General features: G+C 70.9%; 42 protein-coding genes (1 of these 42 running past the window's edge). 26 read left to right on the forward strand and 16 right to left on the reverse strand.

From position 1 onward, the window contains the following. Window positions 1-406, reverse strand: the beginning of a protein-coding gene (locus tag ABZT17_RS09255; protein ID WP_356345754.1) for an oxidoreductase. 1,184 nt of this gene lie to the left of the window's left edge; 406 of the gene's 1,590 nt are visible here — the first part of the coding sequence; the start codon lies at window positions 404-406; its stop codon lies beyond the left edge, outside the window. Window positions 407-565: 159 nt separating this feature from the next. Between ABZT17_RS09255 and hisD the strand changes: the two genes are divergently transcribed. Genes hisD through hisF form a run of 8 tightly spaced genes read left to right on the forward strand, consistent with a single transcriptional unit; the run spans window position 566 to window position 6,271 of the window. After that, window positions 566-1,891, forward strand: a complete 1,326-nt coding sequence (gene hisD, locus ABZT17_RS09260) for a histidinol dehydrogenase (RefSeq protein WP_356345757.1) — start codon at window positions 566-568, stop codon at window positions 1,889-1,891. Further along, window positions 1,888-3,006 carry a histidinol-phosphate transaminase gene (locus ABZT17_RS09265; RefSeq protein WP_356345759.1) on the forward strand — a complete coding sequence of 373 codons (1,119 nt, stop codon included), beginning with the start codon at window positions 1,888-1,890 and terminating at the stop codon, window positions 3,004-3,006. The genes hisD and ABZT17_RS09265 overlap by 4 nt, the downstream gene beginning before the upstream one ends. Next, window positions 3,003-3,596 (forward strand): imidazoleglycerol-phosphate dehydratase HisB, encoded by a 594-nt coding sequence (gene hisB / locus ABZT17_RS09270; RefSeq protein WP_356345762.1) that lies wholly within the window; start codon window positions 3,003-3,005, stop codon window positions 3,594-3,596. Before ABZT17_RS09265 ends, hisB begins: the two co-directional genes overlap by 4 nt. After that, window positions 3,593-3,757 carry a hypothetical protein gene (locus ABZT17_RS09275; RefSeq protein ID WP_356345764.1) on the forward strand — a complete coding sequence of 55 codons (165 nt, stop codon included), beginning with the start codon at window positions 3,593-3,595 and terminating at the stop codon, window positions 3,755-3,757. Before hisB ends, ABZT17_RS09275 begins: the two co-directional genes overlap by 4 nt. Then, on the forward strand, window positions 3,748-4,398 hold the full coding sequence (gene hisH / locus ABZT17_RS09280; protein ID WP_356345767.1) for an imidazole glycerol phosphate synthase subunit HisH: 651 nt from the start codon (window positions 3,748-3,750) through the stop codon (window positions 4,396-4,398). The genes ABZT17_RS09275 and hisH overlap by 10 nt, the downstream gene beginning before the upstream one ends. A gap of 3 nt (window positions 4,399-4,401) precedes the next feature. Continuing rightward, window positions 4,402-5,127, forward strand: a complete 726-nt coding sequence (gene priA / locus ABZT17_RS09285) for a bifunctional 1-(5-phosphoribosyl)-5-((5-phosphoribosylamino)methylideneamino)imidazole-4-carboxamide isomerase/phosphoribosylanthranilate isomerase PriA (protein ID WP_356345769.1) — start codon at window positions 4,402-4,404, stop codon at window positions 5,125-5,127. Next, on the forward strand, window positions 5,124-5,519 hold the full coding sequence (locus ABZT17_RS09290) for a RidA family protein (protein ID WP_356345771.1): 396 nt from the start codon (window positions 5,124-5,126) through the stop codon (window positions 5,517-5,519). Before priA ends, ABZT17_RS09290 begins: the two co-directional genes overlap by 4 nt. Then, window positions 5,516-6,271 (forward strand): imidazole glycerol phosphate synthase subunit HisF, encoded by a 756-nt coding sequence (hisF, locus tag ABZT17_RS09295; RefSeq protein WP_356345774.1) that lies wholly within the window; start codon window positions 5,516-5,518, stop codon window positions 6,269-6,271. The genes ABZT17_RS09290 and hisF overlap by 4 nt, the downstream gene beginning before the upstream one ends. A gap of 54 nt (window positions 6,272-6,325) precedes the next feature. Here hisF and ABZT17_RS09300 read toward each other — a convergent pair whose 3' ends face one another. Then, the gene (locus tag ABZT17_RS09300) at window positions 6,326-6,721 is read right to left on the reverse strand and encodes a VOC family protein (protein ID WP_356345777.1); all 396 of its coding nucleotides are present in this window, start codon (window positions 6,719-6,721) and stop codon (window positions 6,326-6,328) included. A 10-nt stretch (window positions 6,722-6,731) separates the two neighbouring features. Beyond that, the gene (locus tag ABZT17_RS09305; RefSeq protein WP_356345780.1) at window positions 6,732-7,367 is read right to left on the reverse strand and encodes a TIGR03085 family metal-binding protein; all 636 of its coding nucleotides are present in this window, start codon (window positions 7,365-7,367) and stop codon (window positions 6,732-6,734) included. 74 nt (window positions 7,368-7,441) lie between these two features. Between ABZT17_RS09305 and hisI the strand changes: the two genes are divergently transcribed. The 10 genes from hisI to lgt all read left to right on the forward strand — a co-directional run bounded on the left by hisI (window position 7,442) and on the right by lgt (window position 16,338). Next, window positions 7,442-7,855 carry a phosphoribosyl-AMP cyclohydrolase gene (gene hisI / locus ABZT17_RS09310; RefSeq protein WP_356345783.1) on the forward strand — a complete coding sequence of 138 codons (414 nt, stop codon included), beginning with the start codon at window positions 7,442-7,444 and terminating at the stop codon, window positions 7,853-7,855. Between the two features lie 11 nt (window positions 7,856-7,866). Beyond that, entirely contained in the window at window positions 7,867-9,354 is a 1,488-nt protein-coding gene (locus ABZT17_RS09315; RefSeq protein WP_356345786.1) for an anthranilate synthase component I, read from the forward strand. Window positions 9,355-9,406: 52 nt separating this feature from the next. Beyond that, window positions 9,407-10,048 (forward strand): TIGR02234 family membrane protein, encoded by a 642-nt coding sequence (locus tag ABZT17_RS09320; RefSeq protein ID WP_356345789.1) that lies wholly within the window; start codon window positions 9,407-9,409, stop codon window positions 10,046-10,048. 157 nt (window positions 10,049-10,205) lie between these two features. Continuing rightward, entirely contained in the window at window positions 10,206-10,460 is a 255-nt protein-coding gene (locus ABZT17_RS09325; RefSeq protein ID WP_356345791.1) for an HGxxPAAW family protein, read from the forward strand. A 75-nt stretch (window positions 10,461-10,535) separates the two neighbouring features. Next, window positions 10,536-10,982, forward strand: a complete 447-nt coding sequence (locus ABZT17_RS09330; RefSeq protein ID WP_356345793.1) for a DUF2752 domain-containing protein — start codon at window positions 10,536-10,538, stop codon at window positions 10,980-10,982. 154 nt (window positions 10,983-11,136) lie between these two features. Next, a complete protein-coding gene (trpC, locus tag ABZT17_RS09335) occupies window positions 11,137-11,946 on the forward strand; it encodes an indole-3-glycerol phosphate synthase TrpC (protein WP_356345795.1) in 810 nt (269 codons plus the stop codon). A gap of 296 nt (window positions 11,947-12,242) precedes the next feature. Continuing rightward, window positions 12,243-13,526, forward strand: a complete 1,284-nt coding sequence (gene trpB, locus ABZT17_RS09340) for a tryptophan synthase subunit beta (protein WP_356345798.1) — start codon at window positions 12,243-12,245, stop codon at window positions 13,524-13,526. Continuing rightward, a complete protein-coding gene (gene trpA, locus ABZT17_RS09345) occupies window positions 13,523-14,341 on the forward strand; it encodes a tryptophan synthase subunit alpha (protein WP_356345801.1) in 819 nt (272 codons plus the stop codon). Before trpB ends, trpA begins: the two co-directional genes overlap by 4 nt. A 104-nt stretch (window positions 14,342-14,445) precedes the next feature. Continuing rightward, window positions 14,446-15,222 carry a thioredoxin domain-containing protein gene (locus ABZT17_RS09350; RefSeq protein WP_356345804.1) on the forward strand — a complete coding sequence of 259 codons (777 nt, stop codon included), beginning with the start codon at window positions 14,446-14,448 and terminating at the stop codon, window positions 15,220-15,222. A 93-nt stretch (window positions 15,223-15,315) separates the two neighbouring features. Continuing rightward, entirely contained in the window at window positions 15,316-16,338 is a 1,023-nt protein-coding gene (lgt, locus tag ABZT17_RS09355) for a prolipoprotein diacylglyceryl transferase (protein WP_356345806.1), read from the forward strand. A 52-nt stretch (window positions 16,339-16,390) separates the two neighbouring features. On the opposite strand, the gene ABZT17_RS09360 is transcribed toward lgt, so the two are convergent. The 7 genes from ABZT17_RS09360 to ABZT17_RS09390 all read right to left on the reverse strand — a co-directional run bounded on the left by ABZT17_RS09360 (window position 16,391) and on the right by ABZT17_RS09390 (window position 24,523). Then, window positions 16,391-17,224, reverse strand: a complete 834-nt coding sequence (locus tag ABZT17_RS09360) for a CoA ester lyase (RefSeq protein WP_356345808.1) — start codon at window positions 17,222-17,224, stop codon at window positions 16,391-16,393. Beyond that, a complete protein-coding gene (locus tag ABZT17_RS09365; RefSeq protein WP_356345811.1) occupies window positions 17,221-18,453 on the reverse strand; it encodes a CoA transferase in 1,233 nt (410 codons plus the stop codon). The genes ABZT17_RS09360 and ABZT17_RS09365 overlap by 4 nt, the downstream gene beginning before the upstream one ends. Beyond that, window positions 18,450-19,343: a ribokinase gene (gene rbsK / locus ABZT17_RS09370; protein ID WP_356345813.1), complete on the reverse strand. Its 894-nt coding sequence runs from the start codon at window positions 19,341-19,343 to the stop codon at window positions 18,450-18,452. Before rbsK ends, ABZT17_RS09365 begins: the two co-directional genes overlap by 4 nt. Then, a complete protein-coding gene (locus ABZT17_RS09375; protein WP_356345816.1) occupies window positions 19,340-20,704 on the reverse strand; it encodes an ADP-ribosylglycohydrolase family protein in 1,365 nt (454 codons plus the stop codon). The genes rbsK and ABZT17_RS09375 overlap by 4 nt, the downstream gene beginning before the upstream one ends. After that, window positions 20,692-21,906 carry an ADP-ribosylglycohydrolase family protein gene (locus ABZT17_RS09380; protein WP_356345818.1) on the reverse strand — a complete coding sequence of 405 codons (1,215 nt, stop codon included), beginning with the start codon at window positions 21,904-21,906 and terminating at the stop codon, window positions 20,692-20,694. The genes ABZT17_RS09375 and ABZT17_RS09380 overlap by 13 nt, the downstream gene beginning before the upstream one ends. Window positions 21,907-21,914: 8 nt before the next feature. Beyond that, window positions 21,915-23,324: an ADP-ribosylglycohydrolase family protein gene (locus tag ABZT17_RS09385; RefSeq protein ID WP_356345820.1), complete on the reverse strand. Its 1,410-nt coding sequence runs from the start codon at window positions 23,322-23,324 to the stop codon at window positions 21,915-21,917. A gap of 77 nt (window positions 23,325-23,401) precedes the next feature. After that, the gene (locus ABZT17_RS09390) at window positions 23,402-24,523 is read right to left on the reverse strand and encodes an ADP-ribosylglycohydrolase family protein (protein WP_356345825.1); all 1,122 of its coding nucleotides are present in this window, start codon (window positions 24,521-24,523) and stop codon (window positions 23,402-23,404) included. A 261-nt stretch (window positions 24,524-24,784) separates the two neighbouring features. Here ABZT17_RS09390 and ABZT17_RS09395 point away from each other — a divergent pair, with 261 nt between their 5' ends. From ABZT17_RS09395 to ABZT17_RS09405, 3 genes are all read left to right on the forward strand, one after another. Further along, window positions 24,785-25,516 carry a VIT1/CCC1 transporter family protein gene (locus ABZT17_RS09395; RefSeq protein ID WP_356345827.1) on the forward strand — a complete coding sequence of 244 codons (732 nt, stop codon included), beginning with the start codon at window positions 24,785-24,787 and terminating at the stop codon, window positions 25,514-25,516. Window positions 25,517-25,884: 368 nt separating this feature from the next. After that, entirely contained in the window at window positions 25,885-30,501 is a 4,617-nt protein-coding gene (gltB, locus tag ABZT17_RS09400; protein ID WP_356345829.1) for a glutamate synthase large subunit, read from the forward strand. Continuing rightward, entirely contained in the window at window positions 30,494-31,957 is a 1,464-nt protein-coding gene (locus ABZT17_RS09405) for a glutamate synthase subunit beta (protein WP_356345832.1), read from the forward strand. Before gltB ends, ABZT17_RS09405 begins: the two co-directional genes overlap by 8 nt. Window positions 31,958-32,099: 142 nt before the next feature. Here the strand turns inward: ABZT17_RS09405 and ABZT17_RS09410 are convergent, their stop codons facing one another. The 3 genes from ABZT17_RS09410 to ABZT17_RS09420 all read right to left on the reverse strand — a co-directional run bounded on the left by ABZT17_RS09410 (window position 32,100) and on the right by ABZT17_RS09420 (window position 35,303). Beyond that, window positions 32,100-32,765 (reverse strand): calcium-binding protein, encoded by a 666-nt coding sequence (locus ABZT17_RS09410; RefSeq protein ID WP_356345833.1) that lies wholly within the window; start codon window positions 32,763-32,765, stop codon window positions 32,100-32,102. Continuing rightward, a complete protein-coding gene (gene wecB, locus ABZT17_RS09415; RefSeq protein ID WP_356345835.1) occupies window positions 32,762-33,925 on the reverse strand; it encodes a UDP-N-acetylglucosamine 2-epimerase (non-hydrolyzing) in 1,164 nt (387 codons plus the stop codon). The genes ABZT17_RS09410 and wecB overlap by 4 nt, the downstream gene beginning before the upstream one ends. A gap of 130 nt (window positions 33,926-34,055) precedes the next feature. Further along, window positions 34,056-35,303, reverse strand: coding sequence for a glycosyltransferase (locus tag ABZT17_RS09420; protein ID WP_356345837.1), 1,248 nt, complete (start codon window positions 35,301-35,303; stop codon window positions 34,056-34,058). 453 nt (window positions 35,304-35,756) lie between these two features. On the opposite strand from ABZT17_RS09420, the gene ABZT17_RS09425 reads away from it, so the two are divergent. Beyond that, window positions 35,757-37,595, forward strand: coding sequence for a polysaccharide deacetylase family protein (locus ABZT17_RS09425; RefSeq protein WP_356345839.1), 1,839 nt, complete (start codon window positions 35,757-35,759; stop codon window positions 37,593-37,595). Continuing rightward, window positions 37,592-38,641, forward strand: a complete 1,050-nt coding sequence (locus ABZT17_RS09430) for a hypothetical protein (protein WP_356345841.1) — start codon at window positions 37,592-37,594, stop codon at window positions 38,639-38,641. The genes ABZT17_RS09425 and ABZT17_RS09430 overlap by 4 nt, the downstream gene beginning before the upstream one ends. A gap of 47 nt (window positions 38,642-38,688) precedes the next feature. Here the strand turns inward: ABZT17_RS09430 and ABZT17_RS09435 are convergent, their stop codons facing one another. Next, complete coding sequence (locus ABZT17_RS09435) at window positions 38,689-39,600, reverse strand: rhomboid family intramembrane serine protease (RefSeq protein WP_356345843.1); 912 nt, start codon at window positions 39,598-39,600, stop codon at window positions 38,689-38,691. 140 nt (window positions 39,601-39,740) lie between these two features. On the opposite strand from ABZT17_RS09435, the gene ABZT17_RS09440 reads away from it, so the two are divergent. Both ABZT17_RS09440 and ABZT17_RS09445 read left to right on the forward strand, forming a co-directional pair. After that, window positions 39,741-40,463 (forward strand): VWA domain-containing protein, encoded by a 723-nt coding sequence (locus ABZT17_RS09440; protein ID WP_356345845.1) that lies wholly within the window; start codon window positions 39,741-39,743, stop codon window positions 40,461-40,463. Between the two features lie 88 nt (window positions 40,464-40,551). Beyond that, on the forward strand, window positions 40,552-42,177 hold the full coding sequence (locus ABZT17_RS09445; protein WP_356345847.1) for a cytochrome bc complex cytochrome b subunit: 1,626 nt from the start codon (window positions 40,552-40,554) through the stop codon (window positions 42,175-42,177). Here ABZT17_RS09445 and ABZT17_RS09450 read toward each other — a convergent pair. Further along, window positions 42,152-43,114, reverse strand: a complete 963-nt coding sequence (locus ABZT17_RS09450) for an acyl-CoA dehydrogenase family protein (protein WP_356345849.1) — start codon at window positions 43,112-43,114, stop codon at window positions 42,152-42,154. The genes ABZT17_RS09445 and ABZT17_RS09450 overlap by 26 nt on opposite strands. Beyond that, a complete protein-coding gene (locus ABZT17_RS09455; protein WP_356345851.1) occupies window positions 43,114-44,253 on the reverse strand; it encodes an acyl-CoA dehydrogenase family protein in 1,140 nt (379 codons plus the stop codon). Before ABZT17_RS09455 ends, ABZT17_RS09450 begins: the two co-directional genes overlap by 1 nt. 50 nt (window positions 44,254-44,303) lie before the next feature. On the opposite strand from ABZT17_RS09455, the gene ABZT17_RS09460 reads away from it, so the two are divergent. Beyond that, window positions 44,304-45,089, forward strand: a 786-nt coding sequence (locus tag ABZT17_RS09460) for an SDR family oxidoreductase (protein WP_356345853.1), incomplete at its 3' end; no start/stop codon positions are given.

Consider the following 45,089-nt stretch of genomic DNA (forward strand, 5'->3'; position numbering starts at 1 on the left):
GGGGCACCGAGCAGCCGATCATCCGCATCGTCGTGAAGCGGGCCTCCGGCAGCAGGACGTCCCGCTCGAAACGGCAGCCGCGCATTTCCACGTACGGCGTCACGATCCCGCCCGCGAGATCCATCGTGCCGCTGATCTGCACACCGGCCAGCTTCAGCGAGGACACCCGGCCCGCGAGCGCCGGCGGCCCGTCCAGCAGCAGCCAGCACACGATCCGCGCCCGTACGGTCCGCCCGGGCCCCCAGGGGTGTCCGCCGTGCGGATCGTCGACGACCGGGTCCCCGCTGCTCAGGTCGTACACGCTGCCGTTGCGGAAGGCCTGCCACATACCGGCCTCGGCGGCGGTCAGATCGTCCGGCAGCTCGCCGGCGTCTCCTCCGGCACGCAAGCCGGCCCCCTCGGTCACTGCTCCTCCAGTCCCTGTGCTCGCACAACCGTTCATGCCCGTTGGTCAACACCCGAAGCACAGGACGTGAAGGCGATCTTCCGGGTTCCCCCGGCCGTTCTGTATCAGCCATTGATACGCGCGGACGACGCCGGACCCCCGTCTGAGAGAATTGAGTCCGTGATCTCCCGAATCGATCTGCGCGGCGACGCCCTCCCCGAGGGCCCCGCCCTGCGCGACCTGCTGCCCCGAGCCGACTTCGACGTTCAGGCCGCCCTCGAGAAGGTGCGTCCGATCTGCGAGGCCGTGCATCATCGGGGCGACGCGGCGCTGATCGACTTCGCCGAGAAGTTCGACGGGGTGAGGCTGAAGCAGGTCCGGGTGCCCGCCGAGGCGCTCACCAAGGCGCTCGACGAGCTCGACCCGGCCGTGCGCGCGGCCCTGGAGGAGTCCATCCGGCGCGCCCGTCTCGTCCACCGCGAGCAGCGCCGTACGACGCACACCACCCAGGTCGTGCCGGGCGGTTCCGTCACCGAGAAGTGGGTGCCGGTCGAGCGCGTCGGGCTGTACGCGCCCGGCGGCCGCTCGGTCTACCCCTCCTCGGTGGTCATGAACGTCGTGCCCGCTCAGGAGGCCGGCGTCGAGTCCATCGCCCTCGCCTCGCCCGCCCAGGCCGAGTTCGACGGGCTCCCGCACCCGACGATCCTCGCCGCCTGCGCGCTGCTCGGCGTCGACGAGGTGTACGCCGCCGGGGGCGCCACCGCCGTCGCGATGTTCGCGCACGGCACCGAGTCCTGCGCGCCCGCCAACATGGTCACCGGCCCCGGCAACATCTGGGTCGCCGCGGCCAAGCGCTACTTCACCGGCAGGATCGGCATCGACGCCGAGGCCGGTCCGACCGAGATCGCGGTCCTGGCCGACGAGTCCGCCGATCCGGTGCACGTCGCCGCCGACCTGATCAGCCAGGCCGAGCACGACCCGCTGGCCGCCGCCGTCCTGGTCACCGACTCCGTGGCGCTCGCGGACGCGGTCGAGAAGGAGCTGGAGGCGCAGGTCGCGGCCACCAAGCACATCGAGGACCGGATCGTGCCCGCCCTGAACGGCCGGCAGTCCGCGATCGTCCTCGTCGACGGCGTCGAGGAGGGGCTCCGGGTCGTCGACGCGTACGGCGCCGAGCACCTGGAGATCCAGACGGCCGACGCCGCCGCCGTCGCCGACCGGGTGAGGAACGCGGGCGCCGTCTTCATCGGCCCCTGGGCGCCGGTCTCGCTCGGCGACTACGCGGCCGGCTCCAACCACGTCCTGCCCACCGGCGGTTGCGCCTGCCACTCCTCGGGTCTGTCGGTCCAGTCCTTCCTGCGCGGCATCCACATCGTCGACTACACACAGGACGCGCTGGCCGAGGTCGCGCATCACGTGGTCACGCTGGCGGAGGCGGAGGACCTGCCGGCCCACGGGGCGGCGATCAAGGCAAGGTTCGGCTGGAAGGTACCGGCGAGCAAGTGAACTTCGGAATCGACGATCTCCCCGTACGGGACGAGCTGCGGGGCAAGTCCCCTTACGGCGCGCCCCAGTTGGACGTCCCCGTACGGCTGAACACCAACGAGAACCCCTACCGGCTGCCCGAGGCGCTGGTCGAGCGCATCACCGAGCGTGTCCGCGAGGCGGCCCGCGACCTCAACCGCTACCCGGACCGGGACGCCGTGGAGCTGCGCACCCGGCTCGCCGAGTACCTGACGGACACATCCGGTCACCGGGTCGGCCCGGCCAACGTCTGGGCCGCCAACGGCTCCAACGAGGTCATCCAGCAGCTGCTGCAGACCTTCGGCGGACCGGGCCGTACGGCGATCGGCTTCGAGCCGTCGTACTCGATGCACGGTCTGATCGCCCGGGGCACGGGCACGGGCTGGATCTCCGGTCCGCGCGACGCCGACTTCACCATCGACCTGGCGGCGGCGCGGAAGGCGATCGCCGAGCACCGGCCGGACGTCGTCTTCGTCACCACCCCGAACAACCCCACGGGCAACGCGGTCCCGCGCGAGACGGTCCTCGCGCTGTACGAGGCCGCGCAGGCCGCGAAGCCGTCGATGGTGATCGTGGACGAGGCCTACATCGAGTTCAGCCACGGCGACTCGCTGCTGCCGCTCATCGAAGGACGGCCGAATCTCGTCGTCTCACGGACCATGTCCAAGGCGTTCGGCGCCGCCGGTCTTCGCCTCGGCTACCTCGCCGCGCACCCCGCCGTCGTCGACGCGGTGCAGCTCGTACGGCTGCCCTACCACCTCTCGGCCGTCACCCAGGCGACCGCGCTGGCCGCCCTGGAGCACACCGACACGCTGCTGAAGTACGTCGAGCAGCTGAAGTCGGAGCGGGACCGGCTGGTGAGCGAGCTGCGGGCGGCCGGATACGAGGTCGTGGAGTCGGACGCGAACTTCGTGCAGTTCGGGCGGTTCGAGGGGGAGGGCGGCTCGCACGCCGCCTGGCAGAGGATCCTCGACCACGGGGTGCTGGTCCGGGACAACGGCATTCCGGGATGGCTGCGGGTGTCCGCCGGAACCCCGGAGGAGAACGACGCGTTCCTCGACGCGGTACGCGCACTGAAGAAGGAGCACAGTTCATGAGCCGCGTGGGACGCGTGGAACGAGTCACCAAGGAGACGTCGGTGCTCGTCGAGATCGATCTCGACGGCAGCGGCAAGGTCGATGTGTCGACAGGCGTCGGCTTCTACGACCACATGCTCGACCAGCTCGGCCGGCACGGTCTGTTCGACCTGACCGTGAAGACCGAGGGCGATCTGCACATCGACTCGCACCACACCATCGAGGACTCCGCCCTCGCGCTCGGCGCCGCCTTCAAGCAGGCGCTCGGCGACAAGGTGGGGATCTACCGCTTCGGGAACTGCACGGTCCCGCTGGACGAGTCCCTGGCCCAGGTGACCGTCGACCTGTCCGGCCGCCCCTACCTCGTGCACACCGAGCCCGAGAACATGGCGCCGATGATCGGCGCGTACGACACCACGATGACCAGGCACATCCTGGAGTCCTTCGTCGCCCAGGCCCAGATCGCGCTGCACGTGCACGTGCCGTACGGTCGAAACGCCCACCACATCGTGGAGTGCCAGTTCAAGGCGCTGGCGAGGGCGCTGCGGTACGCGAGCGAGCGCGACCCGCGGGCCGCCGGCATCCTCCCCTCCACGAAGGGCGCGCTGTGACCGGGCTGTCGACCGTCCTCATCGTCGTCGGCCTCTTCCTGGTCGGCGGCATCATCTCCTTCGTCAAGCAGGGGATGCCCAAGCAGCTGATCGTGCTGCTGTCGATCGGCGCCGCGATGTGCCTGGTCGCCGGGATCATGCGGCTGGAGGTGTGGAATTGAGCGCTCCGTCCAAGAAGGTCGTCGTGTTCGACTACGGCTTCGGGAACGTGCGGTCCGCAGAGCGCGCCCTCGCCCGCACCGGGGCCGACGTCGAGATAACCCGTGACTTCGACCGGGCCATGAACGCCGACGGTCTGCTGGTGCCGGGCGTCGGCGCCTTCGCCGCCTGTATGCGGGGGCTCAAGGAGGCGCGCGGCGACTGGATCATCGACCGCCGACTGTCCGGCGGGCGCCCGGTGATGGGCATCTGCGTGGGCATGCAGATCCTGTTCGCGCGCGGTATCGAGCACGGCGTGGAGACCGAGGGCCTCGACGAGTGGCCCGGCTCCGTCGAGCCGCTCCAGGCCGAGATCGTGCCGCACATGGGCTGGAACACCGTCGAGGCACCTGCCGGCTCCGAACTCTTCGCCGGGCTGGACGCCGACGCGCGCTTCTACTTCGTGCACTCCTACGCGGTCCACGACTGGTCCCTCGAAGTGCACAACCCGGCCATGCACGCACCCAGGGTGACCTGGACGACGCACGGCAAGCCCTTCGTCGCGGCCGTCGAGAACGGCGCCCTGTGGGCCACCCAGTTCCACCCCGAGAAGTCCGGCGACGCCGGAGCGCAGCTGCTCACCAACTGGATCGGAACCCTGTAGACCATGGCCAAGCTCGAACTCCTCCCCGCCGTCGACGTCCGCGACGGCCAGGCCGTACGCCTCGTGCACGGCGAGTCCGGGACCGAGACCTCCTACGGCTCCCCCCTTCAGGCCGCCCTCGCCTGGCAGCGGTCCGGCGCCGAGTGGCTGCACCTGGTCGACCTGGACGCCGCGTTCGGCACGGGTGACAACCGCGCGCTGATCGCCGAGGTGACGAAGGCGATGGACATCAAAGTGGAGCTGTCCGGCGGCATCCGCGACGACGACACCCTCGCCGCCGCCCTGGCCACCGGCTGCACCCGCGTGAACCTCGGCACGGCCGCACTGGAGACCCCGGAGTGGGTCGCCGAGGTCATCGCCGAGCACGGCGACAAGATCGCGGTGGGCCTCGACGTACGCGGCACGACCCTGCGCGGCCGTGGCTGGACCCGTGACGGCGGCGACCTCTACGAGACGCTGGAGCGCCTCGACAAGGAGGGCTGCGCGCGGTACGTGGTCACGGACATCGCCAAGGACGGCACGCTCCAGGGCCCCAACCTGGAGCTCCTGAGGAACGTCTGCGCGGCGACCGACCGCCCGGTCGTGGCCTCCGGCGGCGTGTCGTCCCTGGACGACCTCCGGGCCATCGCCGAGCTGGTACCCCTCGGTGTCGAGGGCTCCATCGTCGGGAAGGCCCTGTACGCGAAGGCGTTCACCCTGGAAGAGGCCCTGGAGGCGGTAGCGCAGTGAGCGATCTACGACGCGTCACGACCGGTGCGCCCTGGGAGGACGCGTTCGGCTACTCCCGCGCGGTGGAACTGCCGAACGGTCTGGTGCTGGTCTCCGGCTGCACGTCCATAGTGGACGGCGAGATCGCCGGGGGCGGCCCGTACGAGCAGGCGGTCAACGCCTTCAACGTCGCGCTGGCGGCCCTGGGACAGCTGGGGCTCGGCCGCGACGACGTGGTGCGCACGCGGATGTACATCACGCACGCACGGGACGTGGAGGACGTCGGACGGGCCCACAAGGAGATTTTCGGCACCGTCCGGCCCGCCGCGTCCATGCTCATCGTCTCCGGTTTCGTCGACCCCAGCCTGGTCGTCGAGGTCGAGGTGGAGGCATACCGAGGGGGGTCCGCATGACCCTCGCGGTCCGAGTCATCCCCTGCCTGGACGTGGACGGCGGCCGGGTCGTCAAGGGCGTCAACTTCCAGAACCTGCGCGACGCGGGCGACCCCGTCGAGATGGCCAAGGTCTACGACGCCGAGGGCGCCGACGAGCTGACGTTCCTGGACATCACCGCCTCGTCCGGCAACCGCGAGACCACGTACGACGTGGTGCGCCGTACGGCGGAGCAGGTCTTCATCCCGCTGACGGTCGGCGGGGGCGTGCGCACGGCGGAGGACGTGGACAAGCTGCTGCGGGCCGGCGCCGACAAGGTGGGTGTCAACACGGCGGCCATCGCTCGGCCCGAGCTGATCCGGGAGATCGCCGAGCGGTTCGGCCGGCAGGTGCTGGTCCTGTCGGTGGACGCGCGGCGCACCCCCGAGGGCACCTTCGAGGTGACGACCCACGGCGGCCGCAAGGGCACCGGCATCGACGCCGTCGAGTGGGCGCACCGGGCCGCCGAGCTCGGCGCGGGTGAGATCCTGCTCAACTCGATGGACGCGGACGGCACCAAGGACGGCTACGACCTGGAGATGATCGCCGCCGTGCGCAAGCACGTCACGGTTCCCGTCATCGCCTCCGGCGGCGCGGGCAGGCTGGCCGACTTCCCGCCGGCCATCGACGCGGGTGCGGACGCCGTGCTGGCGGCTTCCGTCTTCCACTTCGGCGATCTGCGGATCCGCGAGGTCAAGGACGCCCTGCGCGGGGCGGGACACCCCGTACGGTGACACGCCGGCCCTCCGGCGCGTCGAGGTGAGCCCCGGCCGGCGGACGGCCGGGGCTCACCTGCGCTGCGCCAGCTGAATCAGGTTGCCCACGGTGTCGTCGAGCACGGCCGCGATCACCGGCCCCTGCTCCTGCGGACTCTGCGTGAAGCGCACGCCGAGCCCCCGCAGGCGCTCGTACTCCGCCTCGATGTCGTCGACGGAGAAGACGATGCACGGCAGCCCCGCCTCGTACACCGCCTTGCGGTACGGCTCCGCGATGGGACCCTGGCCGGGCTCCAGCAGCAGCTGGAGATCCTGCTGGGCCCCCTCGGCCGCCCCCACCGTGACGAACAGCGTGCCGCCCCCCAGGTCCATGCGGGTGCGGGTCTCGAAGCCGAGGACGTCCGTGTAGAAGGCGTGCGCCTTGGTGACGTCGTCGACGTACACACTGGTCATGGCGACCTTGATCATCGCGAGCCTTTCAGATGCCCAGTTGCTTCGCTTCGTGCAGCTTGGCGATCGCGTCCTCGTCGCCGTCCAGCTCGACCTTGGCGGTGCTCTGCCGGCCCATGGTGAACAGCAGCAGCTCGGACGGCTCGCCGGTCGCCGTCACCACGGGCGTGCCGCGGTGCGCGACCGCCGTCTGCCCGTCCGGACGGCGCAGGACCAGCCCGGTGGGCACATTGCGGCCGACCAGGCGGGCGGTGCGCTCCAGACGCGACCACAGGGCGTCCTGGAAGACCTGGTCGAGTTCGCGTGGCGTCCAGTCCGGCCGGGCCCGGCGGACGTCCTCCGTGTGGACGTAGAACTCCACCGTGTTCGACATCTCGTCGACCTGCTTGAGCTGGAAGGGCGAGAAGCGCGGTGGGCCGGTGCGGATGAGCTGGATCAGCTCCTCGTACGGCTTCGCGGCGAACTCGGCCTGCACCCGCTCCAGGCGCGGCGCGAGCTGCTTGATCAGAAGACCGCCGGCGGCGTCGGGGCGGCGCTCGCGCACCACCACGTGCGCGGCGAGGTCACGGGTGAGCCAGCCCTCGCAGAGGGTCGGGGCCTCGGGCCCCTCCGCCTCCAACAGGTCGGCCAGGAGAAGTCGTTCACGCTTGGCGAAAGTCGACATGCGGTCAGCCTACGACCCTCCGTCAGGTCCGCCCAGTGGACACCCCACCGTCACTGTCAGTGGCGCGCGGCACAATGGCACCCATGACCAGTCCGACCGGTACCCCCCGGCCCAGCAACCTCGACCCCGGGATCGCCGCGCGCCTCAAGCGCAGCGCCGACGGGCTCCTCCCCGCCATCGCCCAGCAGTACGACACCGGTGAGGTGCTGATGCTCGGCTGGATGGACGACGAGGCGCTGCACCGCACGCTCACCACCGGCCGCTGCACGTACTGGTCGCGCAGCCGCCAGGAGTACTGGGTCAAGGGCGACACCTCCGGCCACTTCCAGTGGGTGAGGTCCGTCGCCCTGGACTGCGACGCGGACACCGTGCTGGTCAAGGTCGACCAGGTCGGCGCCGCCTGCCACACGGGCGCGCGCACCTGCTTCGACGCCGACGTGCTCGTCAAGGACGGCGCCGATTCCGACGTACCGTCCGCGGATCAGTAAGGTCTGCCGCCATGGACCTTGAGACCTTCCGCAAGCTCGCCACCGACCGGCGCGTCATCCCGGTCACGCGCAAGCTCCTCGCCGACGGCGACACACCGGTCGCGCTCTACCGCAAGCTCGCCGCCGAGCGCGTCGGCACCTTCCTGCTGGAGTCCGCGGAGAACGGCCGCACGGCTTTCCAGTGGTCTCGCTACTCGTTCATCGGTGTCCGCAGCGCCGCCACCCTCACCTCCCGTGACGGACAGGCCCACTGGCTCGGCACCCCGCCCGTCGGGGTCCCCGTGGACGGCGACCCCCTCGCCGCCCTGCGCGCCACCATCGAGGCCCTGCACACCCCGCACCAGGAGGGCCTGCCGCCCTTCACCGGCGGCATGGTCGGCTATCTGGGCTACGACATCGTCCGCCGCCTGGAGAAGATCGGCCCCGGCGAGCGGGACGACCTGAAACTGCCCGAGCTGACCATGCTCCTCACCAGCGACCTCGCCGTCATGGACCACTGGGAGGGCTCGGTCCTCCTGATCGCCAACGCGATCAACCACAACGACCTCGACACCGGTGTGGACGAGGCCTACGCGGACGCGGTGGCCCGCCTGGACGCCATGGAGGCGGACCTGTCCCGCCCGGTCGCCCAGCCGCCCGCCGTCCTCCCGCCCTCCGAACTGCCCGAGTACACCGCGCTGTGGGGCGGCCCCGACTTCCGGGCGGCCGTCGAGGACGTCAAGGAGCGCATCCGGGCCGGCGAGGCCTTCCAGGTCGTACCGTCCCAGCGCTTCGAAACGCCGTGCACGGCGAGCGCGCTGGACGTCTACCGGGTCCTGAGGGCGACCAACCCGTCGCCGTACATGTACCTGTTCCGCTTCGACGGCTTCGACGTCGTCGGCTCGTCCCCCGAGGCCCTCGTCAAGGTCGAGGGCGGGCAGGCCATGGTCCATCCCATCGCCGGCACCCGACACCGCGGCGCCACCCCGCAGGAGGACCAGGCCCTCGCCGACGAGCTGCTCGCCGACCCCAAGGAGCGTGCCGAGCACCTCATGCTGGTGGATCTCGGCCGCAACGACCTCGGGCGCGTCTGCGAGCCGGGCTCGGTCGAGGTCGTCGACTTCATGTCGGTCGAGCGGTACTCCCACGTGATGCACATCGTCTCCACCGTCACCGGCAGGGTCGCCGAGGGCCGCACCGCCTTCGACGTCCTCACCGCCTGCTTCCCGGCCGGCACCCTCTCCGGCGCCCCCAAGCCCCGGGCGATGCAGATCATCGACGAACTCGAGCCGTCCCGGCGCGGGTTGTACGGCGGCTGCGTCGGCTACCTCGACTTCGCGGGCGACTCCGACACGGCCATCGCCATCCGCACCGCGCTGCTGCGGGGCGGCACGGCGTACGTCCAGGCCGGCGCCGGCATCGTCGCCGACTCGGACCCGGTCGCCGAGGACCAGGAGTGCCGCAACAAGGCGGCCGCGGTGCTGCGCGCGGTGCACACCGCCAACCGGCTGGGAAAGTAGGACGGGGCTCACGTGAACCCCGGGTGACGGTTCACCCGGGGTTCGGGCGATAGTGGAGTACGTGACTGCTGTACCTCACCCCCGTTCAGAAGCCGCAGGACCCGCCCGGGCCGGCCGCCTCTCCCTCGCCGTCGCCCTGCCGGCCGGTGCGCTCGGCGCGGCCGTGGCGCTGCTCGCCACCCGGCAGCGCTGGTCGGAGGGCACCGCGACGGTGGCCGGCGGCGCCTTCCCCCTGACCGCCAAGGGCAGCGACGTCACCGGCGTCCCGGCCGCCCTGGCCATAGTGGGCCTCGCCGCGCTCGTCGCCGTCTTCGCCGTCCGCAGGTCGGGCCGGCTGCTCGTCGCGGCCCTGCTCGCGCTGTGCGGCGCCGGCACGATCGCCGCCGCGCTGCTGGGCGTCTCCGACAGTTCCGCGCTCGACGAGAAGGCCGCGCAGGCCGCGGGCGACACATCGGCCACGGTGGACGCGCTCAGCCATACGGCGTGGCCGTACGTCGCCGCGGTGGGGGGCGCGTTGATCCTGCTGGCCGGTCTCCTCGCGCTGCGCTACGGCCGTCACTGGCCGGCGATGTCGGGTCGCTACGAGCGGGACGGCGCGCCGAAGCCCCGCCGCAGGCCCGTCGTGGCCGATCCGGATCGGCCGGAGGACATGTGGAAGGCGTTGGACCGGGGCGAGGATCCGACCGGGGCTTAGCGCTCCGCGGACGCCGTTCGGCGCGCCGGGACAGCTGGGCGGTGTCATCTGTCGTCGACTCGCCAGGGCCACCCCCGCTCACGTCGCCCGTACCCGTGCGGGACAATGGCGATCGAGCATCCGGCTCGGACACGTACACAGCAACGAGGAGCAAGTCATGGCGGGCAGCAGCCACGGTCACACCCCGGCCGCCTGGACCGGTGTCACGATCGCGTTCATCGGTTTCTGCGTTTCGGGCGCCTTCATGGTGATGGCTCAGCCCGTGGGCTTCTGGGCCGGCATGGCGATCGTGGCCGTCGGCGGGGTCGTCGGCTGGGTCATGAGCGCGATGGGCATGGGGCAGCCGAAGGACACGCACGAGCAGTTCCAGACGGCGCTGGCCGAGAGCCGCGCCGCGAGCGCGAAGAGCTGACCGACGCAGGCTTGCGGAGGGGCGGTCCGGCACCGGACCGCCCCTCACGCGTGTGCGCGGCCGCCGAGGGGGAGAATGCGTTACGTGAATGCCGAGAGCCGGACCATGACAGGGCCCGACACCGCCTCCGCGGCGGCGCGCCTCGCCGTGCCCGCCGGGATCATGGCGGCCGTCGCCGGGGCCTTCGCCTATGTCGGCGCGGTGGACCCCAACCAGCCCGGCCACTACCCCGTCTGCCCCCTCTACCGGCTGACCGGCGTCTACTGCCCGGGCTGCGGGGGACTGCGCAGCGCGCACCAGTTCATCCACGGCGACTTCCTCGGGGCGCTCCACGACAACGCCCTGGCCGCCGTCGGCTACCCGCTCTTCGCCGTGCTGTGGACCGTATGGGTGGTCCGCGCGGCCCGTGGACGCCCGCTGCGGCTCGCCCTCGCTCCGGCGCACCTGTGGGCGGTCGGCGCGTTGCTGCTGGTCTTCACGGTGGTCCGGAACCTGCCGTTCGGTGGCTGGCTGCGTCCTTGATGAACGGGCGAAGGCCCAGGTGGAGGGAGTGGCGTCAACCGGATGCGAAGGCTACGCCCTCCTACGGATACCATCGCAGTGACCACAGTTCTCTCACCTTGGTCGACAGCTTCGACAGCGTCGACAGTCCACCGTCTGGAAGGGGGCCGCTCGCGTGAGTGTGCTCGACGAGATCATCGACGGAGTCCGTGCCGACCTCGCGGAGCGGCAGGCGCGCGTCAGCCTCGACGAGCTCAAGGAGCGCGCGGCGAAGGCACCCGCGGCCAAGGACGGCGTGGCCGCCCTGCGCGGTGACGGCGTCAAGGTGATCTGCGAGGTCAAGCGCTCCAGCCCCTCCAAGGGCGCGCTGGCCGCGATCGCCGACCCGGCCGGGCTGGCCGCGGACTACGAGGCGGGCGGCGCGGCCGTCATCTCCGTCCTCACCGAACAGCGCCGCTTCGGCGGCTCGCTGGCCGACCTGGAGGCCGTCCGCGCGCGTGTGGACATCCCCGTCCTGCGCAAGGACTTCATCGTGACGTCGTACCAGCTGTGGGAGGCCCGCGCGTACGGCGCCGACCTCGCCCTCCTGATCGTCGCCGCGCTGGAACAGCCCGCCCTGGAGTCCCTCATCGAGCGCGCCGTCTCCATCGGCCTCACCCCGCTCGTCGAGGTGCACGACGAGGACGAGGTCGAGCGGGCGGTGGACGCCGGCGCCAAGATCATCGGCATCAACGCGCGCAACCTCAAGACCCTCGAGGTCGACCGCGGCACCTTCGAGCGGGTGGCCCCCGAGATCCCCGACCACATCGTCAAGGTCGCCGAATCCGGCGTCCGGGGCCCCCACGACCTCATCGCCTACGCCAACGCCGGCGCCGACGCGGTCCTGGTGGGCGAGTCCCTGGTGACGGGGAAGGACCCGAGGACGGCGGTCTCCGATCTGGTGGCCGCGGGAGAGCATCCCGCTCTTCGCCACGGGCGCGGTTGATCACCCGCTAGGCTTACCCCGATGACTTTCACCATGACGACCGTGGACCGGTACGCCCGTCTCGCGCGCGGCTGCCGTCCCCGGGGCTGCCGTGCGCCCGCCCGTAGGGTGCACGGCCGTCGAGTGCGATTCGTCATTGGGGACGAACCTGGGCAGGTAAACGGCCGTCGATGGCAGCGCGCCCCAGAGGGGCGCGGGGAACTGCGCGACCAGCCGCACACGGCCTGAGGTCGTACAACAGGCTCCGCCCCCACGGCGATCCGTTTTCTCACCAAAACTCACCGTGAGGTTTCCGCATGCCCAGCGACTTCTTCATCCCCGACCCCGAGGGTCGGGTACCGAGCCCCGAGGGCTACTTCGGCGCGTTCGGCGGCAAGTTCATCCCGGAGGCCCTCGTCGCCGCCGTGGACGAGGTGGCCGTCGAGTACGACAAGGCCAAGCACGACCCCGAGTTCGCCAAGGAGCTCGACGACCTGCTGGTCCACTACACCGGCCGCCCCAGCTCCCTCACCGAGGTGCCGAGGTTCGCCGGACACGCCGGTGGCGCCCGGATCTTCCTGAAGCGGGAGGACCTCAACCACACCGGCTCGCACAAGATCAACAACGTGCTCGGCCAGGCCCTGCTCACCCGCCGCATGGGCAAGACCCGCGTCATCGCGGAGACCGGCGCCGGCCAGCACGGCGTCGCCACCGCGACCGCCTGCGCGCTCTTCGGCCTGGAGTGCACGATCTACATGGGCGAGATCGACACCGAGCGCCAGGCCCTGAACGTGGCCCGGATGCGCATGCTCGGCGCCGAGGTCATCGCCGTGAAGTCCGGCAGCCGCACCCTCAAGGACGCCATCAACGAGGCCTTCCGCGACTGGGTCGCCAACGTCGACCACACCCACTACCTCTTCGGTACGGTGGCCGGCCCGCACCCCTTCCCCGCCATGGTCCGCGACTTCCACCGGGTCATCGGCGTGGAGGCCAGACGCCAGATCCTGGAGCGCGCCGGGCGCCTCCCCGACGCGGCGATCGCCTGTGTCGGCGGCGGCTCCAACGCCATCGGACTGTTCCACGCCTTCATCCCGGACACCGGCGTACGCCTGATCGGCTGCGAGCCGGCCGGCCACGGGGTCGAGACCGGCGAGCACGCGGCGACCCTCACCGCCGGTGAACCCGGCATCCTGCACGGCTCCCGGTCCTACGTCCTCCAGGACGAGGAGGGCCAGATCACCGAGCCGTACTCGATCTCGGCCGGCCTCGACTACCCGGGCATCGGCCCCGAGCACTCGTACCTCAAGGACAGCGGTCGCGGTGAGTACCGCGCGGTCACCGACGACGCGGCGATGCAGGCCCTGCGCCTGCTGTCGCGCACCGAGGGCATCATCCCGGCGATCGAGAGCGCGCACGCGCTCGCGGGCGCGCTGGAGGTCGGCAGGGAGCTGGGCGAGGACGGCCTGATCGTCGTCAACCTGTCGGGCCGCGGCGACAAGGACATGGACACCGCCGCGCGCTACTTCGGCCTGTACGACACCGACGCCGAGGTCGCCGCCGACGAGGCCGACCTCGCGGAGATCGAGGGGGACGCCAAGTGAGCGGGAACATTCAGCTGCTGTCCGACACCCTCGCCGCGGCCAGGGCCGAGGGACGCTCGGCCCTCATCGCCTACCTCCCGGCCGGGTTCCCGACCGTGGACGGCGGCATCGAGGCGATCAAGGCCGTCCTCGACGGCGGGGCGGACGTGGTCGAGGTGGGCCTGCCGCACAGCGACCCGGTCCTCGACGGTCCCGTCATCCAGACCGCGGACGACATCGCCCTGCGCGGCGGAGTCAAGATCGCCGACGTCATGCGCACGGTCCGCGAGGCGCACACGGCCACCGGGAAGCCGGTGCTCGTGATGACGTACTGGAACCCCATCGACCGCTACGGCGTCGAGCGGTTCACCGCCGAGCTCGCGGAGGCCGGCGGCGCGGGCTGCATTCTGCCCGACCTGCCCGTGCAGGAGTCGGCGCCGTGGAGGGAGCACGCGGACAAGCACGGACTCGCGACCGTCTTCGTCGTCGCCCCCAGCAGCAAGGACGCCCGGCTCGGCGAGATCACCTCGGCGGGCAGCGGATTCGTCTACGCCGCCTCGCTCATGGGTGTCACCGGCACCCGTGAGTCGGTCGGCACGCAGGCACAGGACCTGGTGGAGCGCACCCGCGCCACCGGCACCGGCCTGCCCGTCTGCGTCGGCCTCGGCGTCTCCGACGCGCAGCAGGCCGCCGAGGTGGCCGGCTTCGCCGACGGTGTGATCGTCGGCTCGGCCTTCGTCAAGCGGATGCTGGACGCGCCGGACGACAAGGCCGGCATCGAGGCGGTCCGCGAACTCGCCGGTGAGCTGGCGAAGGGCGTGCGCCGGCAGGTGTGACGCCGGCACCGGTGCCACGGAACACAACGGAACATTCGGTCACTCGAACGGGTGGACCTGGGACCGGGGAGGCGCACTGCGTCTCCCCGGTTCGTTCTGGGGGTGTGAGCGAGAAGAATCGTGACGGAAAGCGGACCGCCCGAGAGCGGCTGGCGGCCGAACGTGAGAAGCAGAAGTCCGCGGAGCGGCGCCGGCGCACGCTGATCGTCGGCGCGAGCGTGGTCGGCGTCCTGGGCCTCGCGGCGGTCATCGGCGTGGTGGCGGCCAACGCCGGCAAGGACAAGAGCACCAAGAGCTCCGGACCGGCCGTGGCGCCGTCCGGTGCCCAGGGCAAGGACAGCCTGGCGATCCCGGTCGGCAAGGACGGCGCCAGGACGACGCTCACCGTCTGGGAGGACTTCCGCTGCCCGGCCTGCCAGGCCTTCGAGACGACGTACCGCCCCACGATCCACGAGCTGACCGACTCCGGCCGGCTCAGGGTCGAGTACCACCTGGTCAGGCTCATCGACGGCAACCTCGGCGGCACCGGTTCGCTCCGCGCGGGCAACGCGGCGGCCTGCGCCCAGGACGCCGGGAAGTTCCGCGACTACCACGACGTGCTCTACGAGAACCAGCCCGAGGAGACCAATGACGCCTTCTCCGACAACAGCAAGCTGATCGAGCTGGCGGGCAAGGTGAGCGGTCTCGACACGGCCACGTTCCGCACCTGTGTCAACGACGGTACGCACGACAGCTGGGTCGACAAGTCCAACGCCGCGTTCAAGGCGGGCGGTTTCACCGGCACACCGACCGTGCTGCTGAACGGCAGGAACATCTACCAGGACCAGACGATGACCCCGGCGAAGCTGAAGCAGCTGGTACAGCAGGCCGACAAGGGGTAAGCCGCGTCGGCGGGTTTCACACCCGCCCGTTATGGAGCCGTAGCCGGGCTGCCTGCCGTGGGCGCGGTCCGGCACGGTAGCGTCGACCCTGCCATGGAAGAACTTGCCTACATTCCGAGCCCGACGCGCGGGGTGCTGTACCTCGGCCCCATCCCGCTGCGCGGCTACGCGTTCTGCATCATCATCGGCGTCTTCGTCGCGGTCTGGCTCGGCAACAAGCGCTGGATCGCCCGCGGCGGGCGGGCCGGCACGGTGGCCGACATCGCTGTCTGGGCGGTGCCGTTCGGCCTCGTCGGCGGCCGTCTCTACCACGTGATCACGGACTACGAGCTGTACTTCAGCTCGGGCCGCGACTGGGTCGACGCCTTCAAGGTGTGGCAGGGCGGCCTCGGCATCTGGGGTGCGATCGCGCTCGGCGCGGTCGGCGCGTGGATCGGCTGCCGGCGCCGGGGCATCCCGCTGCCCGCCTACGCCGATGCCATCGCCCCCGGTATCGCCTTCGCCCAGGCGATCGGCCGCTGGGGCAACTGGTTCAACCAGGAGCTGTACGGCAAGGAGACCCATGTCCCCTGGGCGCTGCACATCACGTCCTCGGCGGACGGCCGGGTGCCCGGGTACTACCACCCGACCTTCCTCTACGAGTCCCTGTGGTGCGTGGGCGTCGCCTTCCTGGTCATCTGGGCCGATCGGCGCTTCAAGCTGGGGCACGGACGGGCGTTCGCGCTCTATGTCGCGGCGTACTGCGTGGGCCGGGCGTGGATCGAGTACATGCGGGTCGACGACGCCCACCACATCCTGGGGCTGCGGCTGAACGACTGGACCGCCGGGATCGTGTTCCTGCTGGCGGTGACGTACATCGTGATCTCGCTGAAGAAGCGGCCGGGCAGGGAAGCGGTGGTCGAACCCGGGGCCGAGGCGGAAGTCACCGGCGAGGACGGCGACGCCCCGGGCGAAGAGGCCGAAGGAACGGACAAGGCCGGGGGCGCGGAGAAGGCCGACGGCGGCACGGACACCGGGGAGCCGGAGGAACGGACCGCGGACGAGGCCGAGGAAGAGGCCGCGGACGGGGCCGAAGACGGGGCCAAGGACGAGGCCGGGTCGGCCAAGAAGAGCTGACGTCGGTTCTGTGGGCAACCAGGGCGCTCGGAGTTTCCGGGCGCCCTCGCTGTCAGCGGCGGCTGGCCAGGGACAGGGTGCGGTGGGCCGTCGCCACCACCGCCGCGTCGATGAACCTGCCGTCGGGCAGTGCCTGTGCCCCCTGTTCCCTCGTCGCGGCCTTCACGATCTCCTCCGCCTCCTCGATCTCCCGCTCTGTCGGCAGATAGGCCCGTTCGATGATCGGGAGTTGACGGGGGTGGATGGCGGCCCGGCCCAGGAAGCCCAGGGTGCGGCCGTGGGTGCAGGAGGCCGCCAGGCCCTCCAGGTCGCGGATGTCCGGGTGGACGGACTGGGGCGGCGGGGGCAGACCCGCCGCTCTGGCGGCCACGACGATCCGGGAGCGGCACCAGTCGAGGCCGGCGTCCGCGCGTACGCCCAGGTCGGCCCGTAGGTCCGACTCGCCCAAGGAGATACCGCGCAGGGCCGGGTGCGCGCCGGCGATGGCGTGGGCGTGCTCGACGCCCAGGGCCGTCTCCAGGAGGGCGTACAGGGCGGGGGCGCCGCCCGACGCGGCGACCGTGGTCTTCGCGATACGAATCACCTGGGCCGCGGACGTCACCTTCGGCAGGCGCAGTCCGTGGAGCCCGGGCAGGGCGGCGATCGCCTTGAGGTCCTGCCGTGCGTGCGGTCCGTCCAGGGCGTTCACCCGGACATGGACCGGGACGGGGTGCGGGGAGGACAGAAGGTCGGCCGTGGCCTCGCGGGCGTAGCTCTTGCGGTCCGGGGCCACCGCGTCCTCGAGGTCGACGATGACGACGTCGGCGCCGCAGACCAGCGCCTTGGCGACCACACGGGGGCGGTCGCCGGGGACGTAGAGCCAGGTGAGCGGGGTCGGGGGTGTCATACGGCGCCCTCCTCGCGCAGGGCCGTCAACTCGGCCGGGGTCAGGCCCAGTTCGCCCAGGACCCGCTCCGTGTCCGCGCCGTGCGCACGGCCCGCCCAGCGGATCGCGCCGGGGGTGGAGGAGAGACGGAAGAGGACGTTCTGCATCCGCAGGGGGCCCAGGTCGGGGTCGGGGAGGGTGGTGATGGTGTCGAGGGCCTGGTACTGGGGGTCCGCCATCACGTCTGTCACGTCCTGGATGGGGGCGACCGCGGCTTCCGCCTTCTCGAACGCCGCCAGGACCTCGGTGCGGGTGCGGGCGGCGATCCAGGTGCCGACCGCCTCGTCGAGGATGCCCGCGTGCGCGGCGCGGTCCGCGCCGGTCGCGAACCAGGGCTCGTCGATCAGGTCCGCCCTGCCGACCAGGCACATCAGGCGTTCCGCGACCGACTGGGCCGAGGTGGAGACGGCGACCCAGTTGCCGTCGGCGGTGCGGTAGGCGTTGCGCGGGGCGTTGTTGGCGGAGCGGTTGCCGGTGCGCTCCTGGACATGGCCGAGCTGGTCGTACCAGATGGGCTGGGGGCCGAGGACGGTGAGGATCGGCTCGATGATCGCCATGTCCACCACCTGGCCCTCGCCGGTGCGGTCACGGGCGGCCAGGGCCGTCATCACCGCGTACGCCGTCGCGAGCCCCGCGATGGAGTCGGCGAGGCCGAAGGGCGGAAGGGTCGGTGGGGCGTCCGGCTCACCGGTGATCGCCGCGAAGCCGCTCATCGCCTCCGCCAGGGTGCCGAAGCCGGGGCGGTGGGCGTAGGGGCCGAACTGACCGAAGCCGGTGACGCGGGTGAGGATCAGACGCGGGTTGGCGGCGGACAGCTCCGGCCAGCCGAGGTCCCATTTCTCCAGCGTGCCGGGGCGGAAGTTCTCGATGAGCACATCGGCGCCGGCGGCCAGTCGCAGGAGTGTGGAGCGACCGCCGGGCTTGGAGAGGTCCAGGGTGATCGTGCGCTTGTTGCGGCCGAGGAGCTTCCACCACAGGCCGATGCCGTTCTTGGAGGGGCCGTGGCCGCGGGAGGGGTCGGGTTTCGTCGGATGCTCGATCTTGACGACCTCCGCGCCGAAGTCACCGAGCATGGTGGCGGCGAGTGGGCCTGCGAAGAGGGTGGCCAGGTCGAGGACGCGCAGGCCGGTCAGCGGGGCGGGGCGGGGGATGGCGTGGGGGATGGCGTGGGGAGTGGTCTCGTCGGTCATGACGTGTACTGGGCCTCGATTTCTGAGCGGTAGGGCATGGACGCGGAGGCGCCCGGACGGCCCACCGACAGGGCGGCAGCGGCGGCTGCCCAGGTCAGGGCCTCGCGGATCGGTCGTTCCTCGCCGAGAGCCGTCGCCAGGGCGCCGACGAAGGTGTCGCCGGCGCCCGTGGAGTCCACGGCGGTCACCTGGGGGGCGGGTACGGCGAGGGGTTCGGCGCCGCGTGCGACGTAGAGGCTGCCCGCCGCGCCGAGGGTGACGACCACGGCCGGGACGTCGGCCAGCAGGGCGGTGGCCGCCGCCACGGCGTCGGTGTGGCCGGTGAGGGTGATCGCCTCGTACTCGTTGGGGACCAGCAGGTCGGTGGCGGCGAGGAGTTCGGGCGGGAGCGGCTGGGCGGGGGCCGGGGTGAGGATCGTCCGGACGCCGTGCGCGCGGGCGGCCCGCGCTCCGGCGACCACCGCCGGCATCGGGATCTCCAGCTGCAGGAGCAGGGTGTCGGCGGAGGCGATCAGGCCCTCGTCGCCGGGGCCGAGGTGGTCGACCGTGCCGTTGGCGCCGGGGATGACGACGATCGAGTTGCCGCCCTCGTCGTCGACGACGATGTGCGCGGTGCCGGACGGCCCCTCGATGGTGCGCAGCAGGTCCGTGTCCACACCGGAGTGCTCCAGGGTGGAACGGAGCGCGGTGCCGTGGGCGTCGCTTCCGACGGCGCCGATCATCGAGACGGTGGCGCCCGCGCGCGCCGCCGCGATCGCCTGGTTGGCACCCTTGCCGCCGGGGACCGTACGGAACTCCCGTCCCGTCACCGTCTCTCCGTGCCGTGGGGCCTTCTCGACGTAGGCGACCAGGTCCATGTTCGTGCTGCCCAGCACGACGATGTGGGTCATGGGCGGGATGCCTCCCGGTGGGTGAGACGGGCCAGGGTGTCGAAGCCGATGCCGTTGAAGTCGCCGACGGAAGTGGCCAGTCGGTTCTTCAGGGGAGTGGTCCAGTGGTCGGGCAGGGCGGTGGGGGAGCCGGCGAGGAGGGCGGCGATGCCGCCGGTCGTGGCGCCGTTGGAGTCGGTGTCCCAACCGCCGCTCACCGCGCGGGAGACGGAGCTGGTGAAGTCGCCGTCCGCGTGGGTGAGGGCGGCGGCGATCAGGGCGGTGTTGGGGATGGCGTGCACCCAGTGGTGGGTGGGGGCGTAGCGGGCGTGGAGTTCGTCGACGACCGTGTCGAAGTCGCTGTGTTCCTCGGCCAGTTGAATGGCATGGAGGATCGCTCGCGCCAGCCGGGAGCGGGGTGGGATCACGGTGAGTCCGGTGCGCAGACAGGTGTGGATGTCGTGGGTGCGCGTGGCCGCGGTCGCGATGACGGCCGCCGTGAACATGGCCGCGTAGACGCCGTTCGCGGTGTGGGTGAGGAGGGCGTCCCGGTGGGCCTGTTCCGCCGCCGCGGCGGGATCGCCCGGGTTGGTCCAGCCGTGGATGTCCGCGCGGATGAGGGCGCCGATCCATTCCCGGAAGGGGTTGCGGTGGCGGGCCGTGTGCGGGGGTTCGATGCCGGTGAGCAGGTTGCGGTAGGCGATGCGTTCGGCGGTGAAGGTGCGGCCCGCGGGGAGTTCGTCCAGCCAGAGGGCGGCCACGTCCGTGGGGGTGAAGTGTCTGCCGTGGCGCTGGAGCAGCAGCAGGTTGAGCAGGGGGTAGTTGAGGTCGTCGTCCTCCGGCATGCCGTCGATGTTCTCGGCGAGGGAGGTGAGGGCCGAGCGGCGGTTCCAGGGGTGTGCGGAGAGAAGGTCCTCGGGGACGCCCTTCGCCGTGAAGTACGTGGTGGGGGGCCAGTTGCCGGTGGATCGGGCCAGTCGGCGGATGGCTTCCAGGGGGAGTTTCTCGACGGGCTTGCCCAGCAGGCATCCGGCGGCTCGCCCCAGCCAGGCCGCTTCCAGGCCGGCGGCCGCCACGCCACGGCTGCCCATGGACCGCGTGGGCCAGGCCGGGCAGCCTGCCTTGATCCCGGCCAGGTCCGTGGGCTCGCTGTCCGCCAGTCGGCTCGGCAGATCGCCCAGTTCGTCCAGCAGGTCCTTCGCCAGCTGCCGTAGATAGCGGGATGCCGGCTCGGGGGACGCGCCCGCTCGCAGCGGTGCCTCCTTGCCCCCCGCCGCCTTCCACCGTGCCGCGACCACCCACGCCTCGCGGCCGTCCAGGGCCGCCTGGCGGAGTTCATGGCCGATCAGGTCCTCGGGTTGGACCCAGGTCAGTCGGAGCATCTCGGGCCTGCGATCCGGGTGAAGGCCGACTCATGGGTGCGGCGGCGTCGTACGTCTCGTTCGAAGACTTCGCGGGTGACCTCGCTGAGGGTTCGGGCCGGTTCCCAGAGGTCCAGACGGCTGGCCTCCGACACCGCCTGGGACCAGGCGCCGGGGACGGGGGAACCCAGGGCGCCGGCCAGGGCGCCCGCCATCGTGGCGATCGAGTCGCAGTCCCGGCCGTAGTTGACCGCGCCGAGGACCGCGTGCCGGTAGTCGCCGGCCGAGACGACCAACATGCCCAGGGCGACGGGGAGTTCCTCGATCGAGTGGAGGCGGGAGGGGCGGCGGGCGGCGAGGGAGGGGGCGCGGTAGTCGGGGCCCACCGTGTCGTAGGGGGCCACCGCCTCGCGCAGCGGTGACAGCGCGGACTCGAAGTCCGTGTGGCGGGAGGCCACTTCGCAGACCCGCTCGATCGCCGCGCGGGTGCCGTCCTTGGCGAGACGGAGGGCGGTGGAGACGATCGAGTCGGGGGTGGCTTCCGGCGCGCAGGCCGCCGCCACCGCCGCCGCGAAGACCGCCGCCGCCTCTCTGCCGTACGACGACTGGTGGGCGCCCGCGATGTCGAGGGCCTCGGCGTAGGCGGCCCGGGGGTTGGCCGCGTTGACCAGGCCGACGGGGGACATGTACATCGCCGCGCCGCAGTTGACGATGTTGCCCACGCCTGCCTCGCGGGGGTCGACATGGCCGTAGTGGAGGCGGGTCGCCAGCCATTTCTCCGCCAGGAAGACCCGGTGGAGGGGGAGGGCCTCGGACTCCAGTTCCGGGATCCAGCGGGGGGTTGTCATCAGGTCCGGGACCAGGTGGTCCGCGATCGCGTAGGCGTCGAGGTGGTCGCGGACGGTCGCGTAGACACGGACCAGGGCATGGGTCATCAAGGTGTCGTCGGTGACGTGTCCGTCGCCCTTGTGGTACGGGGCGATCGGGCGGGCCGTGCGCCATTCGCCGCCGTTCCAGGGGCCGACGATGCCGTGCACACGGCCGCCGTGGCGTTCGAGGATCTGGGTGGGGGAGTAGCCCTCGACCGGGCCGCCGAGGGCGTCGCCGACCGCCGCGCCCACGAGCGCTCCGGTGATCCGGTCCTCAAGGGTTGTCCGTGATTGCTTCTCAAGGTTGGTCCGTGTGCGCTTCTCAAGTGTTGTTTGTGATTGTTCGGGCGTCATGACCCGAATCATCCACCCGGCGGGGCCGGTTGTGCGGATTCCAGGAGTTCGGCGAGTTCCACGAGGTCGGTGCCGGTGAGGCGGGGGAGCGCGCAGCCGGAGAGGGTGCGGCAGGCGTCCCGCCAGGTCGGTGGGATGGAGTCGGCGCCGCCGAGTGCGCCGGTGAGCGCGCCGGCCAGGGCGGGCGCGGAGTCGGCGACGCGGGAGAGACAGGCGGCGGCCGGGACGGCTTCGGCGATACGGCCCCGGGAGGCGGCGGTGAGGGCGAGGGCCACCGGGACCGTCTCGGCCGCGGCGATGCCGTAGCTGTAGACGTGGTCGACGATCTGGTGTTCCAGGAGGGGGATCAGGGCGAAGGCGGAGTCGGTCTGTTCGGCCAGCTCGAGGGCGTGGCGGGCGTTGCGGCCGATTTCCGTGCTGTCCGGGAGTTCGGCTAGGGCCGCGGACACACAGGTGCGGAGGTCGGCGCCGGCGAGGGCCAGGGAGACGGCTGCCGCCATCGCGCGGGCTCCGTGTACGCCGTCGCCGTCCTGGGTGTAGCGGGCGTCGAACTCGGCGAGATCCGCGGCCGGTCGGGGCGCGCCGGGGTGGGCCACGGCGAGGACGCAGGCGCGGACACAGGCCGCGTCGTCGAAGTAGTGGGGGTTGTCGTGGCCGGTGGCGGGCGGGCGGAGGCCGGTGGCCAGGTTGCCGAGGCCGGCACGGACGGAGATGCGGGCGCGGAGGGGGAGGACCGCGGACTCGATCTCGGGCGCGCGGTCCGCCGCGGCGGCGACTTCGCTGGCGAGGGCGTTCCAGGTGAGGTCGATCGCGGCTCTGGTACGGCGTTCTCGGCTGAGGTCGCCCAGCGCGGTGTCGTCGCCGGCACGGAGGATCGCCTCCGCCGCGAAGGCCGCCCATTCCGCGTCGTCGGAAGGGCCGAGGCGGAGGGGTTCGGGGGGCTGGTTGAGGGCGATGGGGACGGGGAGGGTGGTGGTGGCGTTCTGATCGGCGAAGGTGTCGAGTTCCCGGGTGAGGCGGCGGGTCCAGTCGGGGAGGCGGGCGGCCCTGTGGCGGGCGGCGGGCCAGCCTGCGGCGTCGCCCGCGGCCAGGCCCAGCAGGAGGCCCGCGGTCCTGTCGGGCCTGGTGGGGTCCTGTGGGTGCGGTGCCGCGGCGGCGGCCTCGGCTTCGCCTTCGGCGGTTCGGTCCCCACCCGCCCCACCCGTACCACCCGCATGGCTTCCGTAGCCGGGTGCGGACGGCCCCGGTGGGGCGCCCCCACCACCGGCGACCACGAGCCCGACCGGCTCCGCCGGTACCGTCGGCACGGCGTCGATCGCCTTCGCCGGTACCGTCGGCGCGGCTTCGATGAGCTCCGCCGTACCGGCAGGATTCAGATCCGCCGTCCCTTCGTCCCGCCACCCCCTCACCCATTCCACCCGCGCTCGCCCCTCCCCCGCTCCTTCTCCCCGCCCCCTCGCCTCCCACCCCCGCCCCTTCCCGTGCTCCGCCCCCCTCACCGCTCCGCGCCCGTCTCGGCGGTCGTTGCCGGGGTGAAGGGGGTGGAGGCTTGTTGGGGGGTGTCGGGGTGGGGTGGGGTGGAGGCTTGTTGCGGGGTGTCGGGGTGGGGTGGGGTGGGCGCCGCGCGGCGCAGGAGCAGGTCCGCCATCTCCAGTACGTGGCGGCCCGCCATCGCCGGCAGGCAGGTGCCCCGGGCCGGGGTGATGGCCGCGGCCCATTCCGGCGGGATCGCGGAGACGCCCCGGGTCGCGCCCGCCAGAGCGCCCGCCACCGCTGCCGTGGTGTCGGCGTCGCGGCCCATGTTGACCGCGGTGAGGACCGCGTCGCGGAAGTCGCCGTCGGCCGCCGCGTAGGCGCCGAAGGCGAGGGCGACCGCTTCCGGGGCCAGGTCGGTCCAGGGGTAGCCGCCGATGACCACCGCCGAGCGGACCGCGCGTTCGCCCCGGTGGGCGACGGCGACGGCGCGGCGCAGGGAGCGGGCCGTCCAGGAGTCGTCCGGGATCACCGCGAGGGCCGAGGCGATCACGGCGACCGTCGGGGCGCCCGCCATCGCCGCCGCGACCCCCGCCGCCACCGCCTGGCCGCCGTAGATGCCCTCGCCCTCGTGGCTCACCGAACCGTCGATCGCCGCCAGTCGGGCCGCCTCGGCCGGGCGGCCCGCCGCGAAGACGCCGAAGGGAGCCGCGCGCATGGCCAGGCCGTCGCTCCAGGCGTGGCGGTGCTGGGCGGAGATGGGGGCGGCGAGGCCGCGGCGGAGGTTCTCCAGGGTGCCGCGTTCGCTGAAGCCGGCGCCGCGGAAGGGGCCTTCGTCGCGGTCGGCGATCCACTTGTGCCAGGCCGCTTCCACGTGGAGCGGGGTGAGCGCCGAGCCGTGGCGGGCCAGAAGCAGCGACGAGAAGATCGCGTACTCCGTGTCGTCCGTGCCGGCCGGGTTCTCGCAGACATAGCCCGTGATACGGCCCCAACGGGCGCGGATCTGGGACGGCTTCATGTTCTCCGCGGGCGCTCCGAGGGCGTCTCCGACGGCCAGGCCGAGCAGTGCCCCGCGCGCTCGTTCGCGGAGTTCCGCGGCCGTCCCGGACGGCGGGACCGAGGGGATGCAGGCGATCGATGACATGGGCGGCCTCCGGGAGTGGTCCCGGATATATCCCACGGTCGGCGGTTGACCCCTGCCTCGGACGCCCCCATGTCACCCGGTCGACATATGTGCAATAGCCCGCACTGATGAGCGTTCGCAGGTAAAGCCCCAGGTTAGCCGAGCCTTTCCTTGCTGGCGGACGGGAATGGGGCGGCGTATCTTCGCTGTTGTTGAGAATTAGAACGTGTCCAAAGTTAGCTTAGGCTTGGCTTTGGCCCGGCTTTCCTGGGGGACCCCCGCATGGCGATCATCGAGACCGAGGCCGCGCTCCACGAGGCGCACCGCGACAACCACACGCACCGGGATGTGAACGGCGGATGGCTGCGCCCCGCCGTGTTCGGGGCGATGGACGGTCTGGTCTCCAACCTCGCGCTGATGACCGGTGTGGCCGGCGGGTCCGTCGGCCATCAGACCATCGTGCTCACCGGGCTCGCGGGGCTCGCCGCCGGCGCCTTCTCGATGGCCGCCGGAGAGTACACCTCCGTCGCCTCGCAGCGCGAGCTCGTCGAGGCCGAGCTGGATGTGGAGCGCGCCGAGCTGCGCAAGCACCCCGCGGACGAGGAGGCCGAGCTCGCGGCGCTGTACGAGGCCCGGGGGGTCGAGCCCGAGCTGGCGCGCGAGGTCGCCCGGCAGCTGTCGAAGGACCCCGAGCAGGCCCTGGAGATCCATGCGCGGGAGGAGCTGGGCATCGACCCCGGCGATCTGCCGTCGCCGACGGTCGCGGCCGTGTCGTCGTTCGCGTCCTTCGCGCTGGGCGCGCTGCTGCCCCTGCTGCCCTATCTGCTCGGCGCGACCGCGCTGTGGCCGGCGCTGCTGCTCGCCTTCCTCGGGCTGTTCGCGTGCGGGGCCGTGGTGGCCAAGGTGACCGCGCGGACCTGGTGGTTCAGTGGACTCCGGCAGCTCGCCCTGGGTGGGGCGGCGGCCGGTGTGACGTACGCCCTGGGCACTTTCTTCGGAACGGCCGTAGGATAGGTCGGCCGCTACTTATGCGTTGGGCCGCATAAGTAGCCGTTACTCGCTGGTTTCGAATGCTTAACCACTGGGCATGAGCCGTAAGCGCTGTGGGCAAAGAGGCCTGCCGCGCACCCGCGGGAAGGGCGACGTAGCTCTCCCCGTCTTCGGGCTGACGGACATCGATCTGTCCCGTTCGGTCCCCATAGCTTCCATCGCAGGCGCGGTACCCGTGCTGCAGCCGTGCGATGTCCGCATGTTGGAACGGAATATCCCGGTTCCCGAGAATCGCTCCATCATGTAACCTGCACGAAATTTTGCACTCCGCAGAGGGCCAACGTCGTCCCTCGGCAATCTGCATGCCACTTGAGACGACGACGGGAGAGCCGATGCGTACGCCGCGCCAGCCGTCCCAGCATTCCGCGAATGGCCAGAACTGGTCCTTCATGGATGCTCGCCCTGCTGCGCAGGGTATGTACGACCCCCGCAACGAACGCGACGCGTGCGGCGTCGGTTTCGTCGCCACCCTCACCGGCGAGGCGTCCCACACCCTTGTTGAGCAGGCGCTCACCGTGCTGCGCAACCTTGAGCACCGCGGTGCGACCGGCTCCGAGCCGGACTCCGGCGACGGCGCCGGCATCCTCTCCCAGGTCCCCGACGCCTTCTTCCGTGAGGTGGCCGGATTCGAGCTGCCCGAGGCGGGCGGTTACGCGGTCGGCATCGCCTTCCTGCCGGAGGACGGGACGGCCGAGGCCGTCTCGCGGATCGAGACGATCGCCGCCGACGAGGGCCTGACGGTCCTCGGCTGGCGCGAGGTCCCGGTCGCTCCGGAGCTGCTGGGCGCCACGGCTCGTTCCACGATGCCCGCCTTCCGGCAGGTCTTCGTCACCGACGGCGTCTCGAAGGACATCGTCCTCGACCGCAAGGCCTTCGCGCTGCGCAAGCGCGCCGAGCGCGAGGTCGGTGTCTACTTCCCGTCGCTCTCCGCGCGCACCCTCGTCTACAAGGGCATGCTGACGACCGGTCAGCTGGAGCCCTTCTTCCCGGACCTCTCCGACCGCCGCTTCGCCTCGGCCGTCGCCCTGGTCCACTCGCGCTTCTCCACGAACACCTTCCCGTCGTGGCCGCTCGCGCACCCCTACCGCTTCGTCGCGCACAACGGTGAGATCAACACCGTCAAGGGCAACCGCAACTGGATGGTCGCCCGCGAGTCGCAGCTGGTGTCCGACCTGTTCGGCTCTGCCGACAGTGGACTCAGCGGTGACAAGGGCCTGGAGCGCGTCTTCCCGATCTGTACGCCGGAGGCCTCCGACTCGGCCTCCTTCGACGAGGTGCTGGAGCTGCTCCACCTCGGTGGCCGCTCGCTGCCGCACTCCGTGCTGATGATGATCCCGGAGGCGTGGGAGAACCACGACTCCATGGACCCGGCCCGGCGCGCCTTCTACCAGTTCCACTCCACGATGATGGAGCCCTGGGACGGCCCGGCCTGTGTCACCTTCACCGACGGCAAGCAGGTCGGCGCGGTCCTCGACCGCAACGGCCTTCGCCCCGGCCGCTACTGGGTCACCGACGACGGCCTCGTCGTCCTCGGCTCCGAGGTCGGCGTGCTCGACATCGACCCCGCCAAGGTCGTCCGCAAGGGCCGCCTCCAGCCGGGCCGTATGTTCCTCGTCGACACCGTCGAGCACCGCATCATCGAGGACGACGAGATCAAGGCCGGCCTCGCCGCCGAGCACCCGTACGCCGAGTGGCTGGAGGCCGGGGAGATCGAGCTCTCCGACCTGCCCGAGCGTGAGCACATCGTGCACACCCACGCCTCGGTCACCCGCCGTCAGCAGACCTTCGGCTACACCGAGGAGGAGCTGCGCGTCATCCTGGCGCCCATGGCCAAGGCCGGTGCCGAGCCCATCGGTTCGATGGGTACGGACTCGCCGATCGCCGCGCTGTCCTCCCGCCCGCGCCTGCTCTTCGACTACTTCACCCAGCTGTTCGCGCAGGTCACCAACCCGCCGCTGGACGCCATCCGGGAAGAGCTGGTCACCAGCCTGCGCTCGTCGCTCGGTCCCGCGAGCAACCTCCTGGAGCCGACGGCCGCCTCGTGCCGCAGCGTCACCCTGCCCTTCCCGGTGATCGACAACGACGAGCTGGCCAAGCTCATCCACATCAACGCCGACGGCGACATGCCCGGCTTCAAGGCCGCGACCCTCTCCGGCCTCTACCGGGTCTCCGGCGGCGGTGACGCCCTCGCCGCGCGGATCGAGGAGATCTGCGCCGAGGCCGACGCGGCCATCGAGAACGGCGCCCGGCTGATCGTCCTGTCGGACCGTCACTCGGACGCCGAGCACGCGCCGATCCCGTCGCTGCTGCTCACCGCGGCCGTCCACCACCACCTCATCCGCACCAAGCAGCGCACCCAGGTGGGTCTGCTGGTGGAGGCCGGTGACGTCCGCGAGGTCCACCACGTCGCCCTGCTCATCGGCTTCGGCGCCGCGGCCGTCAACCCCTACCTGGCGATGGAGTCGGTCGAGGACCTGCTGCGCGCGGGCACCTTCCTCAGCGGCCTGGAGCCCGAGCAGGCGATCCGCAACCTGATCTACGCCCTCGGCAAGGGCGTCCTGAAGGTCATGTCCAAGATGGGCATCTCGACCGTCGCCTCCTACCGCGGCGCCCAGGTCTTCGAGGCCGTCGGCCTGGAGGAGTCCTTCGTCGAGAAGTACTTCAACGGCACGGCGAGCAAGATCGGCGGCGTCGGCATCGACGTCATCGCCAAGGAGGTCGCCGCCCGCCACGCCAAGGCCTACCCGGCCTCCGGCATCGCGCCGGCCCACCGTGCCCTGGAGATAGGCGGCGAGTACCAGTGGCGCCGTGAGGGCGAGCCGCACCTGTTCGACCCGGAGACGGTCTTCCGCCTCCAGCACTCCACGCGCACCGGCCGCTACGACATCTTCAAGAAGTACACCGAGCGCGTGAACGAGCAGTCCGAGCGGCTGATGACGCTGCGCGGTCTGTTCGGCTTCAAGTCGGACCGGCAGCCGATCTCCATCGACGAGGTCGAGCCGGTCAGTGAGATCGTCAAGCGCTTCTCCACCGGCGCCATGTCGTACGGCTCCATCTCCCGCGAGGCGCACGAGACGCTCGCCATCGCCATGAACCAGCTGGGCGGCAAGTCCAACACCGGTGAGGGCGGCGAGGACCCGGACCGTCTGTACGACCCGGCCCGGCGGTCCGCCATCAAGCAGGTCGCCTCCGGCCGCTTCGGCGTGACCTCCGAGTACCTGGTCAACGCGGACGACATCCAGATCAAGATGGCCCAGGGCGCCAAGCCCGGCGAGGGCGGCCAGCTGCCCGGCCACAAGGTGTACCCCTGGGTCGCCAAGACCCGGCACAGCACCCCGGGCGTGGGCCTGATCTCCCCGCCGCCGCACCACGACATCTACTCCATCGAGGACCTGGCCCAGCTGATCCACGACCTGAAGAACGCGAACCCGCAGGCGCGGATCCACGTGAAGCTGGTCTCCGAGGTCGGCGTCGGCACGGTCGCCGCGGGTGTGTCCAAGGCCCACGCGGACGTCGTGCTGATCTCCGGTCACGACGGCGGCACGGGTGCCTCCCCGCTGACCTCGCTGAAGCACGCGGGCGGCCCCTGGGAGCTCGGTCTCGCCGAGACCCAGCAGACCCTGCTGCTCAACGGGCTGCGCGACCGGATCGTGGTCCAGACGGACGGCCAGCTGAAGACCGGCCGTGACGTCGTCATCGCCGCGCTGCTCGGCGCCGAGGAGTTCGGTTTCGCGACCGCTCCGCTCGTCGTCTCCGGCTGCGTCATGATGCGCGTCTGCCACCTGGACACCTGCCCGGTCGGCATCGCCACCCAGAACCCGGTTCTGCGCGACCGCTTCGCCGGCAAGGCCGAGTACGTCGTCAACTTCTTCCAGTACATCGCCCAGGAGGTCCGCGAGATCCTGGCCGAGCTGGGCTTCCGCTCCATCGAGGAGGCCGTCGGCCAGGCCGGGACGCTCGACGTGACCCGCGCGGTCGACCACTGGAAGGCCCAGGGCCTGGACCTGGCCCCGCTGTTCCACGTGCCGGAGCTGCCCGAGGGCGCGGTGCGCCACCAGCAGATCGAGCAGGACCACGGCCTGGAGAAGGCGCTCGACAACGAGCTGATCAAGCTCGCCGCCGACGCCCTGGCCGCGGACTCCGCGACCGACGCCCAGCCGGTGCGCGCCCAGGTCTCCATCCGCAACATCAACCGCACGGTCGGCACCATGCTCGGCCACGAGGTGACGAAGAAGTTCGGTGGCGCGGGCCTGCCCGACGACACCATCGACATCACCTTCACGGGCTCCGCAGGCCAGTCCTTCGGCGCCTTCCTCCCGCGCGGTGTCACGCTGCGCCTGGAGGGCGACGCCAACGACTACGTCGGCAAGGGCCTCTCCGGCGGCCGGGTGATCGTCCGTCCCGACCGGGGCGCCGACCACCTCGCCGAGTACTCGACGATCGCGGGCAACACCATCGCCTACGGCGCCACCGGCGGCGAGCTGTACCTGCGCGGTCGTAGCGGCGAGCGGTTCTGTGTCCGCAACTCCGGTGCCACGGTCGTCTCCGAGGGCGTGGGCGACCACGGCTGCGAGTACATGACCGGCGGCCACGCGGTGGTCCTCGGCGAGACGGGCCGCAACTTCGCGGCCGGTATGTCCGGTGGCATCGCGTATGTGATCGACCTGGACATCGACAACGTCAACGCCGGCAACGTCGGTGCCGTGGAGGCCCTCGACGACACCGACAAGCAGTGGCTGCACGACGTGGTGCGCCGCCACCAGGAGGAGACCGGTTCGACGGTCGCCGAGAAGATCCTGGCGGAGTGGGACACGGCGGTCGACCGCTTCAGCAAGATCATCCCCAGCACGTACAAGGCAGTGCTCGCCGCCAAGGACGCCGCCGAGCAGGCGGGACTCTCCGAGTCCGAGATCACCGAGAAGATGATGGAGGCGGCGATCAATGGCTGACCCGAAGGGCTTTCTGAACCACGGCCGTGAGGTCGCCAAGTCCCGTCCCGTCGACGTGCGCCTGAAGGACTGGAACGAGGTCTACGTCCCCGGCTCCCTGCTGCCGATCATCAGCAAGCAGGCCAGCCGCTGCATGGACTGCGGTATCCCGTTCTGTCACAACGGCTGTCCGCTCGGGAACCTGATCCCCGAGTGGAACGACTACGCCTACCGCGAGGACTGGGGCGCCGCCTCCGAGCGTCTGCACGCGACCAACAACTTCCCGGAGTTCACCGGTCGCCTCTGCCCCGCTCCCTGTGAGTCGGCGTGTGTCCTCGGCATCAACCAGCCGGCCGTGACCATCAAGAACGTCGAGGTCTCGATCATCGACAAGGCGTGGGAGACCGGTGACGTCGCCCCGCAGGCCCCCGAGCGCCTGTCCGGCAAGACGGTCGCCGTCATCGGCTCGGGCCCGGCCGGCCTGGCCGCCGCCCAGCAGCTGACCCGGGCCGGCCACACCGTGGCGGTGTACGAGCGCGCGGACCGCATCGGCGGCCTGCTGCGCTACGGCATCCCCGAGTTCAAGATGGAGAAGCGGCACATCAACCGCCGTATCGAGCAGATGCGCGCGGAGGGCACCCGCTTCCGTACCGGCATCGAGATCGGCCGCGACCTCAAGGCGACCGACCTGAAGAAGCGGTACGACGCCATCGTGATCGCCGCAGGTGCGACGACCGCGCGTGACCTGCCGGTGCCGGGGCGCGAGCTCAAGGGCATCTACCAGGCCATGGAGTACCTGCCCCTGTCGAACAAGGTCCAGGAGGGCGACTACGTCACCTCCCCGGTCTCGGCCGAGGGCAAGCACGTGGTCGTCATCGGCGGTGGCGACACCGGTGCCGACTGCGTGGGCACCGCACACCGGCAGGGCGCGGCCTCCGTGACCCAGCTGGAGATCATGCCCCGCCCGGGCGACGACCGGAACAACGTCACCCAGCCGTGGCCGACCTTCCCGATGCTCTACAAGGTGACGTCCGCGCACGAGGAGGGCGGTGAGCGGGTCTACTCCGTCTCCACCACCCACTTCGAGGGCGACGAGGACGGCAACGTCCAGTGGCTGCACCTGGCCGAGGTCGAGTTCGTCGACGGCCGGCTGACCCAGAAGCCGGGCACGGAGCGCAAGATCCCCGCCCAGCTGGTGACGCTGGCCATGGGCTTCACCGGCACCGACCGGGACAACGGTCTGGTCGAGCAGTTCGGCCTGGAGCTCGACGAGCGCGGCAACATCGCCCGCGACGCCGACTTCCAGACCAATGTCCCCGGTGTCTTCGTCGCCGGTGACGCGGGTCGCGGCCAGTCGCTCATCGTCTGGGCGATCGCCGAGGGCCGCTCGGCCGCCCGCGGCACCGACCGCTTCCTGACCGGGGCCAGCGACCTGCCGGCCCCGATCCGTCCGACGGACCGCGCGCTGATGGTCTGACGGTCACTCGAAAAGCGTCCCGTACAACGGCGTACGGGCTGGTTGTCTGGGGGTGTCCCCCAGACCCCCCCGTGGCAGCGCTTGCCCAGTCCCCGACCGGACTATGGGCAGGCGCTGTCGCCGTTTCCGTCCCGACGCCCTTTCAGCCGCCCGAATCGGCCGTCAGCCCCTCGAACTCGACGGTCGCGTCCTCGGTGTACGCGCCCACCCGCCCCCGGTTGTACGGCCGTTCGGCGTCCGTGAACGTCACCAGTGGCTTCCCGCCGACCGAGACCGACAGCGCCGCGTCACGCTGGACCACCGTCACGTCGTACCACCGGCCCACGGGGTACGGCGTCCGGCCGGTCGCGAGGAAACGCTGGCCGCCCGGATAGGCGGGGTCCCGCTTCCCCAGCTCCCAGCCGTTCGGCTTCAGGGTGACGTAGTAGAAGTGCTCCGGATCGGTGTACGCCCACACCAGCCACGGCACTTCCCAGGGGTTGGGCTTCGGGGAGCGCAGCTGTCGCACCGCCCGCATCCGGGCCTCGTAGCGCACGTCGGTGTACGAGTCCGTGCTCACCACCAGTCCGGCATGGGTGGTGCCGGGGTCCTCGGCGGCCATGGGGGAGAGCGAAAGGGACGTGTCGTCACCCTGGTTGGTGCCCATGCCGTTGAACACCGACAGCCAGCGGCCGTGGGTGGTGCCGTCGATCCACGGCTTGGGCGCGGGGGCGCCGTGTCCCTGGCACTGGTACACGGTGACGGCGAGGACCGCGGTCAGCGTGAGGACCAGTGCCAGTTTGGTGACGTTACGTCCCCTGCGTGTCATGTCGTCGAGTATGGCCCGGACGCCGTGAGCCCGACCGGCACATCGGCCGCGAAGTCCTCCGCCAGCTGGGCCAGGATGCGCGTGGCCGCGTGACCGTCGCCGAAGGGGTTGCCGGCGCCCGCCATCTTCCGGTACTCGACCGGGTCGTCGAGGAGCCGCTCCGCGTGGACGACGATCGCCTCCGGGTCCGTGCCGATCAGCCGGGCCGCGCCCGCCTCCACCGCCTCGGGCCGTTCGGTGGTGGTCCGCAGCACCAGCGCCGGCTTGCTGAGGCTCGGCGCCTCCTCCTGGATGCCGCCGGAGTCGGTGAGCACCAGGTCGCACTCGGCGAGCGTGGCCGCGAAGTCCAGGTAGCCGAGCGGCTCGACGAGCGAGATGCCCGAGTGGCTCTCGAGTTCGGGAAGCAGCGCCTCGCGTACGGCCGGGCTCCGGTGCAGCGGCAGCACGATCTCGACGTCCCCGCGCGCGGCCAGCCGGGTCAGCGCCCGGCCCATCCCGCGCATCCGCTCGCCCTGGTTCTCCCGCCGGTGCAGGGTGACCAGGACCCGCTTGGCGTCGGTGCGGAACGCGGAGGTGCCGGCGCCCTCGGCGAGCACCCACAGCAGGTTGTCGACGACCGTGTTGCCGGTGGTGAACACCTGTTCGGGAGCGACCCCCTCGTCCGTCAGATGCCGGGCGGCGGCCGGGGTCGGGGCGAAGTGCCAGCGGGTCATCCGGCTGATCAGACAGCGGTTGAGCTCCTCCGGGAACGGGTTGTCGACGACACCGGTGCGCAGTCCCGCCTCGACGTGCGCGACCGGGATCTTCTCGTAGAAGGCGGCCAGCGCGCCGGCCATCGCGGTCGTGGTGTCCCCCTGCACCAGGACCAGGTCGGGCCGCTGCTCCCGCATGACCTCGCCGAGCTCCCGCACGAGCCGGGCGGTCAGATCGGACAGCTGTTGCCGGCTGCGCATCACATCGAGCGCGATCCGGGCGTCGACGCACAGCATGCCGAGCATCTGGTGGAGCATCTCGCGGTGCTGGCCGGTGGTGACGACGATCGGCTCGAACTGGGTGCCGGCCGCCATCTGCCGTGCCACGGGCGCCAGTTTGATCGCTTCGGGCCGGGTGCCGAGCACCAGCATGGCGCGTACGGGCACGGCTGACGGGTGTGTGGACATGGGTGTGCCCCCCTTGGGCATGCGCGATCGTCACAGCGGATCGCGTGAGGGTGATGAGAGAGGGTGATGAGAGAGGTGAAGAGCGACAGTGATGAGCGAGGGTGATGAGCGAGGGTGAGGTGCCGCGGGCTCAGGTGCGGGCGGTCTTGAGCCAGCCCCGCTGGCCGGTGAGCATCCGCCAGAAGCCCCACCAGCCGGCGGCGAACCATATGTAGCCGTAGAACACGAAGACATGGGCGATCAGCACGGAGCGCACCAGTCCCAGGTCGCGCTCACGCTTGGCGTACACATAGCCGTACGCGTAGGCGGTCGTGAACGAGAGCAGATACGGGCCCAGCAGCCACATCGGTGACACCAGCGGGTGGCCGACCTGGAAGGAGGCCACGGTGGTGGCGCCCAGGGCGACGAGGAACGACAGCGGCAGCAGCGAGGTGAGCAGGATCAGCACCGGGCTGGAGAGGTGGTACAGCATGTCCAGCGCGGCCCGGGTCGGGACGTCCCTGAGGATGAGCGGGACGAGTCCGGCCGACTGCAGATGGCCCTGGAACCAGCGGGACCGCTGGCGGATCAGGCGCCTGAGACTCAGCACGGCCTGCTGGGAGACCGCCGCGGTGGTGCAGTGCATATTGGTCCAGCCCTTGGCGATCAGCCGGACGCCGAGGTCGAGGTCCTCGGTGAGGCTGTCGCTCCAGGGGCCGTCCCCGTCGAGCGTGTTGAGCGCCGCGAGCCGCATGAACTGCCCGTTGCCGCCCATGCCCACGCTGCCGATGAAGCGGCGTGCGCTCTGGAAGACATCGCCGTAGACGACGAACTCCATGTCCTGCATACGGGCCAGCAGGCCGAGGTGGCGGTTGTACATCCGCACACAGACCTGCACCGCGCCCGTCCCCGGGTCGTCGAAGAAGGGGTCGACCGACTGCACGATGTGCGGATCGAGCCGCCCGTCCGCGTCGACGACGCACAGGACGACATTCTCGGGTGCGTGTCCGGCCAGCACTCCGGATTCCCTGAGATACCGCACTCCGTCGTTGAGCGCGGCGCCCTTTCCCTTGCGTGCGTTCGGCGGGTTGCGCCGGTGCAGGCGGACCAGTGCCGGGTCGGCGGCCAGGGCGATCTCACTGGTCCGGTCGTCCGAGCCGTCGTCGATGACCAGGGCCATGAAATTCCGGCTGGGCAGCGAGGTGATGCGTTCCAGGCTTTCGGAGAGCACCTTCTCCTCGTTGAGGCAGGCGAGCAGGAATACATAGAACCGTTCTCTGCGATCGGTCCTGGAACGGCGAATTCTGCGCCTGGAGAGCAGAAAAAGACTCGTGTTGTAACAGGCCGCCATCACGATCAGAGTGATGCTCGACCACAGGAGCAGCTCAGTGATCACCACTGCCCCAAGCTTTGGCCTGCGCTTTCAGTGCCTGCCGGCGCAGTCGAATCCGTGCCAGCAATACCAGACAGGCGACCAGGCAGTAGAGCATGAATCCGGCCCCGGCTGTTGCCTGTAGGGCTTTGGCCAAAGGGAGCCCGGGTATCGCTTCGGGCGTGGCCATCGCCCCGGCCAGGGGCAGCAGCGCCCCCAGGGCGGGTCGTCCGTACATTGTCCCCCCATATTTCAAAGCGCGTCCCCAACGCGCGAAGGAGAACCTAGCAGACTCCCGGACCGGCTCAGGACAGTATTCGGAAACGGGCATGTTCGATCTTCCAGTAGGGTCTAATGGTCCGCCGGGAAGTAATGAATGGCTTCCTGTTCGAATAATCCTTTGCCGGTCATCGGTAAAGTGGGGGGAAGTAAGTGAAATCAGTGACCCGTCATCGCAGACGGACAATCTCGAAACTTTCCGTGTGCCTTCTGATCGTCGCCGCAGGGGTCAGCGGCACTTTCCTGGCCGCGAACAGCCAGGCCGCCGGTGGGGGACACGGGCACGGCCATGAGGCGATCGGGGGCAGGTCCGGGCTCAGCCGGGTCGACCTCAAGGGCTGGGCGACCGCCCAGCTCAAGGCCGACCAGGCACGCCACGACAAGCCGCACCCCAAGGCCCCGAAGACCGCGAAGGCCGGCCCGTCGTCGCTGACCACCCAGCTGACCGCCGAGACCCCGGTCAGCGCGGCGACGGCCGTGACCCGGCAGGCGGTCCGGCTGAAGCCCGCCGAGGCCGCCGCGGCCACCCCGAGCGCGCTGGTGCTCTACGACACGGCGGGCCCCTACGGCCAGCTGGGCGAGCTGTACGCGATGGCCACGGCCAACCTGGCCGGCCACTTCGGCACCGTGACGGCCAAGCCGGTCCAGCAGTACACCGCCGGGATGATCAACTCGTACTCGGCCGTGATCTACATCGGCTCGACCTACTACGGCGGCGACATCCCGGACGCGATCCCGGCCGCGTTCTACTCGGACGCCGCCGCGAGCAGCAAGCCCGTGATCTGGATGGGTGCCAACATCTGGAACATGGCGAACTCCACGGGCCTGGCCGCCTTCACCCAGAAGTACGGCTGGGACCCGACGAACTCGTACTACGACGACGGCGGTTCGGTCGGCACCGTGTCGCAGGTGACGTACAAGAACCAGGCCCTGACCCGGACCGTCCCGGCCGGACAGGACGGCGGGGTGCTGCGCCCCGCCGTCCTCACCGGCGGCGGATATCCCGCGGTCGACACGCTCGCACAGGGCCTGGACTCCTCCACCGGCCACACCTTCGGATGGGCGATCCGCTCCTCGAACCTCACCTACATCGGTGAGATCCCGTTCGCCTACGTCTCCGAGAGCGACCGGGTCGTCGTCGCCGAGGACCTCCTCTTCGACGCGCTCGCGCCGGACACCGCCGAGCGACACCGCGCGATGGTCCGCCTGGAGGACATCAGCCCCGACTCGGACCCGACCGAGCTCAAGGCGATGGCCGACTACCTCAAGTCGGAGAACATCCCGTACGGCATCAACGTGATCCCCGTCTACACGGACCCCAAGGGCACCTACAACAACGGGACCCCGCAGACGATCACGCTCGCCCAGCGGCCGCAGGTGGTCAGCGCCCTGAAGTACATGCTGGCCAGGGGCGCGGTCCTGATGGACCACGGCTACACCCATCAGTACGGCAACGTGGCCAACCCCTACGACGGCGTCACCGGCGACGACTTCGAGTTCTACCGGGCACACGTCGACTCTGCGAACAACGTGGTCTACGACGGCCCGGTCGCCGAGGACTCCGCCCTCTGGGCGCAGACCCGGGTGACCAGCGCGCTGGCCGCCTTCACCCTCGCCGGGCTGCCGAAGCCGACGCTGTGGACCACCCCGCACTACGCGGGCTCCGCCGCCGACTACAAGGTGTTCGGCGCCAACTTCTCGGCCCGCCTGGAGCGTTCGCTGTACTTCTCCGGCACCCTCAGCGGCAAGTCGGCCGGGGCCAACACCTTCATCGGGCAGTTCTTCCCGTACGTGGTGAAGGACGTGTACGGCACCAAGGTGCTGCCCGAGGACATCGGCAACTACGAACCGGAGGCCTTCAACAACCATCCGGCGCGGCTGCCCGCCGACCTCATCGCCTCGGCCAAGGCCAACCTGGCCGTCCGCGACGGGTTCGCGAGCTTCTTCTACCACCCGTACTACCCGCTCCAGCCCCTGAAGGACACGATCGCCGGGATCAAGGCCCTCGGCTACACCTTCGTCAGCCCGAGCAGCCTGTGAGGGCACGCAGTGCGAGGAGGAGGACCGTCGCCGCAGCCGCGGTGGCGGTCCTCCTCGCCGCGACGGGGTGCGCCACGGACACCACGACCAAGGGGAACAGCGGTTCGGGCAAGGACAGTCCGATCGTCCGGGGCATCACCCTGCCCTCCTGGTACCGCAGCGACTACGACAGCCCGGCCGCCGACCGCTATCTGCGGGGCATCCGGGCCACCGGTGCCCGCTGGGTCACCTTCACCCCGACCTGGTACCAGCGGCGCGTCGGCGACTCCTCGCTGCACACCACCGAGGAGACCGCGAGCGACGGCAGTCTGCGCCGGATCGTGCGCCGCGCCCACGCCCTCGGCCTCAAGGTGATGATCAAGCCGCACGTCGACCTGCCGGGCGACGTGGACCGCGCCGAGATCCGCCCGCGCGACCGCGCCGCCTGGTTCACCTCCTACCGGCGCTTCATCACCCACTACGCCGACCTCGCCGCCGCCACCGGTACGGAACTGTTCGCGGTGGGCACCGAACTCGCGGGCGTCTCCGGCGACCCGGACCCCTGGCGGAAGGTGATCGAGGTCGTCCGCGACCACTACGACGGCACACTCACCTACGCCGCCAACTACGACGAGTACCAGAGGATCACCTTCTGGAAGGACCTCGACCTGATCGGCATCGACGCGTACTGGCCCCTGTCGGACGAGCCCACCGACGACCCGGCCCGGCTGCGCCGCGCCTGGCGGCCGATCCGCGACGAACTCGCCGCCTTCGCGGGCCGCCAGGGCCGCCGCGTCCTGTTCACCGAGGCCGGGTACGTCAGCCAGCGCGGCACCACGACAGCTCCGTACTCCTGGACGGTCAGCTCTCACCCCGCCCCCGCCGAACAGGCCGCCGGCTACCGGGCGTTGCTCGACTCCTTCAGCGGCAGCCGCTGGTGGGCCGGCGTGTGCTGGTGGATGTGGGACGACTGGCCGGACAGCGGGGAGACACCGGTGAGCCTGGCGTACACCCCGCGCGGGAAGCCGGCGGAGCAGGTGCTGCGGGAGAAGTGGGGCGGTTCGTAGGAGGTGGTTCGTCGCGGTCGTGGTCGTGGTCGGGGTCGGGTTCGCGGTCACACGGTCAGTTCCGCGACCTTCGCCATCGCCAGGATCACCAGCAGCGCCAGGAGGGCGACGCACGCGCCCGCCTGGACGAGGTCGCGGCGCTGGTCACGGGGGGCGTAGGCGTAGGCGAGGGTCACCACGCCGCCCGCCAGCAGGCCGCCGAGGTGGCCCTGCCAGGAGGTGGCCCACGCCGAGACCACCAGCCACAGCATCAGGCCCGCCATGAACTGGTTGACGCCCCTCATGTCGGCACCGAGGCGCCGGGCCATGACGTAGTACGCGGCGCCGAGTCCGAAGATCGCGCCGGACGCGCCCAGGGTCGCCTCGTCGGGCGCGATCAGCAGCACCAGGACCGAGCCGCCGAGCGCCGACAGGAAGTACAGGGCGATGTAGCGGATCCGGCCGAGCTGGGACTCGACCACCCGGCCGATGGTCCACAGCGACACCATGTTCATCACGATGTGGGTGATCCCGAAGGTCCCCTCGGTGGGCGGCAGATGCAGGAACGCGCCGGTGATCAGGCGGTACCACTCACCGCCGACGAGGCCTTCGGGGTGGAGGTACGAGGGGTAGTTGTTCAACCACACGTAGTGGGTGCCGTCGGGCCCCACCAGCCCTCTGCCCAGCATCTCGAATCTGTCCACGATCGAGGGACGTACCAACTCGCCCAGGTAGGCGAGCACATTGAGCGCGATCAGTACGTACGTCACCAGGGGCGCCGAAGTGATCCGGCCGCCGAACGCCGTCCGCGCCTGCCGTATCGAGCGCGCCCCCTCCTTCACGCACTCGGGGCACTGGTGGCCCACGGCCGCCTCGCGCATACAGGAGGGGCAGATGTAACGGTCGCAGCGGGTGCAGCGGACGTGGGACTCCACCTTGGGGTGGCGATAGCAGGTGGTGACGGTGGACTCGGATTCCACGGCCGGCTCCTCGGAAGCGGATGGGGATGGGGATCGGGAGGGGAGGGGGGAGGGGACGGTGACAGCGACGGACGGTGAACCGGTGGGGTCGGCGGCGAACAAAATAACGAACGCCGGTGACGGATGGGAGAGTAGGGGCCATGGTTGCGATCAGTCTGAAGAAGGTCGAGGAGACCGCGCCCGCGCTGGTCAGCCTCTACAAGAGCGCCGGGGTCTCACTGCGCAGGCACGGCCTGGAGGGGCTGCGGGCCGCGGTCTACCTGGTGGTCGACTACTCGGGCTCCATGAAGCCGTACTACCAGGACGGCTCGGTGCAGGCGCTCGCCGACCGGGTGCTCGGACTGTCCGCGCACCTCGACGACGACGGACGGGTGCCGGTGGTCTTCTTCTCCACGGACGTCGACGCCGAGACCGACATCGCGCTGGCCGAGCACGAGGGCCGGATCGAGAAGATCGTGGCCGGCCTCGGACACATGGGAAAGACCAGCTATCACCTGGCGATGGACGCGGTCATCGACCACTACATGGACAGCGGGTCGCGGGAGCCCGCCCTCGTCGTCTTCCAGACCGACGGCGGCCCGATCAACAAGCTCGCCGCGGAACGGTATCTGTGCAAGGCGGCGAAGCTGCCGCTGTTCTGGCAGTTCGTGGGCTTCGGGGACCCCGGCAGCAAGCAGTTCGACTTCCTGCGCAAGCTCGACGAGCTGGCGGTGCCGGGCCGGCGGGTCGTGGACAACGCGGGGTTCTTCCACGCCGGTGCCGATCCCGGGAAGGTGTCCGACGCCGAGCTGTACGACCGGCTGGTCGGGGAGTTCCCGCAGTGGCTGGCCGCCGCCCGGGCGCAGGGCATCGTACGGGCCTGAGTCACCCGCGGGGCCGTTCGTACGCACCGTTGGCTTGGCCGGGCCTCCGTGTCACCCTGAGGATGATCCGACGGGGAGGCGACGACACATGGACGGCGCACGATCGGGGAACGGACCGGCGAGCTCGGGCGAGCGGCTCGCCGACTGGGCCGACGGGCGGCTCGGGCTGTATTCGCTGGCCAAGGCCAATATGCGCAAGGTCTTCCCGGACCACTGGTCCTTCATGCTCGGGGAGATCTGCCTCTACAGCTTCCTCATCCTGATCCTCACCGGCGTCTATCTCACCCTGTTCTTCGAGCCCAGCGGCGCCGAGGTGATCTACCACGGCTCGTATGTGCCGCTCAACGGCGTGTCGATGACCAAGGCGTACGAGTCGACCCTGCACATCAGCTTCGATGTGCGCGGCGGCCTGCTGATCCGGCAGATCCACCACTGGGCGGCGCTGGTCTTCGTGACCGGCATGCTGGTGCACATGATGCGGGTGTTCTTCACCGGCGCCTTCCGCAAGCCCCGCGAGCTCAACTGGCTGTTCGGCTGGACCCTGCTGATGCTCGGCATCATCACCGGTCTGACCGGCTACTCACTCCCCGACGACCTGCTCTCCGGCACCGGTATCCGCTTCGCCGACGGCGCGATCCTGTCGATCCCGATCGTCGGGACGTATCTGTCGATGTTCCTGTTCGGCGGGGAGTTCCCGGGCCACGACATCATCTCGCGGCTCTTCCCGGTCCACGTCCTGCTGCTGCCCGGGCTGATGCTGGGGCTGGTGGTCGCCCATCTGATCCTGGTCTTCTACCACAAGCACACCCAGTACCCCGGGCCCGGACGCGACCAGAAGACCGTGGTCGGCATGCCCTTCCTGCCGGTCTACATGGCCAAGGCCGGCGGCTTCTTCTTCCTGGTCTTCGGAGTCCTGGCGATCATGGGCGGCATCGCCAGCATCAACCCCGTGTGGGCCTTCGGCCCCTACCGGCCGGACCTGGTGACCACCGGCGCCCAGCCCGACTGGTACCTCGGCTTCTCCGAGGGGCTGATCCGGGTGATGCCAGGATGGGAGATCAACGCCTGGGGCCACACCCTGGTGCTGGGCGTTCTGATCCCCTTCTCGCTCTTCCCGCTCATCCTGCTCGCCCTCGGCCTGTATCCCTTCGTCGAGGCGTGGATCACGGGCGACAGACGCGAGCACCACATCCTGGACCGGCCCCGCAACGCACCCGTCCGCACCGGCCTGGGCGTCGCCTGGCTGGCCCTGTACGTGGTGCTGCTGATCGGCGGCGGCAACGACATCGTGGCCACCCATCTGCATCTCTCCATCAACGCGATCACCTGGTTCGTGCGGATCGCCTTCTTCGTGGCGCCGGTCGTCGCCTTCGTCGTCACCAAACGGGTCTGTATGGGCCTGCAGCGCCGCGACCGGGACAAGGTGCTGCACGGCAGGGAGACCGGCATGATCCGGCGGCTGCCGCAGGGAGAGTTCGTCGAGGTGCACGAACCCCTTCCACAGGACCAGCTGTTCACCCTCACCCAGCACGAACAGGCGCCGCCCTACGAGATCGGGCCGCGCGTCGACGCCAACGGTGTGCGCCGGCCGGTCACCGTCTCCCAGCGGCTGCGCGCCCGGCTGGCCCGGGTGATGTTCGGGCCCGACGCGCGGATCGCCAAGCCGACGGCCGAGGAGTACCGGGAGCTCACCAGCGGCGACCACCGCCACTGACCACCACGGCCCGGCACTCCCGCGGGCTGCCCCAGGCGGTGCGCAGGGCCCGGGCCTTGGTCAGCCACAGGGACAGGTCGTACTCCGCGGTGTACCCGAGCGCGCCGTGCAGCTGCAGCGCGGTGCGCGCGGTGGCGTACGCCGCCTCGCACGCCGTGACCTTGGCGGCGGCGACATCGGCGGGGGCCAGGGTGAGCGCTGCGCCGAACAGCAGGGGGCGTGCGAACTCCAGTGCGATCTTCGCGTCGGCCAGCCGGTGCTTGACGGCCTGGAAGGAGCCTATGGGGGCACCGAACTGGGTGCGCTGCTTCACGTACGCGACGGTCCGCTCGAGGAGGGCGAGACCGACGCCGAGCGCCTGGGCGGCGGTGGCGAGGCGGGCGTACGCCAGGGCGTGCTCCACGGGCGGCTCGGGGGTGAGGAGTTCGCCGCCCGGGGTCAGGGGGGTGAGGCGGCGGGCGGGGTCGAGGGAGGAACGGACCGGACCGTGACCGGGGGCCAGGCGGAGGCCGTCGGATGCCAGCGAGAGACGGACGTCGGCCACCTCGCCGTCCAGGGCGTACGACCCCTCGTGCGCCACCGTCGCCATCGTCTCGCCCGACGCCAGCGACGGCAGCAGGCGCTTGGCGGCCGGGCTGGGCTCGCCGAGCAAGGTGGCCGCGACGACCGTCTCCACCACAGGTCCCGGTACGGCGTGCCGCCCCAACTCCACGAAGGCGACGGCGAGTTCCACGGGACGGGCACCCAGTCCGCCGTACTCCTCCGGTACGGCCAGAGCGAACACCCCCGCCTCGGCGACACGGCGCCACAGCGCACGTCCGCTCGCCGGTGCACCGCGGCTCCACTCCCTTGTGACGGACGGCGTGTCGGAGGCGGTGAGCAGGGCGTCCAGCGAGGCCGCGAACGCCCGCTGTTCGGCGTCGAGCAGAAAACGCATCAGCGGCGTCCCTTCGGCAGGCCCAGCAGACGCTCGGCGATGATGTCGCGCTGGATCTCGTTGGTGCCCGCGTAGATCGGGCCGGCGAGGGAGAAGACATAGCCCTCCGCCCAGGCCGTGTCCGCCGACTCGCCCTCCTCGCCGAGCAGGTCGAGGGCCGTCTCGTGCAGCGCGATGTCGTACTCCGACCAGAAGACCTTGTTCAGGCTGGACTCGGGGCCGATGGAGTCGCCGTCCAGGAAGCGGGAGGCGGCGGCCGCGGTGAACAGCTGGTACGCGCGGGCGCCCATCAGCGCGTCCGCCACCCGGTCCTGTGCGTACGCCGGGCTGCCCTGTTCGCGCCAGAGGTCCAGCAGACGGCCGGCCGCGGCCAGGAAGCGGCCGGGGGAGCGCAGCATCAGCCCCCGCTCGTTGCCTGCCGTCGACATCGCGATCCGCCAGCCCTCGCCGTGTGCTCCGATCACGTCCTCGTCCGGAACAAACACCGCGTCCAGGAACAGCTCCGCGAAGGCGGGCTTTCCGTCCAGGCGGCCGATCGGGCGGACGGTGACCCCGGGTGCGCGCAGGTCGAACATCAGGTAGGTCAGGCCCTGGTGGGGTCTCGGCGCGTCCGGGTCGCTGCGGAACAGGCCGAAGGCGCGGTCGGCGAAGACGGCCCGGGACGACCAGGTCTTCTGCCCGGTCAGCAGCCAGCCGCCGTCCGTGCGCACCGCTCGCGATCTCAGGGAGGCCAGATCGGAGCCCGCCTCGGGCTCGGACCACGCCTGTGCCCAGATCACCTCGCCCCTCGCCATGGACGGCAGTACCCGCGCCCGCTGCTCCTCGGTGCCGTGGTCGAAGAGGGTCGGCGCCAGCAGACTGATCCCGTTCTGACTCACCCGCCCCGGCGCGCCCGCCGCCCAGTACTCCTCCTCGAAGGCCAGCCAGCGCGGCAGACCGGCGTCCCTTCCGCCGTACCGGGCCGGCCAGTTGACCACCGACCAGCGGTCCGCGGCCAGCTCCGCCTCCCACGCCCGGTGCGCCGCGAAGCCCTCCGCGGTCTCCAGGGACGGCAGCGGGCCGGCCGGTACATGCGCGGTGAGCCAGGCCCTGGCCTCCGCGCGGAACGCTTCGTCGGCACGCGAGTCGATGAGATCCACGGTCGTCGCCCTCCTTCCCTAACAAGTGTTTGGTAGATTAGCGTGGACCTATGACAACGGTCGAGACTCCGGCGTACGTCCCCGGGCACGGCCTGCTGACCGGCCGCACCGCCGTCATCACCGCGGCGGCCGGAGCGGGCATCGGCGGCGCCACCGCGCGCCGTTTCCTGGAGGAGGGTGCCCGCGTGCTGATCAGCGACGCCCACGTTCGGCGCCTCAAGGAGTACGAGGCGGAGCTGGCGGGGGAGTTCGGCGCGGGGTCGGTGGCGGCCGCGGTGTGCGACGTGACCGACGAGGCCCAGGTGGGGGCGCTGTTCGAGGCCGCCGTGCGGGAGCACGGGAGGGTGGACGTCGTCGTCAACAACGCCGGTCTGGGCGGCACCTCGGACCTCGTCGACATGACCGACGAGCAGTGGTCGCGCGTGCTGGACGTGACGTTGAACGGCACGTTCCGGTGCACCAGGACCGCTCTGCGGCTGTTGCGCGCACAGGGGCTCGGCGGGGCCATCGTCAACAACGCGTCCGTCGTCGGCTGGCGCGCCCAGGCCGGGCAGGCGCACTACGCCGCCGCGAAGGCCGGGGTGATGGCGCTGACCCGGTGCGCGGCGCTGGAGGCCGCCCAGTACGGGGTGCGGGTGAACGCGGTCTCGCCGAGCCTCGCCATGCACCCGCACCTGGTGAAGGTGACGACCCCGGAACTGCTGGCCGAACTGACCGCGCGCGAGGCCTTCGGGCGCTACGCGGAGCCCTGGGAGGTGGCCAATGTGATCGTGTTCCTCGCCTCCGGCTACTCCTCGTACATGACGGGGGAAGTCGTCTCCGTGAGCAGTCGGCAT

This window comes from Streptomyces sp. NPDC005648 (assembly GCF_040605395.1).
GTDB lineage: Bacteria > Actinomycetota > Actinomycetes > Streptomycetales > Streptomycetaceae > Streptomyces.

What these genes read in the sequence shown, in the direction of transcription:
- hisB (WP_356345762.1), top strand. Translation starts at nt 3,003, where the DNA reads ATGAGCCGCGTGGGACGCGTGGAACGAGTCACCAAGGAGACGTCGGTG.
- priA (WP_356345769.1), top strand. Translation starts at nt 4,402, where the DNA reads ATGGCCAAGCTCGAACTCCTCCCCGCCGTCGACGTCCGCGACGGCCAG.
- hisF (WP_356345774.1), top strand. Translation starts at nt 5,516, where the DNA reads ATGACCCTCGCGGTCCGAGTCATCCCCTGCCTGGACGTGGACGGCGGC.
- ABZT17_RS09300 (WP_356345777.1), bottom strand. Translation starts at nt 6,721, where the DNA reads ATGATCAAGGTCGCCATGACCAGTGTGTACGTCGACGACGTCACCAAG.
- ABZT17_RS09305 (WP_356345780.1), bottom strand. Translation starts at nt 7,367, where the DNA reads ATGTCGACTTTCGCCAAGCGTGAACGACTTCTCCTGGCCGACCTGTTG.
- hisI (WP_356345783.1), top strand. Translation starts at nt 7,442, where the DNA reads ATGGCACCCATGACCAGTCCGACCGGTACCCCCCGGCCCAGCAACCTC.
- ABZT17_RS09315 (WP_356345786.1), top strand. Translation starts at nt 7,867, where the DNA reads ATGGACCTTGAGACCTTCCGCAAGCTCGCCACCGACCGGCGCGTCATC.
- ABZT17_RS09325 (WP_356345791.1), top strand. Translation starts at nt 10,206, where the DNA reads ATGGCGGGCAGCAGCCACGGTCACACCCCGGCCGCCTGGACCGGTGTC.
- ABZT17_RS09330 (WP_356345793.1), top strand. Translation starts at nt 10,536, where the DNA reads ATGCGTTACGTGAATGCCGAGAGCCGGACCATGACAGGGCCCGACACC.
- trpB (WP_356345798.1), top strand. Translation starts at nt 12,243, where the DNA reads ATGCCCAGCGACTTCTTCATCCCCGACCCCGAGGGTCGGGTACCGAGC.
- lgt (WP_356345806.1), top strand. Translation starts at nt 15,316, where the DNA reads ATGGAAGAACTTGCCTACATTCCGAGCCCGACGCGCGGGGTGCTGTAC.
- ABZT17_RS09360 (WP_356345808.1), bottom strand. Translation starts at nt 17,224, where the DNA reads ATGACACCCCCGACCCCGCTCACCTGGCTCTACGTCCCCGGCGACCGC.
- ABZT17_RS09365 (WP_356345811.1), bottom strand. Translation starts at nt 18,453, where the DNA reads ATGACCGACGAGACCACTCCCCACGCCATCCCCCACGCCATCCCCCGC.
- rbsK (WP_356345813.1), bottom strand. Translation starts at nt 19,343, where the DNA reads ATGACCCACATCGTCGTGCTGGGCAGCACGAACATGGACCTGGTCGCC.
- ABZT17_RS09375 (WP_356345816.1), bottom strand. Translation starts at nt 20,704, where the DNA reads ATGCTCCGACTGACCTGGGTCCAACCCGAGGACCTGATCGGCCATGAA.
- ABZT17_RS09380 (WP_356345818.1), bottom strand. Translation starts at nt 21,906, where the DNA reads ATGACGCCCGAACAATCACAAACAACACTTGAGAAGCGCACACGGACC.
- ABZT17_RS09390 (WP_356345825.1), bottom strand. Translation starts at nt 24,523, where the DNA reads ATGTCATCGATCGCCTGCATCCCCTCGGTCCCGCCGTCCGGGACGGCC.
- ABZT17_RS09395 (WP_356345827.1), top strand. Translation starts at nt 24,785, where the DNA reads ATGGCGATCATCGAGACCGAGGCCGCGCTCCACGAGGCGCACCGCGAC.
- gltB (WP_356345829.1), top strand. Translation starts at nt 25,885, where the DNA reads ATGCGTACGCCGCGCCAGCCGTCCCAGCATTCCGCGAATGGCCAGAAC.
- ABZT17_RS09405 (WP_356345832.1), top strand. Translation starts at nt 30,494, where the DNA reads ATGGCTGACCCGAAGGGCTTTCTGAACCACGGCCGTGAGGTCGCCAAG.
- ABZT17_RS09410 (WP_356345833.1), bottom strand. Translation starts at nt 32,765, where the DNA reads ATGACACGCAGGGGACGTAACGTCACCAAACTGGCACTGGTCCTCACG.
- wecB (WP_356345835.1), bottom strand. Translation starts at nt 33,925, where the DNA reads ATGTCCACACACCCGTCAGCCGTGCCCGTACGCGCCATGCTGGTGCTC.
- ABZT17_RS09440 (WP_356345845.1), top strand. Translation starts at nt 39,741, where the DNA reads ATGGTTGCGATCAGTCTGAAGAAGGTCGAGGAGACCGCGCCCGCGCTG.
- ABZT17_RS09445 (WP_356345847.1), top strand. Translation starts at nt 40,552, where the DNA reads ATGGACGGCGCACGATCGGGGAACGGACCGGCGAGCTCGGGCGAGCGG.
- ABZT17_RS09450 (WP_356345849.1), bottom strand. Translation starts at nt 43,114, where the DNA reads ATGCGTTTTCTGCTCGACGCCGAACAGCGGGCGTTCGCGGCCTCGCTG.